Source organism: Lederbergia lenta NBRC 16444 (assembly GCF_001591545.1).
GTDB lineage: Bacteria > Bacillota > Bacilli > Bacillales > Bacillaceae_C > Lederbergia > Lederbergia lenta.
Genome location: NZ_BCVC01000001.1, coordinates 288357 through 346027, shown reverse-complemented (window position 1 = coordinate 346027; position 57671 = coordinate 288357). Strand labels below are relative to the sequence as shown.

The following is a 57671-nucleotide window of genomic DNA, read 5'->3' as shown; positions in this document are numbered from 1 at the left end:
TTTTCGATAAATGTGAATGAAGTTTTTTTACAAGAATTGACCCTGGCTATGTAAGTGTTGCATAACCCTTTAAGAGGACAAAAAGTAAAAAAGCTAACCCTAGTGAGTTAGCTTTTTTTTAGTTATTCTTTTTTAGTTATTCTTTTTTAGTTATTCTTTTTCATCTAACACAGACCGCCAATCAAGAAGCCCCTTATCAAGTCCGCGAATTAAAATTTCCGCCGTCCCCATATTTGTTGCTAAAGGTACACCGTACACATCTGACAAGCGCATCAATGCAGAGACGTCCGGTTCATGCGGCTGTGCTGTCAATGGATCACGAAAAAAGAGTATCATATCCATCTCATTTTGAGCGATATACGCACCTATTTGTTGGTCCCCACCAAGTGGACCCGATTGGAATCGATGAACATCTAGGCCTGTTGCTTCCATGATCCGTAAGCCAGTTGTTCCAGTTGCAAATAATGTATGTTTATTTAAAATAGGTTTATATGCTATTGCAAATTGGATCATATCCTCTTTCTTCTTATCATGAGCGATTAAAGCGATGTTCATATTTTTTCCTCCCTTTAATGTGATTCTATTTTAAGCTGATCTGCATGACTCATCCATTCATATTGGTGTATCCTTACTTCTATTAGTGTTAATGGATCCCGAAATACTTCAGGAGTAGATTTCATTTTTTCTAAGTTTGATTGATTAATTTGCATTTCATCATATAGATCATCCACAGCTTGTTTCAATTCACTAAACGCCTCTCTGTAAAATAGATGCGTATCGCGAGCAATCGCCTTTTCAAATAATTCAAATTGGCGAAAGAACTTTATAGATATAGACTCTGTTGCTTCCTGGTAATTTTCATTTTCAATAAAACTTTTATAAGCATTTGCCAAAACTGCATTATTTTTTGGGATGACTCCAAATAATTTCCCAGCACCTTTTAATAATACTTGGGAAGGGGTTCTTCGTAAAATAATATTTTCTTTTTCCATATCGAAAGTGCTCGTCATCCGCCCAGCATCTCTTTGCCAATCATTAAGTATTTGAAAATCACATACAAGTCGCACCCGATCCTCACCTAACATAGTATTAAAGCTATTCTCCCACTCTGATAGGTGTTCTTGACTTATCGTAAGCTCTGTTTGCGCATAGGCGATCCAATCTTGGAGTGAGCTTATATAAATAGGCATGACATTATTCTGCAAATAGTGATTGATTCTCTTGTTCATTTCCTCATTTAAATCTAAGTGAATTCTCCTGAAATCACTATCTTCTTTTACGATCTCAGATGATTTTTTTAAAATGACTGGTATGTTCTTCGCTAAATCAGTCTGAATCTCTACTTTAATTGCTTGATATGCCTCTCGGATGATTCTTATCTTATCATCCTCCATATCCTGCAGTTGGTGAATAGATCCTTGAAGCTTCGACAAACTATCTTCTTCATGTTCAATTGTTTCAGCTAATTCCTGCTCTATTTTCACTTGTTGTTGTAGTAAGTGATTAAGAGCCTGTCTAATAAAAAATAATGCCTTTGAAGTCCTAGTCTGTTGCCAATTTTCCTTTTTCGTATTATCAAGAAGAAATTCCGCCAATGTATCCCATTCATTCACTTGATCCAACTCATTTGAATATGCAAGAAGCTGTGATTCAGGAAAATAGATGTGGATTCGTTTTTCCGTTTCAGTCACTAAATTACGGACTTCCTGGTCATCACCGCTTGTATATGACAACTTGAGGATGAAATCTATATGCATTTCAGGAAATTGTTCCTTAATCATAAGTAGCTTAGCCCGTTCATTATTTGTAAATGGTGCATTTTCGTTTAAGATAAATAATAGACGGTCGGCAAGCCTCATGGCCCCCGGTACTTCGTTTTGTTCAGCATTTTTCCAATTAAAATGCGGAAAATTCACGAACGCTAATTTATTTTTATCGAAAAAAGGATTGGAAATTGCAACATCAATAATCGTTTTTGGAGAAGTTGTAATTTCATCCAAGTCTAATTGCGAATTAACCGGAATAGTGCCAGTTTCTGTGATCCCTTGAACAGATGTATCAAAGCCATGTCTATATAGAATTGTCTCTGCATTTAGTTGAGACGGATTGAAATTATTCCCAACGATAGAAGCGATTAAACCAGTCTCTATCCTTTCAGAGTCCCCTCCTAAAAGGATACGTTGGGTATCCACATCCGCTATATTGTTAATCAACCATGTCAAAGTTTGATCTATTTCAAGTTGGTGATCATTGGCTTTTTCTTGAATCGCATTAAAAATGTCTAGGATTTCTAACATTATACTTTTATCATAGTAAGTATTTGCTAAAATAAACTCTGCCTTGCCAATATCCTCTTCCTCCATAGTACTAGGAAAGTTATCCGCCCATGCTAGAAGACTTGCGGATGCGTAAAAAGCATTTGATGATTCCGCTATTTTCATCCAAGATTTCAACATGTTAGGAATAACAGGCTCAAGCGTCGTTACATAATAATTCCCCTTCATTAACTCTATATAAGTCTTTTGAAATAGAACCGATAATCGCTGCATTGTGTACTCATGATTAAAATCTTGTTGGAGTATTAATTGGCTTATCTCTTTTATCCAAGATAAATAAGCGCCTTCTTCCTCATAACTTAACCAAAATTGAACAATAATTGTTTCGTATTCGTCCATATCCAACTCTGCCAACACGATCAAGCTTGGCATAAAATAAGCTGGTTTCATTGATTTAGTGTAACCTTTTTCAATGTACATATTTAAAACCTTAAACCATTGAAGTGACCTTGTTCTTGTCGCCTCATTTACAGCCAGTTCCACTGCACTATTCCAATCCTGTTGCTCTTCAAAGAAAGCGCGAGCTAATTTTGTCACATTAGGATAACCCGGATTTAAAATAACCGCATTTTTAATCATTTGATCTGCTTCTTCAATTCTTTGCATTGCTAAATATAAACCAAATAGTTGCAAAGTGATTTCTGTATTTAAATTTATTGAATCTGTTTTAATAGACTGATATAGATTTTCAGCTGTTTCTAATAAATCCAATTCGAAATAAGCATCCGCCATATTTTTCTTTGCCCATGGTTCCAACTCATTTTGAATGTTTTCCCATTTAAATATGGCTGTTTCAAAATCACTATTGTGAAAATATACTTCCCCTTGAGCAAATCGAATGTTTGAAAGCTCCGGTAAATCTTTTTTTGATTCGTTAAAGTACAAATCTCCTAATGCTTTAACCGGATATACCTTCTCATCTGCATCCTTTAATATTTTTTCATAATATATTTTTTGGATCAATGATTCTTCGTTTGCCATGTTGAACCACCATCTTTCTGATTTAATGACCTCTTACATCTTATTGATCAGCCGGATAAATCAGTCCCATTTGTTTTCTTGCTTCAGCAACAATCTGTGAAGTTATCATTGAATTTTCATAAGTATTCACAGACGATTCTAGCTTGCCAGCCTTGATCAAGTTAATGAATTCTTCCATTTCATAATACATCGTAGGATAAGTGATTTCTTCACTAATATTTTCTACCGATCCATCGCGATAACGGATTTCGACATTTTCAGGTGCAGAAATTTTGTCGATGACTAAACTACCTTCCTCCCCTTGTATTTCAGATGGTAGATAGGAATTCGTTATTTTTGAGTGCATGATGACAGCCTCAAATTGATCGTATTCCAGGATGAGACTTCCACCACCATCTACTCCAGATGCTAACATCGTTCCATTTGCTTTTACGCTATTTGGTTTTCCAAATAAAACTACAAGTGGATAAATACAATATACGCCAAGGTCCATCAGTGATCCATTGGAAAATTTCGGATTAAAAGCATTTAAAATAGTTCCTCCCCTATATGCATCATATCGAGATGAGTATTGACAATAGTTTGCAAAGTATCGTCTCACTTGACCAATTTTATGTAAATTTTGTTGCAGTGCAGTAAAGCTTGGAATAAGCGTTGTCTTTAATGCTTCCATTAACAATACCTTATTCTTTTTAGCTGAATCAATCATAGCTTCCAACTCTTTTGGATTAGATGCAATCGGCTTTTCACATAAAACATGTTTACCATTTTCAAGAAATACAATAGCTTGTTCAGCATGGTATGAATTCGGACTAGCAATGTAAACCGCATCTATGCTATCACTTTGGGCCATCTCTTCTATATTTGTAAAAACAGTATCCACATTGTACTTGTCAGCAAACTCCCGCCCCTTTTCTTCCGTTCTCGAGTAAACAGCACTTAATTGAAAGTCAGTTAAATTGGAAGCCGCTTCAATTAGAGAATCTGTAATCCAATTTGTTCCTATTACACCAAGTTTAATCAATGATATCTCCCTCTCCATAAAAATATAATTTCATTTAAAATAAAGGTAATTATTCTTACTATATTGTATTTTGACGAATCTTGCATTTATCACGCTAAAAAGAACGTAATAAAAGATATTTTTTACATTTTTAAATATAACTCTTTATATTAATAAAATGCTGTGGTAATATATTCTGTGTACTCATTTTCAATTAATTCAGAATAACAATAAAGGTAATGATGAAGAAGGTATAAAGAAGAATTTCAAGAGAATCGATGGTTGGTGAAAATCGATATTTTTTCTTTAAATACCCAGCACTTCTAAACTGGCCATTGGCCCGGCGCACGTCGTTATCAACTCGAGGCTATTTAGCTAAAAATAGCGAACGAGGGTGGCACCACGATACTACGTCCCTCATAACAAGGCGCACGCGCCTGTTATGGGGGCGTTTTCATTTTTAAAGAAGTATAATTTTTTCTATGAAAAATACTACACCAATCATACCACAGGAGGTAGGAAGCAATTATGTATAAAGTACTTGTAGCAGAAGCAATTAGTGACACAGGATTAAAAGCATTATATGATCACCCAAAATTCAAAGTGGATAAACTACCAGGATTATCACCGGAAGAACTAAAAAACATTATCGGTGATTATGATGCACTAATCGTTAGAAGTGCGACACAAGTAACGGAAGAAATTCTAGACAACGCGGGACAAATGCGCGTCGTAGCTCGCGCTGGTGTAGGTGTAGATAATATCGATGTTGCCGCAGCTACGAAAAACGGAATTATCGTTATTAACGCGCCTGGAGCAAATACAATTTCAGCTGCAGAGCTTACGATGGCAATGATGCTTTCACTTGCTCGAAGCATTCCACATGCACATGCTTCTACTTCTGTTGGGAAATGGGAACGTGGTTCTTTTAAAGGTGTTGAAATGTATGGTAAAACACTTGGTGTTGTTGGCATGGGTAAAATTGGCACAGAGGTGACTACTAGAGCTAAAAGCTTTGGTATGAAAATACTTGGATATGATCCGTATTTGACAGAAGATAGAGCAGGACAACTTGGTATTACAAAAGCATCTCTAGATGAAATAGCAAATGAAGCTGACTTTATTACTATTCACACGCCACTTATTAAGGAAACTAGAGGCATCATTAATGACAAATTTTTTGCTAAAACAAAACAAGGTGTGCGTATTGTTAATTGTGCTCGCGGTGGTATTATTGATGAAGCGGCTCTCGTTCGTGCCCTACAATCTGGGCAGGTTGCTGGAGCAGCATTGGACGTATTCGAAACTGAACCTTCAACTAACCATGAACTTTTAGGACATCCAAATGTAGTTGTGACACCACATTTAGGTGCATCAACTGTAGAGGCTCAAGAAAAAGTTGCTCATGAAGTAAGTGAAGAAATCATTGATATTTTCGAAACAGATTCCATTCGTCATGCAGTCAATATGCCGAAAATCTCTGGTGAAACACATAAAAAGCTACAACCATTTATTACCCTCGGCGAACAAATGGGTATGCTTGCTATCCAACTACTTAATGAAGCACCAGACAAAGTAGAAATCAATTATTATGGTGAGCTAGCTAAAGAAAACACAGACTTACTCACGCGTACAATGATTAAAGGTATCCTTTCTCATCATCTAGGCGACAGTGTAAATCTAATCAACTCACTACATCTATTAAAAGATCAAGGCGTTTCTTCAAATGTAGCGAAAAATCCAGTAAGTAAAGGATTCGCAAGCTATGTAGAACTTACTTTATATAAAGGCGATACTAAATCTAGTATCGGCGCAACAGTACTTAACGGTTATGGAGCACGTATCGTGAAGATGAATGATTACCGCGTAGACGTTCGTCCAGATAATTTATTATACATTAGACATCACGATATTCCTGGAATGATAGGACGCGTAGGGTCTACACTTGGAGACTTCGATATCAATATCGGGACAATGCAAGTTGGCCGTGCGGATGTTGGCGGAGATGCAATTATGATATTGACACTAGATAAGAAAGTAGAACAAAATGTCATAGAAGCACTTACTGAATTAAACGGTTTGGCTGGAGCACAATTTCTCGAACTGACAAATTAATTATTTTACTTGGAAGGACCGCCAGTAAGTGCGGTCCTTTTTCTGTCTCCATTTTTGGCGAATGGACAGTAAATTACACCTCACAGCTTGTAAGCCAGGGTGGCGGACAGTAAACCTTATGCCACCGCCAGTAAAATAAAAGCGACGGACAGTAAACTTCCCACGACGGCTAGTGAGGAATCCTTTCACATAGAAAAATCCAGGCGAATAATTAGATTTCGACTGGATCCTCTATATTTATTCTTTATTTAAAGACAAAACTAATTCTTTCACATCAAGCACACTATCAAGTATATATTCTACTTTCCGCTTTTCAAACTCCGAACGAGCATCTTTTCCAGATAAACCTGTAAGTACAGCAACAAACGTGCAACCCATCTCTTGTGCTGCCAATAGATCCGCGAGTGAATCGCCCACAATCATTGTTTCTTTGCCATTTGGTACTGGCATTGCCTCTTTTATACATTCCGTCGCGGTCTTCTTTTTACTAGATAGTGCTAGTACGTATGTATATGGATGTGGCTTTGCCAAAGCCGGCGCTTCAGGAAACTCACGCTCTGCAGCAAGTACATCGTCAGCAGTCACGATATTTTTGACATCGAAATGTTCTAGCCAATTTAAATATTTAAATGGTTCAATTGTCTCCAATTCAGGACGCCCAGTCCCAATGCCAATGGTTACTCCGTTTTCTTTTAACGTAGTAAAAAGAGTAGATATCTCCTGTGAATCGGCTAATATTTTTTCATCTGTTAAAAATCCCTTTTTTCCAGTTTGAACAGAAGGTCTTCCTGTAGAAGCTAATACATATCGGTCACCAACATACCATTCTTGAGAAACGTGCTCACATGTTGACCACAACTCTCCTTTTTTTCCAAATACAGTTGCATGAACGCCTAATCGCTCTTGCGCAAGTCGGTCCAAATGTGCAAATAATCCTGCTTTAGATGCTTCCGCTAATTCGAAATCAGTTAGCAAAGCTGCAAAATCTAGAGCAATATTTTTCCCTGTTAAAGCTGTAGCAATTTCTTGCAATACAGATCTGTCCATTTCATTTGTTACCCATTTTTCAATATTTAATTTTTCCGTTTCTTTCACTTGCTCTAAAAGTCGAATCAGCTGATACCCTACCGTCAAATAGATCATATCCCAGTTTGCATTCAATCCACATGATTTCAAATATTCTAATACACGATCCTGTTCAAAAACTTTCGCACGAATATGATCTATTTCCTCATCAGTAAAGTCCGTTTTATGTTTTTCAGGAGCAAGCCCCAAATAATTACTACTATTCAAGATCTCCCACACGGTCAATGCCGATGCATCAAAATAACGTTCTTCGCTTAATAAGACCCCGTCTACATCAAATAACACTGTTTTTATCATGTCTATCCCCTTTTCCATGTTGCTTCTTTCCTTTAGTGTACCACAGCAAAGTATGAATTTCCTGAAATACAGTGAATATTCCGAGACTAATCCTCATCTTTTATATCCATATCCTCCGGCAATGGCTCTGCTTGCCATTCTGCTAATTGCTTTTTATACTTTTCCAATTGCTCCAAGTGATCATTAAATTGTTCTTTATTGATTAAATAATTTTCACCATCGTGAAGAGCTCTTATTTTCCCTTGTTGAATAAGGTTTTCTATAAAAGCTACTGGAAACTGTAGATATTCCGCTGTTTCTTCCATTGTTAAATACATAATTTCACCCCTTCTTTTTCAACTTGTTTATCTTCTATCTATTATACTTCCTATATTCGCTTACTTGTCTATTATCTACTCCCTATTCATCCGTATTTTAAATTCACATACATATGTAAAAGCGAGAAAAACTACGAAAACATAAGATAATACTCTATGATTTACGCTTTCACAATCGTTGACCTCGCTTTCATTGTCGTTGTTCCCGTTTTCATCGAGGTTGAAGAAAAGCCTCTAAATATAGGATAATGATGGTACAGAAAAATAAGGAGGAATTTACATGAAAAAGTTTTTAAAATTAGTAGTTGAAAAAATTGAAGAGTATGGACAATACTTACCACATGATCATGTACCACCGACAGCAAAAAGATAATCTTCTAAATGCCTTTGTATCCTCCCCTTCTTAATACCACATCATTTTTCATTTTACAAAACTATCTTATCCGAATTTATAAGAGATAAAAATAAATATTCACTTGAAGCATTAATCTTTATGAGAGAGTAGGTAGTTTAATCACATTAGCTATCTATTTTCTCTTTTTTCTTTTTAAATAAAAAACACATCAATCTATCGATGTGTTTTCCCATATGTTTATAGTTTTTCTCCATTATTTCCTATTTCCAATCACTTTTTTGTACCAGTAGGAAGAGTGATTAAGTCAATTTGTACCCAAGACAAGTACCCCATTAAATCAGCCCTATCGCCAACTGCTATACGTATTATCAGGGTGGTTAGTGTACTCCCCCGAAAAACGAAGTCAATTTTCCAATATGCATTAAAGGTACTTTCTTCATTTTATGTGTATAACCCCGATAGAAAGTACCTTATCTTCACCGATAAAGTTCTTATACATATTTTTCATATAGCCGAAACAACGGCTATATGATACACTATAGTACGGTTTTCAAACTACGTGGTTCGCAACCATCCCACGCAAAAAAACTAGGGAGAGATTTATATTATGAAATTAAAAACACTTGTAATAAACAGTGTAATAGCTGCGTTATATTGTGCGATTTTTGCACTTATCGCCCCATTCGGATTCACTAACATCCAATTTCGTGTTTCTGAAGTGTTCAATCATCTTATTGTTTTTAATAAGAAGTATATTTTTGGAATCGTGGCTGGCGTGTTTCTAACAAACTTGTTCTCACCCCTAGGCTGGTTTGATTTAGTATTCGGTGTAAGCCAATCGATTATTGCCTTATCCATAACAATTTTTTCGGCGAGATTCATTAAAAGTATGAGAAATAGGATGATATTTAATACACTCATCTTTACCTTTACGATGTTTATTATCGCGTTTGAATTGAATCTTGCACTTGGATTTCCTTTTCTATTCACATGGTTAACTGTTGCAATTGGGGAATTTGTTGTTATGTCAGTCGGTATTCCACTGATGATTGCATTAAACAAACGTATCGATTTTGGAAAGCTAATTTAATTTATAAAACGGCCTAACTATAGCAGCATACTTAGGCCGTTTTTTATATAGATTAATAGGGACCTCTAATAAATGATTCTACGTTTTCTATATAAAATCTAGATATTTTATTCAATTCTATATCTGTAAAACGCTTCTCATTTAAAGCTTTTAAGTTTTCATCGATTTGCTCAATGTTTCTGAATCCTGGAATAATACAAGATATTTCTTTTTGATCAAGTATCCAACGCAAGGCAGCAGTTGCCATTGAATTTCTTCCTTCACTTATCCATTTTAACTGTTCTGACAGCCCCACTCCTTTTGCAAAACCAAGACCGGCAAAGGTTTCCCCTACATTAAATGATTCTCCATTCTCATTGAATTTGCGATGGTCGTCTTCCTCAAATATATGATCTTTCGTAAATTTACCAGTAAGTAAACCGCTAGCAAGTGGTAATCTGACAAGGATTCCAACATCTTTCTTATACGCTTCTGGCAAAAGTATTTCCAATGGTTTTTGACGGAAAATATTAAATATCACTTGCAATGTTTTTACATTTTCGTTTACCAAGCAAAGCAAACCTTCCTCGACTGTTTCAACACTTACACCATAATTCTTAATTTTTCCTTCTGCTTGCAGACGATCAAGCACTTCGAATACTGCTCCATCCTTTAATATATCAGTCGGTGGGCAATGAATTTGATATAAATCAAGTGCTTCACGGTTCAAGCGCTTCAAACTTGCTTCACAGTAAGTTCGAACAGCTTCATACGAATAATTTTCCTTAGATGCTATATCACCACTCCTACAAAACTTTGTAGCAATAAATATCTCATCTTCCTTCCCATTTGTCGCTTTGGCTAACAACTCTTCGCTATGACCATCACCATATACATCTGCAGTATCAAAAAAGTTAACTCCCTGATCTATCGCATAATCCAAAGCTTTCAATGATTCTTGATCATTCGTTTTCCCCCATGCTCCACCAATCGCCCAAGTCCCAAAGCTTACTTCACTTACGTTCATCCCTGTATTACCGAGTTTTCGATACTTCATTGTATAACCTCCATAATTTTCTTTTATTAAATGATAGCACTTACATACTAGTTTATCCACTGACTAAACAAAGTTTTTTGAATTTATTATATCTAAGCAACCAATAGGACCATAAAATAAAAAACGGCCTAAGATGCTACTGTTCATTACAGCAGTATACTAGACCGTTTTTCATTATTTACTAGCAAGCGGTACTTCTTTATTTAACACTTCGAAAAATTTGATAACGGTAAAATAGCTTAATCCTAAGTCACCGAAACCTTCTTTATATGCTGATACAATATCGACAGAGCATTTAAGCGGTTCCACTTGGTAAACAGAAATAACAATTTGATTCTGTCTCACCGTTCCCTTTTTTTCAATTAGCATTTCTCCACGATCGCTATCTACATGGGTAATGCTCCAGCCTTTCATCTTGTTATTCACAACGAATGTTATTTTCTCAAGCATAATGCGCTTACTTATTTTATAATAACGAGTTTTTAAATTTGGATCTTTGGCTCTATCACCTGTCTCAGTACTATTTTTCCAAAGACCAGTCAAGATTCTCATCATAGACATATTCTTTCCCCCCTCTATTCATTTCTCTCTGACATTATGTATATATAACTTCATTATATGACTTTTTACTAGTGTCTGTCCATGATGCTGAATGGAAATTTGTTTATTTCAATCAATTCGGTAAAAAAGATATATTTTTAATGGGTCCTCTATCTTGAATCGACAAAGTTCGCGATTTCTTCCTATGGCAGAATGCTGCACCTACTTCCTGTAGGTGCAGTTTGCACGTCGCTTAACGGGCGCTTCCGCTTATCTTTTATTAAGCTACAAAGAAGCGTGTTTTTTCTAGCCATCCTCTTGCTTTCCAACGTCTTAGCATTAGTATTCCACGTAGCCATTCGTCTGCGATAAAGGCGATCCAGACTCCTATGAGTCCCATTTCAAAATAGATACCGAGTATATAAGATAATGGAACGGAGACACCCCACATAGACATGATCCCAATATACACTGGAAATTTGACATCTCCAGCTGCTCTTAATGCATTTATTAAGACCATATTAAATGCACGTCCAGGTTCAAGTATAATAGATAAAATGATTAGGATACTTCCCGTTTGGATGATATCTTGATTAGTAGTAAATATGCCTAAAAGTCCTTTGGAAAATATAGAAGCGGCAATTGCCATAAAGAAAGCTATAATAATCGCTTTCCTTAAACTATCCAATCCTCTTTTATAAGCTTGCTCCAACTCTTTACCGCCAATCATATGACCAACGATAATTTGTGTTCCTTGTGCAATCGCCATACCAAACAACATTAAAAACATTGTCACGTTCTGTACGTATACTTTTGAAGTGAGCGCCTCGGTTCCAAGCATGGCAATGAAAAAAGTAATGACCATTTGCGATGCGTTATACGATAAATTCTCTCCCGCAGATGGAACCCCGATACGAAGCAAATTTTGAATATGTGCTTTTGGAATCCGCCATAGCATTTGAAATGGAAATTTCCCAGGAACACGTTTAAATAATATAATGATAGCCGCAATCAATCCGATAAACCGACTCACTGTAGTTGAGATAGCCACCCCTTCTACACCTAGTACTGGTATTCCAAACGGGCCAAATATGAATAAATAGTTCCCAATCACGTTGATAATGTTCATACCAATCGTTATATACATGATATCCTTTGTGAAACCATAGGAACGAACGATTGCTCCAATCGTCATAATAATTGCTTGAATAAAAGCAAATCCACCAACAATTTTCAAATAAATACCCGCTTCTTCATATAGTTCACTCGGTAAGTCCATTATTCCCAAAATTGGCTTATAAAAGAAAAAGACGAGTAAGCTAAGGGCTAACCCAAATATTAAATTGAGTGCAATGGAAACAACCGCTACTTCTTTCGCAGTACTATTCTTTTTCGCTCCAATATTTTGAGCAATTAAAACGGCTGTACCTGTGGAAATAAATCCAAACATGACAATCACAAGAGAGAGCAATTGATTCGATACACCAACAGCAGCAACAGATTGATCCGAGTATTGCGACAACATTAATGTATCAGCGTTTCCCATTAACATATGAAGAAGCAATTCAATAAATATCGGCCAAGTTAATGCAAATAGCGTTAATTTCTTTTTTGTTTCCTTACTCATCGTTCATACATCCCCTTTTGTTACGCTTTGCAATATTATTATTAAAAAAACATGAGCCGAAGCACCCAACCCTTGCATAATAGACAGGTAGCATTAGCAGAAAAGAACAAAATAATGCGTGTAAGGATAGCAATTTATTCGCATATTTCTCCACTTCGCCTCTTCTCCACAGAAAAAGAGCCTAACATTATCTAGCATGTATGGCACTCACACTTATACATGCTAAAACGATGTCAAGGCTTTCAAAACTATCTTAATCTTTCTTTTTCATTTTGCTCCGAAGTTCATTTCAATTATATTTTGATCTGGATCTAAACAAAAAATTTGTTTAAAACCACTTTTTGTACCGATGTTTTCTACTAAAGGAACATCATGTTTTGTTAAATATGCTAAAGTTTGTTGGTAATCCGTCACCTCTAATGCAAAGTGACTATCCACTGTTATGATTTCTTCACTTTTCCTCAATGTTTTAGATTCAGGAAAAACAATTAAATGTAATTGCTGATTCCCAACTTGATACCATGCACCCTCAAAGTCAAAATTGGGGCGTCGTAGCTCCGGAAGTCCAAGTATTTCACCGTAAAAATATTTACTCTTTTCTAAATTCGTGATGGCTATGCTAAGATGATGCAGACCAGTTATTTTTATCATTGGTTTCATCACACCTTTTAAATTTTTTACCAAACTTAAATCCACCGCTCTATATTATCACATTCATTTAGTTTTATCTGCATTAATTAGGAGCTTATAAAATAATATTTTCCTGGGAATTGTATGAGAATTGTATGAGTGCCTGGCACTGAAACAATTGAACAATTACATAAACACCTTAATAACAAATAAAATTGCAAAGGGAGGATTCCCTTAGCAATTTTCAGGTAACCATATTTTCATTTTTCCGCTTAATGCTAGTAAGGCAAACATGTATAAACAGTTATCATAGTAGCGTCTTACACCCGTACGTACTGGTGTGTTCCAAAACAATTCAACAAGATGCTTTGCGTTTGGTCCATTTGCTGCCAACGAGGCCATTGCATTAGTAGCAATTAATCCAACTGGATGGAGCGACTTTTCTTCAAATGGTGTTCCATCTACACTATATCTACGATAGTCCTTAGGGTCTTTATGTGCGAAAAACGCTTGTATTTTATTTGCTATCTCTACGCCCCGCTCATCAGCTCCAAACCATTCATAATCAAGACCAATATTGCTTGCTACTCGGTATGAATCGCTAAAGAAATGCCCATATCCCCTTTCATTATTTGGTGTTCCATCATAATATGCATATTCAGGAGCCAATCCTGTTTCAGGATGACAGGCTATGTTTAAGTATTCCCTACTCGCAACCGCTGCTTCTTTCCAAAAGTTTCGATCTTCAGGATAGGACCACAATGCAAAAAGTTCATAAAAATGCGGTAAATGATAGGAAGGATCAGAGTATTCTACTCCTGGAACAAACTTAATTAGCTTATTATTGAGATTCCACATTGGATAGCCCTTTCCATTTTCCCCCTGATGCAAGCAAGTTCTTAATAAATTCTTGGCTTGAGTAGAATAATCAAAGGGTTCAAGACCATCTCCCCAACGATGTGAAGCAAAAAACAACGCCATCACAAAGTATTCTTCTCCATCTGGTGCAGGGCCATTGGAACGTTTTGAACCATCAGGATTGCATGACCATGCAAAATAGCCCTCATGTTCTCCCTCTGTCATATACATATATTTCTTTGACCAATACCAGAGCCGATCAAATTCCCCTTTTTTGTCGAGCTGTACGGCCATCATCATCCCATATGACATTCCCTCTGTACGAACATCTTTATTTCCAGTATCCAGTAAATAACCACCTTTATCCCCGTGAGTATAATAGATTTTTGTCTCTTCATCTCCATAAAAGATATCATTCCAAGCATTTAAAACCTTTTCATCAATCTCTTCATCGGAGTATCCATATTCATGTAATAGATTACGATATACCCCTGAATAAAAAGCGCCTTCATTCATTCTAATTTAAGCCCCTTTCTTTTAAAAGTTTATTACTTTATGAAATGATGATTTTGGTTGATGATTTTCATCAAAAAGGAAAGGCCAATTTTTTCTTCCTTTGACAGGAAAATCATCTAGCCATGTATAATCGTCGGCAGTACCCCAAAATGTGACATTCGTAATTGATTGATGATACTCTCTTAATAAAGCAAAAATTTCTTCGTATCGTTTAGCTTGATGCTCAAGCATTTCTTCCGATGGTGTAGTCAAATTCGACCTGCGATCATTCCACCCAAAGACAGACATATCCAGTTCTGTAATATGAAGATCTAGACCTAAAGAAGCGTAATTTTCTATAGCCATTCTAATATCATCTTTATTCGGGTCTGCTAAATTCCAATGCCCCTGAAGGCCAATTCCATGAATCGGGATATCTCTATCGACTAAAGATTTAACGAGCATGTAAATTTTCTCGCGTTTTTCTGGGTGAGATTCGTTGTAATCATTATAAAAAAGCTTAGCTGTTGAATCAGCTTCATGGGCATATTCAAACGCTTTTTCAATGAAATCTTCACCGATTATCTCAAGCCATTTCGATGCTCGCAACAGCTTGCCACATTCATCTGCGATCGCTTCATTAACTACATCCCAGCTACCAATATCTCCTTTATACCTGTCTACTACCGTAAATATATGATTTTTCATCCTACTTAAAAGTTCGCTTCTTGATGTATTTTCAAATACCCAATCAGGCGTTTGATTATGCCATACGAGCGCATGACCTCTCATTTGCATGCCATTTTCTTTTGCAAAAGTTACAAGTCTATCTGCATTTTCAAAGGTAAATTGATTATCCTTTGGCTGTAAATGCTCAAATTTCATTTCATTTTCTGCCGTAATACTATTAAAATGATTTTTTAGTAGACTATCATGAAGCTTAATTGTATTCGTACTAACTGCTGAGCCAATTGAAAAATACTCTTTATATTTCTGTTGTAGGGATGGAATGTTTATCATTGCATTACTCACTTCTTTCGCTTCATTTTTTATCCTTTTACTCCACCTAGCGTTAAACCTTTTACAAAGTACTTTTGAAGGAATGGGTATACTAATATAATTGGAACACTAGCAATTATCGTCATCGTTGCCCGTATCGATGTTGGTGTTACAGTACTGGTCGCGCCAGACCCCGATGCAGCAAATGCCCCCGCTGCCGTTTGCGATGAAATAGATGCATTCGAGTTTTGCAATATTTTCATCAATTCATATTGCAAAGTACTTAGGGTTGGTTTTGAGGAATTATATAAAAACACATCAAACCAAGAATTCCATTGATACACAGCAACAAATAAAGAAACAGTAGCTAAAACTGGTAGAGATAAAGGTAATACAATCTTAAAAAAGGTTGTAAAATCCCCCGCCCCATCAATGCGCGCGGATTCAAATAAACTCTCGGATATCCCTTCTATAAATGAACGGATAACGATCAAATTAAATACACCAATGACCCCAGGTATGATATATACCCAGAATGTGCCAATCATATTTAAATCTCTAATTAATAAATAGGACGGGATTAATCCTCCGCTGAAATACATCGTTAAAACAAATGCTATTGTCACAAATTTTCTTAAGACAAACTCTTGACGGCTAATTGTATAAGCTACCATCGCTGTACATAATACAGAAGTAAATGTACCAATAAGAGTTCTTAAAACAGAAATCATAAAAGAGTATAGTAATGATGCTTCACTTAATACATGCTCATAGTTATACCAAGTAAACTTCCTTGGTAATAAAGTAATCCCACCTTTAATTGAATCATTTGCATCATTTAAAGATATCGCAATTGTATTCAAAAATGGATACAACATCACGACGCAAAGTAAAATCATAAAGGTGTAATTAAACAAATTAAATATTGCATCATCGTAAGATACATATTTCCCATTAAAACGAAATCTTTTATTCATCATGCCACCTCTTTAAAATAATCTTGCTTGTCCGAATTTCTTTGCCATAGAGTTGGCAGCGAATAAAAATATAAAGCTTACTATAGTTTTAAAAATTCCAGCTGCTGTTGCTAATGAATAATTTCCTAGAGAAATACCATATTTAAGAACAAAAATATCAAGATTTTCAGAGTAATCTAGATTCATCGGATTACCTAGTAAATATTGCGGTTCAAATCCTGATTCCAAAATATGACCTAAATTCATGATTAATAATATAATAATCGTTGGCTTTAAGGCAGGTAGTGTAATATACCTAATTTTTTGGATTCTAGAAGCACCGTCAATATTGGCTGCTTCATATTGTTCCGGATCAATCATTGTAATTGCTGCTAAATAAATAATGGTATTCCATCCTAGATTCTTCCACACCTCTGTGGCACCTAAAATCCCCCAAAAATATTTGCCTATTCCCAGGAATAAAATTGGCTCATTGATAAAGCCAAATTTTAGCAATAAAATATTAATTATTCCATTTTCCATGGAAAGAGTGTAGGAGACGATACTGGCGGTAACTACCCATGACAAAAAATGAGGCATATAACTAATCGTCTGAACAGTTCTTTTAAATATCCTTCCACCTAATTCATTTAAAAGTAACGCTAGTGTGATCGCCGTAACAAAACCTAACACTAAATTGATAGCACTCATTGCAAAAGTATTTCTTAAAACACGTAAGAAGGCAGCATCACTAAATAAAAAAGTAAAATGCTTTAAACCGACCCATTCCTGCTCAAAGAAAGAGCGAATAGGTTTGAAATCCTGGAAGGCCATCGTCCATCCCCATATCGGCAAATACTTAAATATAAACAGCCAAATAAGGAAGGGTATACTCATCAGTAATAAAGCTTTTTGATTTCGTAGTTTTTTCATCTTATACGTAAATGTGGTTCTTGAATCGATTTTACTATTTAGTGGCACATCGAGAGAGACGGAGTGCTCCTCTGTTTGCATATTCATCCTCTCCTACTTAAAAATGAATAAAGGGCCAAAGTCATTTATTTGACCCTTCAACGCTGAATCAAGTTCAATTAATTCAAAGATTCAACTTTCTTCTTTATTTCTTCTGTCATCGTTTTTTCATACTCTTCTACATCTAATTTGCTATATTCCTTTGTGTAATCTTTCCATGCACCCTCAAAATCCTTCAGTGAAGACATAACCATAATCGGGAAATGCTTTCTTTGTAAATCCATTTTTCTTTGAGTGTATATTTGGGCTGATGTTCCTTGTTCCAATTCTATACTCCATGCAGGATACCAAGGTCTTTCGTCAGGCTCTGCAAAAAGATCAGCAAACACTTCAACTCCATATTTATCTAGTAACAACTTGTCACCTTCACTATAGTTTGCCCTGGCAACCTCAGTCTGTCTTCTGGGCTCCCATGCGTTTCCATCTGAAAATAAACCATTTCCACGTGGCCAGTTCCACTCAAAATACGTAAACCCAAATTCTTCTCTGAATTCTTGATTACTAGTAAGCTCTAACTGCTCCTCCGTTTGATAATATCTTCCATCTTCATCTACTTCATATGTCTCTCCTTCAATTCCCCACATAATCAATTTTTGTGTTTCTTCCTTAGCTATTAAATCAAAATATTTCATAATTCTTACTGGATCTTTTGCACTTACAGTTATTCCGACACCACGATTATTAACAAACGCGGGAGGATCAATGTATTGGTCTTTAATATCCTCATCAAATACAATCGGAAGTGCCATATACTCTTTATCATCGTCCCCTGCGCTTCTTAGAGCATTAGTTGCTTGAGCTGCCTGCCAACCATAGTCAAAATAACCTAAAACACGTCCAGAAGTTAACTTAGCTAAATACTCATCATAGTTTGAAACAAATGATTCTTTATCAAATAAACCTTTACTATTCATTTCATTTAATTTTTTCAGCCATCTTTTCGTATGTTCATGATTACCATAAATTTTTGCTTCAAGTGTATCCTTATCTACCATGACCTCTCCATCATTCGGATATCCTGCCAAATGATTTGGTGGATTAGTAATAGCCATAAATCGCCAATCATCTGTTAAAGAAGTAAATCCTATCGTATCCTTACCATCAACTTTTGGATATTTCTCTGTATACTGCTCAATTAAATCGAAGTATTGATCTAGCGTTTTTATTTTTGGATAATCAAACTCTTTCAATACAGCTCGTTGAATCCAAAATGCTCCTTGATCTATATTAGGATTCGGTAAGTAACCTTGTTCTGCTCCAAATGGAATAAAGTATATATTTCCATCCTCGTCTGTCATTTGACTTAAGTAAGGTTCATATAACTTCTTTAAGTTAGGTGCATATTCATCAATTAAATCATTTAGCGGTATAAAAGCTTCTGCTTCTAAAATTTTATCTGGGGCTCCCGGGACCAATACATCTGGATAGTCACCACTGGCAATCATAACGCCTAATTTTGTATTTACATCACCGACAATATGCTCCATTTTAAAGTTGACACCAGTTTCTTCTTCAAACATTTTCCCAAGCTTCGTTTTGTTTGTATCAATATCTTTACCCGCTCCTTCTGCATTAAAAAAAGTAAACGTAACAGGACTTGTATCATTTGTATCTACTTGTTTGCTAGCATTGTCCGATCCTGCTTCTTTTGTTTTACAACCACCAAGAACGATTAAAAACGCAAAAAAGGTGAGTACCATTCCGTACTTAAACTTCATCTTCTTTCCCCCTCCTTAAATTTGTAAGCACTTTCATTCTATCTTTTTTTCTTAGAGGGCATAACTAGGTAAACTATAGGTATTATTTAAATAAATATAGTATTTCATCTATTTATACCTTTGAGACCTTCATTCTGTACGGGGAATACCAGTTTTATTCTCGTTCCAGCTCCGGTCTGACTTTCAATGGAGAAGTCAAAATTATTACCATAATATAATTTCAATCTATAATACACATTTTTTATCCCTACATGCTCTCCGATCTGCTCTTGCGTAGTTAGTGATTCTAATAATGAGGTCAATTTATCCGAATTAAATCCAGGACCATTATCCTTTACTATTACTTCTATCGTAGAATCTATTTTATTTATATCCAAACATATTTCCCCTTCAGACTTCCTTGGTTCAATGCCATGTATACTAGCATTTTCTACAAAAGGAAGGATGGACATATTCGGAATAATATTTTGCTTTATTTGTGGATCAATTTTTATACGATAGGTTAATTTACTACCAAATCTATATTTCTGTATTTCCAGAAAAGCTATAATAATATTCACTTCATCCTCAACCACAACCCAATCCTTTCCCCAAGTAATTGAATTCCTTAACATTTTAGCCATATTGTGAATAATTCTTGCCGTTTCCTCTTCCTTTTTAATGATGCTCCGCATTCTAATCGTTTCTAATGCATTAAATAAAAAATGCGGATCAATTTGACTTTGTAAAGCACTTAATTGCGCTTGTTTCTTTTGAAGTTGCAAGTTCTTTTTTTGAATATTCACCTTATATACATCATTAATTAGTTCTTTTATTTTTATTATCATTCTGTTATATTCTTTTATTAGCGTACCGATTTCATCTTGATCTTCAGGTCCCTTGATCACCTGAAATTGTTGATTCTTCACTTTTTTTATGTGGGTGACGATTTTCATTAATCTTGAGTAGAATGTGTTGGAAATGATAATAATAATTGCTGTGGGAATAATCAAATTAAAAAAGGCAACATAATATAAAAATCTTCTAGATTGATATACTTCCTCTAAGATCTCTTGTTCCGCAATCACACCAACTATCTGCCAATCTTTTAAACCACTATTATGATGAATCGTTTCTTGAAACATTTGGGCATTTTCAGGAATATCTATACCTCTGAAGGATATATCTTGATTTTCCCACTCCAGCTCTTTATTTTTCGCATATTCCACTATACCTTTATTATTTATTAAAAATATATCGCCCTCAAAAGTCACATTTTGAAAAATACTATCAAGTACCAGATTATCAATATCTACTTTCACAACTTTAGCGTATTCATTATAAGTTTTGAAAAAGTTCAACTTTCTTATTACACTTAAGTTACTTTCACCATTGGCTTTTGTCGTTCTTTTAATAATAGGTAATGAATCATTTTTTTCTTTATCTGTTCCTTCCCATTCCTCTTCCCCTAAATATCGGACACCTCCCGAGTAGAGTACCGTTGGATTATTGGTATAAAATTCTATCTTTTGAATAGATGAAAACGACGGTCCATATTTATTAAAACCTCGAAGCGTACGGTCATAACTTTCTATATATTCTAATGGTGTGTCGTATGAGCGTTCAAAAAATTCATTCATCAAATTATCTGTATAAAGTGAAGTCGAAATACCAATGGCATCATCAACACTTTCTAAAAAATCCGTTTTTATTTGTTTTAAAATAAGATCTATATCGTGTGTTTTTTGATCCTTAACACTCTCCGTAGTTATCATATAAAAAATGATATTTGTTAACATAATAGGTAAAAAAACAGCAAAAATATATAATATTAAGAACTTATTTCTCAAACGGATATTATTAAACTTCATATCATCTCCTCGTTTTTTTGATTTTTGATTGTTTGATTTCGATATTCGGTCGGGGTAGTTCCTGTCTTTCTCTCAAAAAGAGTAACAAAATAATCTGTACTACCAAAGCCGACCTGACTACTAATTTCGTATACACGTTTATTTGTTAACCTAAGTTGTTTTTTTGCTTCATTCAACCGTAACTCTAACAAATAATCCTTAAAGTAAATACCATATGTCTTTTTAAATAATTGACCTAAATATACCGAATTTAAATAGAATTCACTTGAAAGTGACTTTAAACTAATTTGCTTACAAAAATGCCGATCGATATATTGTTTGATGATATGAATATCACCCTTTGCATTCTGTTTTCTGAGTTCAACTATATATAGACCACATTCAAGCATAAACCTGATCAATAGTTTTTTAACTTCATTAGGCGACAACTTCACTTGATGCCAATGAATCATACGCTCTAGTAATTCGAGCCTTTTTTCGTCCCCTTTTAAGGTGTTGATTGTGCTAACCACACCATGTATACATCGATTAATTGATGCTGTCACAGCTACTGGAGCAAAATATTTTTCACTAAATGTATGAAATATTTCCTCAATCAAATTAATAATCTGTTTCTGATTATTGTTTTCGATATGCTCCATTAGTAAAACATATATCCGCTCATCTAATTCTGTATATGTCAATTCCTTAAATGAAATTTGGCAATAATCAAACACTTGATATTGTATATTTGTGAATGTAAAATTTTTAGCATACATAGCCTCTGAAAAGGACCTTTTTATTTTTCCCAGCTCTTCTACAACATCGCCAGCATATATTCCCAATTCAATATTTGTATGCGCATAAAGTTTCTCCTTCATTTCCGCAAAAAACAGTGCACGCTCATTTTCAAAACTGATTAAGTCATCTGAATTTACTATCATTCCATACAATCCTCTTTCATGCTTATACATAGGAATCATTTCTGTGGATTGAATTACAGCTTGGATTACAGACGAGATTTGAATATCACTGTATTCAAAGTCTTCAATATAAAAAAATTCAAATAATAAATAAAAAAAATTATTTTTCTCCTTTATTCTTAAGTCTCTCATCGATTGCTTATCTAATTCCAATGAATTTACATTAGATATTAGCCTCTTAAACAAATTATCTGTATTCACTTGTGCACCTAGCATTTCTATTTCGTTTTCTTCGCCTATTTGCTTTCCAAGTTTTATCAATATGCTTTCTACTTCTGCTTTTTCTATTGGCTTTAAGATATAATCAGACACACCATACCTAACAGCTTGTTGAGCATACGAAAAGTCATCATAACCACTTATAATAATAAATTTAGGACTTGAATCGATCTCATTTACTACTTTCTCAATCAACTCTAACCCACTTAAGACAGGCATCCTGATGTCTGTAATTACAACATCTGGTTTTTGATTCTGGATAATAGTTAAAGCATCTTCACCATTATCTGCTTCATATGAGATTTGAAATCCACAAGCCTTCCAATCGATTAAGCTTTTCAAGCCTAACCTAACAAATTCTTCATCATCCACGATCAGAACTGTTTTCAAGCTTATTTCCCTCCCTAATTATTTTCTTGGTGATAAGTGCCTGTATAATATTAAAAAGGCAAGGAGCTGAGTAATGCTTCCTCGCCTTTTACACTTTTTAGTTTAGGATGCTATCCATTATTTTTAAATATAGAAGAAATCAATCATCGAAATATTAGTTAATGCCAAAACTTTCAAGTTCCAAGATCAGAACTATATAATAGTTTTCCCTCACACACCGGAATAAGCCATAAATCCACCATCAACTGGTACACTAATTCCCGTGACAAATCCACTTGCTTCATTATTAACAAGCCATAATAAAGTTCCGAGTAAATCTTCAGGGTTACCTAATCTTCTCATTGGAGTATGAGTTATAATTTTCTCTGTACGTTCTGTATTTGAGCCATCGGTGTTTTTTAGCATGGCTTTATTTTGTTCAGTGAGAAAGAAACCAGGTGCGATTGCATTTACACGAATACCAGATTCCGCCATATGAACAGCAGCCCATTTCGTGAAGTTTTCGATCCCTGCCTTTGCCGCACTATATGCCGGCACTTTCGTCATTGGGCTTGGCGCACTCATGGATGAAATATTAATGATGGTTCCATTATTACCAACCATTTTTTTTGCGAAAATTTGTGTAGGTATTAACGTACCAATAATATTAAGATTAAAAACAAACTCAAATCCCTCGAGTGTTAAATCAAAAAATGTATTGATGTCCTTATTATTTAAATCACTTAATTGCAATATCTCATTTGTTGTCATACCATCTGGATGATTTCCACCTGCAGCATTAATTAGAATGTCACATTTTCCAAACTCGTTATATACAGTTTCTTCCGCTGCTTTTACACTTTCTATATTTACAACATTGCATTCCACAGCTAGTGCTTTTCCGCCTTGGTGAATAATTTCATCTACTACTTTCTTTCCTTTTTCAAAAGTTCGATTTAAAATGGCTACTTTCACACCTTGCCTAGCAAGTTCCTTCGCCATATAACTCCCAAGCACCCCTCCTCCACCGGTAACGACTGCAACTTTTCCCTTTAACTGATCGTTGATTGGAAGCATTTAACTCCCTCCTTCTTCAGGTTTTCTAGATTGTCCCATATTCCTAATATGTACATGATTCCTAGTGCGCGATCATATAAACCATAGCCGGGACGAGCCTCTTCATCCCATATCATCCGACCATGATCAGGGCGAAAATAACCAGTAAACCCAGCAGCGTGAAGCGATTTGACGATTTCTACCATATCAAGCGAACCATCACTATTCAAATGTGATCTTTCTTCAAAATCACCATTTTCGTAAAGTTTGATATTTCTGATATGTACAAATGGCACACGATCGATTTCACAAAAATACTTCATAATTTCAGGTATATTATTTTCAGGATTAGCTCCCAATGAACCTGAACAGATTGTTAGTCCATTAGATGGACTATCAACCAGCTGAATGATCCTTAGCATATTTTCTTTATTTGTTACGATCCGCGGCAACCCAAACACAGACCATGGCGGATCATCTGGATGAATAGCCATTTTTATGCCGCATTCTTCTGCAACTGGAATTACCTTCTCCAAAAAATATTTTAGATTTTCAAATAAATCCTCTTCTGTCACCTCTTTATATAATTCGAATAACTCTTTTATTAACTTTAGTCTTTCCTTTTCCCAACCCGGAAGCGAGAAGCCATTTGCCTCTCCTTCCATCTTTCCAAATAAGATAGAAGGATCAACGGTTTCTACTTTAGCTTTTTCATATGCTAGTACGGAAGAGCCATCGGCCAATACCTTCGCTAAGTCAGACCTAATCCAATCAAAAATAGGCATAAAATTATAACAAATTACCTTTATACCTATTTGCGATAGATTTCTTATAGTAGCGATATAGTTTTCGATATAATGATCGCGAGTAGGTAAGCCTAATTTAATATCTTCATGAATATTGACGCTTTCAATTACTTCAAGTTTCAAGCCATATTGCGCAACTTCTTCTTTAAGGGCTGAGATTCTATCAAGTGGCCACAATTCACCGGCTGGAATGTCCGGAAGTGTCCCTACGATTCCCTCTATTCCTGGAATCTGTTTGATATGCGCCAATGAGACGCTATCATCTTTACTGCCAAACCAGCGGAATGAAACTTTCATGAGTTATTTCTCCTTATCACAAAAATATTAAATAAAGTAATGTGGATAATCCTTCATTAATTGGTCTTTCTCTATTACTACCATTCGGAGATGCTTTACCATGACGAGCTTTGCTTTTTTAGCATCTTTATTAATAATTAATTGATATATTTCTTTATGCTGCGAAATAATATTTTCCCAATTAGAGTCGCGTGAAAGACGCAACATTCTTAAACGGTTAAAGTGGCTGTTCAAAAGCTGAAGCATATCCCATGTGCGAGCTTTTCCACAGCCATGAAATATAATTCGATGAAATTCTTCATCAAGCTCATATAGCTGATGATAATTGTTTTTTTCAACGCAGAGCTCTTGCAATGTAATATTTGTTTCTAAACGAAATAAATTTTCGCCTGAAAACTCTTCACAAGCCAACGCTACTATCTCACTTTCAAGTTTCTCTCTAATGAAGCGTCCCTCTTCTACATGCGCTAAATTAATGCGGGAAACAATCGTACCACTTTGTGGAATTATATCGAGAAGTTCCTCTTGCGCCAATTTCATAAAGGCTTCTCTGACAGGTGTTCTACTAACCTTAAACTCTTCCGCAATTTCATTTTCTGATATTTTCGTTCCCGGCTCCAATTCTAAGTCAAGAATTTTCTGTTTTAATTTATTATAAGAAAAGTCTCTTGTAGAGCCCCGTTGTCCTTCTTTAGTAATCATATGATTATTTATTTTTCTCATCCTTTCACTAGCTCCTAGGTGTTAATTCTCATTGCCTTTTCTTGTGCTTGAATACATAACTCTGCTGCTTTAAAAGCATGTTCCTGTGGCATTGCATTTTCCGTCCCATTCAAACAATCCAATATAAATTCACCGAAAAGTGGAAAACCAACCTTCCCATTACAATCAAAATGTTTTTCACCATCATGATTCACCAGGTATAAGTGATTAGATGATGTTTCTCTAGCAATATCAATATATTTTCTGACCTCAATATACCCTTCTGTCCCCAGTATAAAAACCCTTCCATCTCCCCATGTACCGAGCCCATCAGGTGTAAGCCAATCTACCCGAAAATAAAATGTAGCACCATTGTCCGCTACCAATGTCGCGTCCCCGAAGTCTTCAAATTTTTCATAATCCTGAAAATGATAATTCCCAACTTTACTGTGTAGAACCTCTGCATCCTTTGCCCCGGCAAAATATAAAAACTGTTCGATTTGATGACTTCCTATATCGCATAAAATGCCGCCAAAATATTCGGGATCAAAAAACCAGTCCGGACGACTCTGTGGATTAGCACGATGCGGTCCTGTCCCCATAACTTGGACGACACGGCCAATAGCTCCTTCCTCAATAAGTTGGCCTGCAAAAACAGCACTCTCAACATGCAAACGTTCACTATAATAGATTCCCCATTTAAACCCGGTTTCCTGCGTCTTCTTTCTTGCCTTTTCAAGTTGCTCTAGTGTCGTAAAAGCTGGTTTATCAGCAAAATAGTGTTTACCATGATTGAGTACCTCAAGACCAATATTTCCTCTCTCCGATGGCACTGAAGCACAGGCGACCAATTTAATAGATGGATCTTCTAGTATTTCTTTTTTGGAAGAAACAGCTTGGGCTGTTGGATAAATGGAACAGAATTTATTTACTTTCTCTGGATCTGGATCATACACGGCTACTAATTCCCCGCCTGCCTCTATTAGTCCGTTAGCCATTCCATATATATGCCCATGATCTAGCCCAATTGCAGCAAAAGAAAACTCCCCTTTTTCAACGACTTTATTCATCTTAATTCCTTTGGGCGCATAATTCATTCCATTATTTTTGTTCATTCTTGCTTCCCCCTTTCATTTTAACAATCTTAATGATTCCCGCCAGTAGTAATCTTGTTTTCTGAAAAGTTTTTCACGCTTGTCTTTTTTTCATAAAAATGTGTGGCTTGCTTCATGATGCCTTCATGCGTATAAAAAGGGCTGTCACTCTTAAGTGGTAGTTTTACAGTACAGCCTAGACTAGCCGATTGATAAATAGCGGTAATTAGCTCCAATGTTTGTTTGCCTTGCTTACCAGTAATCAATACTTCTTGGTTGTTTTCGATCGCTGTTAGCACATCATCTATTTGGCCCGTATGTCCTTCAAATTGCACCTCTGGCAAATCCTCATACACTTGTTGAATTTTCGCACCTAAATCATTATCTTCAATTGGGAATCCATTCTCTTTAGATTTCGAAGCCTTCACCTTCCAAGGTGCAGATACCCGCGCATTTTTCCCTTGGAAAATTAACTGTTGCTCCTCTCCATGGTGGATAACAGAGCTTGTCATTTGTGCAAGGCTTCCATCTGGATACTTACCAATCGCAATCGATATATCTTCCACTTCCGCGTTATCATGAGCAGCATTGCTCATCACCGCTGTAATTTCATCCGGCATACCATTCATCCATTGAAAAAGATCGATATGATGAACAGCATGATTTAATGTACAGCCGCCACCTTCCTTTTCCCATGTTCCACGCCACCATAAATCATAATAACTATGGCCTCGCCACCAATAAGAATCTACTTGAGTATGCACAATCGGACCAATTAATTTTGAATCAAGTACTTGTTTTAATTTCATCATTGGAGTGCGGAATCGATTTTGTGCAACTACAGATAAGATCTTTTTATTATTTTCAGCAGCTGCAAGCATCCGGTCGCATTCCTCTAATGAAGATGCCATCGGTTTTTCTACGAGTACATGTTTTCCTGCAGTTAATGCGTCAATGCTCATATCTGCATGTGTATATGGTGGTGTACATATAGAAATAAGATCTATATCTACCCGCTCCAACATTGATTTATAATCATCGTACACATCTGTGTTAAGATTAAATCTTGACGCTATATGTTCCGCTTTTTCAGGATATATATCACATAGAGCTACAATTTTGCATCGATCCGGAAATGATAAATATGCCTCCATATGCGAGGGAGCAATTGCTCCAGTGCCAATAATTCCTATTTTCAACAATGAAATCACTCCTTGTACAAATCAGACTGCAATCTTATTGCTTTCGTACGTTCACCTTACTTCCCAAAACGAAACCAACTAAAATCAAAGTTACTCCCTGGCAAGAATATGAAGGTTACTTTTTGTAGTCCTGTTATTTTTTCAAGTTCAAAGGCTCGCTCCTCATAGTTATTGGACTGTATGAATTCTATGATTTGATTACTTTCTCTATCCCCATCTGAAAAACGAATATGAATCGTATTTTTTTCTATTGGCGACCTGCCATAAACGAATAGCTTCGTGGCACCTTCACTTGTAAAATTCATATGCTCAAATTCTAGAGAAACATTATTACCTATACCTTCCACACTCTTTTCTTTTATTTCAAAAGTATCTCCATATATTTGGTCGCATTCTATTACACTATTTTGCTCAAAGGCTCTATTCTTTTTTTCAAAAGAAAATCCTTTAATATGTACCTTCTGATTAAGTACAAAACAAATTGATGTAATACCGCGCAGGCGTTTAGACAAGCGATAGGTTTCCTCTTGATACACATTCCACTTTGATTCTTTTTGATATATAACATCTGCTAATAATTCACTGCCCTCATCACCAGGCATTCCTTCCCAAATTTGCAAGGCATACTCTTCACTTGATAAAGCAAAAATTGGAAGAGTAATCACGTCTGAACCATAGGGGCCAAAGTCTATTTCACGAAAACCTACTTGAGTTTCTCCATCTCTACTGGTGGCTATGCCTCTTTCATTTCCGTTACCAACTTCCCCTTTGCTATAATCATAGAGTCCACCAGAAATAAATCCATAAGGATCCTTATAGGCGGTGCCAAGGTCCACTGCCGTAAATTCTAATTCGGATATCAGTTTCACTTTGTCCGTACCATTCTTACTTGTACAACGAAGTCTAAATTTCCCATCCCCCAATGCTGTTACCTTCGCTTTATGACCCTCTGGTTCTACTTTAGAAATATTTGATTCAATTCCAGTATCGTTTACTACACTCCACTCTATTTCCTGGTAGGAGGTATCTGCGGGATACAATTTTGCTTGAACATTAATTTCTTTTTTCGAATGATCAAATACTTGTCCAGAATTGCTAATAATTTCAATCTTTCGAAGTGGTATTTCTTCTGTGTTTCCCATTACAGATGGTAAATCTTGATTCTCGCTATTTGCAGTAATTCCTCCTATAAGCTCATCCTTTATTAAAAAAGACTCTAATTCCATCACCTTATTTTCCATACCCGGAGAAGTTACTTCGAATTGGATTGTGCCAGGTTCTAACGTTGATCCTATAATTGCCATTAACTTACCACTGAATAATCTTCTACTTATCCCTTTATATTGGTCATAATCCGTACTATCTCCATTATCTAAGCCAAGCAAACGACCTGCCCCAGATACATGGACATTCATACGATTATTCGCATTCTCTATTATATGTCCATGTTCATCTTTCACGTTAATTTCTACAAACAGTAAATCTGTACCATTAGCAATAAGTTCATTTTTATCAGCAGACAAATATATATTTTTCGCATCACCAAAGGACTTTCTTATATCGGTGGCAATGATTTTACCTGATTCATCATAAGCTATTGCTTTTAGTTCCCCTTGTTCATAAGGAACCTTCCACCATCCGACAAGCTCTGTTCCATGTTGGTGGTCAATATCATGTGTACCTATTGTGCGACCATTTAATTGCAATTCAATCTTAGGCGCATTAGAGCATACTCGTACATCAATGATTTGCCCTTCATTAAAGTCCCAATATGGCAAGAGATGAATCATTGGCTTTATTTTATAATCTGTCCATGCCGCCTGATAGATGTAATAAGCATCCTTCTTAAATGTAGCCGTATCAATCTGCCCAAAATAAGAATTCTTCGTATGATAAGGCGTTGGTTCACCTATATAATCAAACCCAGTCCACAGAAACTGGCCGAGGGAAAAAGGTGTATCTCTTTCTGCTAGAATACAAGCTTCTGCTGACTTTGCTCCCCAACTCGTTGTACTATTTCCAAGAGCAGAACATTGTTCATCATCATCTGCTAGAATAGGCTTTTCAAATGGGAAGTGATAAATGCCTCTACTTTGGACGACAGAGGATGTCTCGCTACCATAAATAATCCAATCGGGGTTTAATTCGTGATGTTTTTGATAATATTTTTCCGCGTAATTATATCCAGCAATCTTCACCATATCAGCACATTTTTGTGCGTTTTCCCATGGCATATAATTCGACCCAATCGTAACAAATGCATTTCCTTTTGGATCATACTTATGTACATAATCCATAAGCATTTTTGTTACTTCTTGGCCCCTTTCATCTGCATGGGTATCATAAATTTCATTTCCAATACTCCACATCAAAACACTCGGATGATTCCGATCTCTCATGACCCAACTTTTCACATCGCGATATGCCCATTCCTTAAAAAATCTTGCATAATCAAAAGGTGTTTTTGATCTTTCCCACATATCAAAAGCTTCAGACACGATGAGAAATCCCATCTCATCTGCTAATTCCATCAACTCTACAGCAGGCATGTTATGAGCAGTTCGAATGGCATTTACGCCCATATCTTTTAATATTTCTAACCTTCTTTTTAGAGCCACTCTATTAAATGCTGCCCCTAAAGCCCCTAAGTCATGATGTTCACAAACCCCGTTTAATTTCATTTTTTGCCCATTAAGCTTAAAACCTTCATTAGGGTCAAGGATAATACTTCGAAACCCAATATTCTGAGATATGGACTCCAATACATCCTTCATTAGACTTTTCTCGCTTCTCTGTAATACTGTTTTAAGTTGGTACAGATTAGGCTCATCTGTGCTCCATAACAAAGGTTTTTTAATAAATAGCGTTTGATGACTTGTTGTAGTTGAATCACTACTTGCAATAATTCTCTCTGAAGTTCTAGCAACTTCCTCTCCCTTGTATATGATTGTATGAGAGAGTTGTACTTCTTCACTGATGTGGATACCTGTGTCAATTTCGATCTGCCAGCCATCATCTTGCTGTTTCATTGTTATATAAACATCATCTGTTTTGATATAATTCCTATCCCTTGTCTTAAGCCATACATTACGATATATTCCTGCACCGGAGTACCATCTGCTATTTGGGCTTTGATAGACTACTTTTACGAGAATTTCATTTTCTCCTTCCACCACCGCGTCTGTAATCTCGTGTTCAAAAGAGGAATAACCATATTTCCAGTCTCCTACAAATTGCTGATTCACGTATACAGAAGAATCCATATAAACCCCGTCAAAACACAATAGCAACTGCTTTTTTTCTTTCTTACATGTGAATTTCTTACGATACCAACCTATACTATTTTCATAAAGATTTAATGTATTATAAATAAGCCAATCATGAGGTATATCAACCGGATTAAATATCAAACTATTACTATCGGTAACATCTAGCTTACTTTTCGCAAATTCCCAACCGTCATTAAAAAGTATTTTCTTATTCATGTTTGTTATATCCCTTTCTCATCACCTGGCGAATAATTATATTATTTGAAAGACTGGTTTTTCATCAATAAAATGTACAGGAACATTCGGATATATCGATTGAATTTGATTAGCCAAATATAGCATGCCAGGTTTCTCACTTTCAGCATGCCCAAGGACAATCAAGGCCTTTTTCCGTCCTTGCTGTACTGCATCTCTTACATATTCTGGTGTTTCCCATTCGGGTCCCTCACCTGTAATAATCAAATCAAGCTGATCTTGATTAAATAAGGGGATCGTATTCTCTCCTCCTCCCCTATATCCAACTAATATTCCAATACGCTCACAGATCATTGATAGGTCACCAACAACTCGAACATATGGAATATTTAGCTTCCTCTTTATGTATTCTGCAATTTCCTCTAGCGACATAACCGGAATGGAAAGGATAGATGCATCATAATAACTTTTTTCTACATTTGATTCCCAACTCAAACTGTGAAGTAAACCGGTCATAATACCATCAGGTTTGTACGCATGTAGATAATCATGAAAACGGAAGATTGCTATATTAGATTTTTCAATAAGTCTTTTCTTCTCAAGCGTTACAGGATCATTTAGCAATCTATCCTTTTTATCATGATGCTTATAATATATTCCTTCGTGAGTAATGAGTAGATTTACTCCTAGATCTACTGATTGTTGAATCACATCATTCGTTGCGATAAATGTTGTAGCAATTCCCTTTACTAATGCGTCTTTATCCCCTACTTTAAGCGCATCTACTGTCACTTTTTGTTTTTGTACCGGTTCCATTAATCTATCTAATACATGCTGAATGGTTATTGTCATTAATCTATCACCTACCTAAACACATAAATTAAAAGAGATAAAATCGCTTCCATTTATGGCCCTTATTTCACTTCGTGTAGTTTAGTTTGATATCTTCAATGATGTCTTTACTATTTAATGTTAAAAGATAGCAAAGGGCACCTGCTATAAACAAAATAAGAAAATTTGAAGTGATAAACATGAAGAATAGGGCTATTATTATAATGCCGATATTACCGAAACTGATCTTCAGCTTTTTAAAACTATAATAGATTGAAAGTTTATATACGTCTCTTATCCTAAATTTAAATTTGGCAGTAATCGGGAATACATAAAGCGAGAGACATATAAGTACAATAAGAGCAACCAAAAATACAATACTTAATACTTGATTGATCACAGTACTTTCCGCGTAAAAATATTGTAAATCGACAATTAGAATAAATAGAAGGGCAAGCATTGGTATCCACACTTTTAATGTATCTTTAAAATTAACTTTATAACCATAGAAAAAGTCTCTGGTAGGAGAAATTTCTTTATCACGAACCAATTTATCCATCACATAACAAAGCGCCATGATAGCAGGTCCAGTGGGGATCAATGCCAAGAAAATAATAATAAGATTAGAAAAAACAGGTTCTAAAGCCATAAAGAAAAATAAAAAAATAGTATTGCAAAGCACAAAGTAAATATTAGTTAGCGTTAACCAATAGATATGATTGGAGATCATAAAAAATATCCCTTGACCAAATTCTTTACGATTATTCATGCTTGTTCATCCTTCTTGTAGTTGTTTATGGGTAAATTTTCGAGTGGAGTAATTTCATATAGGGACAGGATTAACTCCATTAATTATTCTTCAGATGGGAAAAGCTACAAACTACCTGCAATAATTTTTTTGTTATCTTATTGCAGGCAGTTAGTTATTCATCAAGTAACTATTTTTGTTTCTTATACACTTCATTTGCTAAATCAACATAATCCTGCATTCTCATGCTTTCCAACTCTGTTATAAATTCATCCCATTTAGATAGATCGCGATCCCCTAGAATGAATTCATAAGTCGCCGTACCGACAAAATCTTTTAATGGTGTACTTATTAGATTTGCTTGTTCAAGTTCCATTTCTTCATACTTAATTGGCGGGTCAGGTAATACAAGTTCTTTCGTATCACGCATTGCATTTTGAAATTCAATTTCCTCCTCACTGAACATGGAATGAAGAAGTTCTGTAGTACCACCGTAAGCAAAGTTTCCACCAGAGAATCCAAAGTCAACATTCAACGCTTTTGTACCATTGGGGTTAAGGCCAACATAGTTTACATCATCAGTAAGTACTCGTTTCCCATCGTCATTCTTAGTATAAGTAGTGTCTTCTACACCCCATTTAGCAAACTCTTGTCCTTCATCGCTATACCATAACCAATCAACAAATTGAAGTAATGCTTCAAAGTTAGGATCATCTTTTGCCTTCGCAGAAATCATAACCCCATTCTCTAATTTAGATCCGCCCATAAGTTGTCCGGCTGGTCCGCCCGGAACAACAATTTTCTGAATAGAGAAGTTTCCTTCACCTAATGTTTCATTCATATCTTTACGATAATCAACAACTGTTTGCGAGTTGGTACCGATTACAAATGAATCACCGTTAATAAATTTCTTTGTCGCTTGATCATCATCTTGCGTTACACTCTCTGGGTCAAGTAACCCTTTTTCAACAAGCCCATGTAAATAAGTTAACATAGATTTATATTCATCTGTTGCTGGCGCAAATACAAATTCATCCTGCTCTTCCTCATACTTTAAGGCAGAGCCTAATCCCCAACCAGCTACGGTTCCAAAGCCTGCAGCAGCAACATTAAGAGTACTATTGAATTCCCATCTATCAGAAAAGGGAATAGATTCTGGATAAGCTTCTTTCATGGCTACTAATACTTTCTCCAGTTCCTCCCATGTTGTTGGCATTTCCATTCCTAATTCTTCTACTATATCTGTTCTGATTGCTAGCGTATAATCAGGCCATACATTCTCATGCATACCAGGCAGGAGGTAGTATTTACCATCGTCTTTTCGTAACCCCTCTAGAAAAGGCTCTATCTCCCATTTTTCTACTTTGTCTTTAAAGTTCGGCATTAAATCAACATAATCACTAATAGGAAGAATTGTACCAGAAGCTACAAATGGGGTTTCTTCACCTGGATATGTTTTAGGAATGATCAATGGTGCATCTCCACTACTAATGAGCAAACTTCTTTTTTGAGCATAATCACTCATTGGTACGACGGTCATTTCTAAATTAATATTTGTTCTTTCCTTCAACTCCTCAATTAAAAGCCAATTTTTATCGTAAGGATAGTTGGGGTGATCACTAAATAGCATGGAGAAGGTTAACTCCTCTTTCGCTTTAAATTGATCTCCTACCACATATTCATCCATTGCATTTTCACTTTCAGGTACTTCAGCTTTCTTACTTCCTTCTGTTTTCTCTGAATTATTACAGGCAACTAATAGTAGGCTAATGATCGATAAGAAAGAAACCATGTAAAATAGTTTTTTGAAGCGATTATTCATTTGTACTTCCCCCTTTTTAAATTTAAATATAAGCCAACATTGATTAGTTATATAGGTAAATCACCTCCCTAAAAACGCATAAAAAATATTGGATACGATTAACCTTTAACAGATCCCAACATGACACCAGAAACGAAATATTTTTGAACGAAAGGATAGACGCATAAAATAGGAAGCACAGTTAAAACCATTGTTACAGCTTTTATATTTGCAGAAATTTGAGTAAGGTTATCTGCACTTGACGCACCAGCAGTACGACTGCTTTCAGCACCTTTGATTAAATTCCTCAAATATATTTGGACAGGAAACAGCTCTTTATCCTCAAGATAAAGAAATGCTGGAAACCATGCATTCCAATTTCCTACAGAGTAAAATAGAATCATCGTTGCTAATATAGGTAAGGATAGAGGAAGTACTATTTTGAACAAGGTTCCATATGTACTAGAACCATCCATAATGGCAGCTTCCTCAAGTTCATCGGGAATATTTTGGAAAAACGATTTCATTATTAACATATTAAAAACACTGATTGCTCCCGGAACTACAATCGCCCACATTGTATTACCAAAACCAAGTGATTGAACTAAGACATAGTTAGGAATTAGTCCTCCACCAAAGAACATAGTAAATACTGCAAACATGGTGAAAAACTCTCTACCTATGAGACGTTTCTTGGATAAAGCATAGGCAAACATCGTTGTCATGATGATTTGGATTGCCGTCCCTACAACTGTGTAAACTACCGTATTCTTATAGTTAATCCAGAACATTTTATCTTTAATAATTATTTTGTATGTTTCTAGGTTAAAACCCTTCGGCCAAATGTTTACTTTCCCAGCATTTATATATGATTCTGAGCTAAATGATTGGGCAACAATGTTCAAAAACGGGTAAAATGTCAAAGCTATTATGAGCAATAATAAAATGACGTTGAATACCTTAAATACCTTATACTGTGCGGATTCCTTCAAAATACTTTCCCCTCCCTACCATAAACTATTGTCCGTTAGTCTTCTTGAAATATAATTAGCTGAAAATACTAAAATGAGTCCAATTATACCTTCAAAAAGACCTATGGCAGTTGCATAGCTAAAGTTACTAGATTCTAATCCCACCCTATAAACATAGGTAGCAATAACATCAGATGTCTTGTAAGTTAACGGATTGTAAAGCAGTAATATTTTTTCAAATCCAACCGCTAATAGGCTACCAATGTTTAAAATTAATAAAGTGACTATCGTAGGTAAAATTCCTGGAATTGTAATATGAATCGTTTGTTTCCATCGATTAGCCCCATCAATTTTAGCTGCCTCATACAATTCCTCACTTATACCTGTAAGCGCAGCAAGATATAGAATTGCACCCCAACCAAGACCTTGCCATATTTCAGATCCAATATAGATCGTTCTAAACCATTCAGGCTTCTGAATAAAACTAATTCTTTCTCCTGTAAAAAATTCTACAATATTATTAATTGATCCATTCACAGCGACTAGTTCCAAGATCATCCCTGAAACAATTACTATTGAAAAGAAGTGTGGTAAATAAGAAGCTGTTTGGACAAATCTTTTAAACTTTATTGATCTTAGCTCGTTTAATAAAAGAGCAAATATAATTGGTGCTGGAAAAGTAATAAGTAATGTCAAACTACTAAGAATAAGCGTATTTTTAAAAACCTTTATAAATGTCGGGTCAGCTATGAACATTTTTATATAGTGTAAACCTACCCAGGTTTCTCCGAATATGCTTCCTCCAGGTACGAATTTTCTAAAGGCAATAATATTCCCAGCCATTGGACCGTATTTAAATATGATAAGATAAAGGATTGGAAGTATTAATAACGAGTAAAGTTGCCAATCTTTTTTGATTGCTCGAAGGCCTATAGCTAGTCTGTTTTTCCGCGCTTTCGGTTGCGTTTTCACTTCAATTATTGGTTCCACATACGCTCCCCCTTCTATATGTTTTTATATGCTTTTCTATATAAGTGCTAGCTTTCGCAGCCTTTAGTTAACAGCCAGCGCCCTGAGTCTTTTAAACTTCAAAATATCTCATTTTCGTTTGTCCACTAAAGGGCGCTTTTCTTAGTACTTAATAAATTAATCTATCCTGTTCGTCTTTAATACCTGATTTTCGATAGAAATAAGTATTGATCATGTCACGCCATTGCTTGGAATGTTCGAATTGGTCACTTAAACGTTGAGAAATTGCTTTGAACCGTTGTTCATCTATCTCTCCCTCCATTGATAACCATTCGTCAAGCAAAGCTTTTACATCTTCAACCCCTTCAAAATGAGTATCATAAATAGTTTGAATGACCGTTTTTCCTGATTGGAGCTGATGAGTATATGGGACATGATGGAAAAATAGTATCAGTTCATCTGGACACTTGGTAAGTGAATTATAAATATCTGCATTAGGCTTGTAATATTGCTCTGTATAACCTGTACCTGTCTCCATCGTGCGATCTACTCCAACTCCATCACGATCGGCATAATGGTAAGTGCCCCAAACGGAGTATTCATAACCGTCCACATTAGGCCCATAATGATGATGTGGATTTACCATCCAACCAACACCAAGCGGTGCAGTATACTTTTCATAAGTTTCCCAAGACTGAAGCATAATTTTCAGCAATGAATCTACCAATCTATCTGATTTACCAAATGTTTGATGAATCCATTCCAGTGTCAGTTCTTGCATATCCAATGTTGGATTCCAACATAAACGACCATATCCATACAAATTGGCTTGTGCCAAATCATGCCCTGTCCAATTTAAATCTGCACCGATATTAGAAACCGCCGCCAATCCACTATATTGATAGTCATATACATCACCAGCAATAATATTGTGAATTTCTGTACCTTCTCCATTTGCATAAGTATCAAAATCTAACACTTCTTTCCATTGAGGTACGAGATAACATAGATGCTTTTGTTGGCCTGTATATTCCTGTGTTACCTGTAATTCAAGCAAATGGTTTGTTTTTTTCAAGGCACCAATCAATGGTGATACTGGCTCTCTCACTTGAAAGTCCATTGGACCATTTTTCACCTGCAGTATCACATTGTCAGCGAATTGGCCATCAAGTGGGTGAAAATGGTCATATGCAGCTCTTGCACGATCGGTTTTTCGATCACGCCAATCTTGCAGGCAATTATAGACAAAACAGCGCCAGATGACGATCCCACCATGTGGTTTTAGCGCCTCAGCAAGCATATTTGCTCCATCTGTATGATCTCTCCCATATGTGAAAGGACCTGGTCGATGCTCTGAATCAGCCTTTACAACGAAACCACCAAAGTCAGGAATTTGCGTATAAATATTTTTCGCAGCTTCCGCCCACCATGCTTGAACATCTTGATCAAGTGGGTCCGCAGTAGTAAGCCCACCAATTTCAATTGGACTAGAATAATTGATACTTAAAAATAAAGTAATCCCATACTTTCTGAAAATAGCAGCTGTTTTCTTCACTTCAGGAAGCAGATCTGTAATCAATGTAGTTTCTACTTTATGTACGTTTACATTATTAATCGAAATCGCATTAATCCCTACAGACGATAGCAATCTTGCATAATCTTCTACTCGTTCTTCATCACCGATAAATTGATTGTCCTGATAAAAGATAGAAGAGCCAGCATAACCTCTTTCAATACTTCCATCCATGTTATCCCATTGATTAATCATCCTAAGCTGATTCCGTGGTTTTTCAGTAATCAACAGGCCTTCAATCGATTCATCAGACTGTATGATTCTGAGTAAATGGAATACACCATATAAGATCCCTTTATCAGAGTTACTACTGATAATGATTTGCTTACCCATTTGTTCTATTTGATATCTATCCAACTCTTTGTTAAAACTTTGATATGCTTTTGAAGTATGCGAATTTAATGTTAGTAACACTCCTTCTGATTGCTCATCAATCGAGGACTTTTTTATCTCAGGGCTAATACCGAGCATCCCCTTAACTGCACGGGATAATTCTTTGGTTGCAGCATCGATTACTTCTGATTCTTGATGATAGGTAATTACTCTCAAATAAGATGAATAATAATCTTTTTGCTTATCATTTTTTAAAGTATATTGTAACCACGCTTTGTAACCTTGTTCTTCTACTATCTTGTTTCTTAAACTTTGCATAGCAATACCCTCCAATTTCACTTATCTTTTCTCTTATAATTATTCTTCTTGCGTCGATTTAGGAAGAAAAAACCGAATGTGGTTAACGCTTACATTTCTAAACACATTGATAAATCTGAATATTTTAATTAGAATACTACCATACTAGCTTGTTTTGTCTCTTTTTGTCAATCACAAATTTTATTTAGGTAAAATAAACACACTTTAATTTAGAGAGGTGGAGGGCGAATCATTCGTCACCTTCACCTCTTACGTTCTCTATTACTGTTCTTCTTTATAAACAAAATAATCAAAATCAGCATGTACGTTTTGTCCAGATGTATCTTGACATTGCAGCCCTACAAACGCCCCAGTGAAAAAACCTCCACCTTGTATATAATCATCTGATAGTTTGTAAGATGGAAACTTGATTGGGATAGCTGTCCAATTTTTACCATCAAAGGAATAGGAATATTGGTATATTGTCGTTTTCACTTCCACTCGTAAATAAATATATTCGTTATCTACTGGAATTGTAATTTCTTCACCAAGCAGTGGCTGATCAAATGTAAAATTATCACACGTCACTAATTCTAGTATTCTCCCTTTATCTTCATGCCATGATATTTGCAAGGAAGTCCAATTTTGCGTGTTGTAATAGTTTACTAGCCCTGCTGACTGCTGGAATGACACCGGTTTGAAAGCAACCTTCGTCTCCGCTGTAAAATTAAAATGCTGCCAGCGTCTTGCTATAAAGGCTTGTGTAAATTTAGACGTTAATGACTCTTTACCGTATAAACGCAAATGACCAGGCTTATCATTTAGCGAAACAATCTTTTCACCTAATGGGATTCTTAAAGATTGAAAGTGAAGATTCAATGTTTTCGAATCAAAATCATCTTTCTCTGGATAATCCGCATCCCATCGGACCTCTTCCATATTCGGTCCCTCAATTTCTAACGCAGGAAAATTTCCACCTACTACATAAGGCCATCCATCACTCCACTCAAGCCTTTGAATAGCTGTTTCTCTGCCTAATGGACAGTATCCACGATGATCTAGTAAAGGCTGACCTTCTTTAGGTAACGGTCTTCCTGTTAAATGAACTAAGAACCACTCATCTGTATGCGTATGAACAATCGAAGCATGTCCTGCTTTTTGCAATGGATTACGCGGGGTTGCCCAACCTGTAATAAGTGGATTTTCTGGATGGACTTCATATGGTCCCCAAATATTTTTAGATCTAGCTATTGTAGCAGCATGATCATACTTCGTACCGCCTTCCGCTGTTAACAAATAATAATATCCATCTATTTTATAAATATGCGGCGCCTCAGTTAGCATGATGTCTGTACCCTTAAAAATAATCTCCGATTTACCGACTAGTTTTTGTTCTTTGGGATCGTATTCCTGAAGAACGATGCCGTAAAAATTATGCTTATTCTTTCGGTGATCCCAGAACATATTAGCCAAATATTTCTTGCCATTTTCATCGTGATAAAGGGAAGGATCAAAGCCAGAACTATTCAAATATATTGGTTCTGACCATTCTCCATCTATTTTTTCACTCGTTACTAAGTAATTATGACAGTCTTTCCATTGACCTTCCGTCACTTTTACATCTGTATAAATAAGCCAAAATTTCCCATCACTATATGATAGTTGCGGAGCCCAAACGCCACCAGAATCAGGATTTCCCATCATATTTAATTGGCTTAACCTATTTAATGGTCTACTCACTAGTCGCCAATTTTTCAAATCCTTTGATTGAAAAATACCTACACCCGGAAACCACTCAAACGTTGATACTGCAATGTAGTAATCTTCTCCTACACGACATATACTCGGGTCTGGATGAAACCCCGTTAAAATTGGATTAATAATTTTTGCCATTTTCCAAAACCTCCACTCGTTATTTTGTAACCATTTTCATAGATTGTACCATACTAGTAGACAATAAATTCAACCTTTTACAGAACCTGCCGCAATTCCTTCGACAATTCGATTACTTAATACAAGAAACGCTAGCAATATAGGAATAATACTAATCATTAATGTAGCCCCAATCGCTCCCCAATCTGTTGTATATTGACCAATAAAATTTTGAATACCGACTGTAAGTGTTTTAAATTGATCAGAACTTATAAACGTGTTTACAAAAACGAATTCATTCCAGTTATAAATCATATTAATAATACCGGCTGTCGCCATAACTGGTGATGTCATCGGCAATGTTATTTGAAAAAACAGCCTATGAATGGACGCGCCATCCATAATCGCCGCTTCTTCTACTTCCCTTGGCAGTGTTTGATAAAAACCAAGTAATATCATAATCGTAATTGGTAAGTTAAATGCGGTATACGAAAGTATAATCGCAATTGGGTTATCTATTAAATTTAACTTTGAAAAGGTACTAAATAATGGGATCAATGTAGAATGCACAGGAATCATTAGCCCAACCATAAATAAACCTAATGTTAACTTGCTCCATTTCCACTTCATCCGTGTGATCGTAAATGTAACCATACTAGCAAGCAAAACAGTTAAAATGACTGCTACCAATGTGTATACGACGCTATTAAAAAAGTATTGGCTAATATTACCTTCCACCCAGACCTTCGCATAGTTTTCCCACTTCGGATTTGTTGGGATCGCAAATGGCGACATATTAAATACTTCCTGATTATTTTTTAATGAAAATAAGAAAAGCCAGATGATCGGAAATATTTGAAAGACTGCTACAATCGCCAAAAGTATGTACATAATTCCGTATACAATCTGATTGGTGCTCTTTCGCTTCAGTTGTTTAGTGGAGGTTGTGGCACTCGTTTGGATGTTCATATTATCTCCTCCTTAAAATTCAATTTCTTCCTTAGGTGTTGTTACCTTGCGAATGATCCATGTAACGACTAGGCAAATAATTAGTAGGAAAAATCCAATTGCGCTTCCATACCCAAAATCAAATCCTCTAAATGCTTTATGGTACATATAGGAAGCCATTACCTCACTGGACCCATTAGGCCCACCATCTGTCATTACATAAATTAAATCAAAATATTTTAACGATCCAACGACAGCAAGTACGATTGTCACCATGATCACATTCATGATTAATGGTATTTTAATTTTCATTGCGATTTGTAGCGGCGTAGCACCATCAATTCTTGCAGCTTCCATCAGTGATTCCGGTATATTCTTTAATGCTGCGTAATAAATCAATATATAAAAACCTGCATACTGCCATAAAATCGGGATAAAAATAGCTAAAAGAACGATGCTAGAATCTGCCAACCATGCCGGAGGATCCTCTACCCCCAATGACATGAGTAACGTATTTAATATCCCATTTGTTGGGTGATAAATTTTCATCCAAAGTTGGGCAATTGCAACGGATGCAAGTAACATTGGGATTAAATATACTTTCCTAAAAAAGTCAGCACCTTTAATTTTCCCTGATAACACAACAGAAATGAGTAAATAGATTACGAGACTTAGTGTTGAAAAAAGTGCCAATAAAAAGGAATGATAGGCGCTTTTCCAAAACATCGAGTCGCTGATCAATTTTTTATAATTATCAAGCCCGATAAACTCCATAGCGCCGACTCCATCCCATTTCATCAGCCCATAGTATCCTGTTAGAATGATCGGAACATATATCAGGCCAAGTATTAAGAACAAGGCTGGAATTGTATATAATGCAATCACTTTCTTATTCGACATGACTCTATCCATTCAAGTCACTCCTTCCTTTTTAACAATAGAAAAGGACATACCGAGATAAAGATATGTCCTTTTCACATGTTTCTTATTCTTCTGCTGCTAGCGCCTCTTCATGTTGTTTGGCAAAATCTTTTGGTGTCACTTCATTTGCAAACAAAGACTGAATTAAATTCAAGTGTGTTTCTGCAACAGAGGCACTCATTTGAACATCTGCAAACAATGTTAAATTGCTTGCTTTATTCAATTCATCAAGGACATCAATATAGAGATCTGGTAGATCTACCTTTTCTGTGTCAACTTTCGTAGCTGGTATAACCCCAGCATTTGTTACAGCTTGTTCTCCCCATTTTTCAACAAAGAATGTAACAAATTCCTTCGCTTCATCTTTTACCTTCGATTTTTCCGAAACAAATAGCCCTACACCTGGACCACCAACCCAGCTGTCAATATCACCATTCCCACCTTTTACAGTCGGGAATTTAAAGAATCCAGCATTATCCCTGAATTCTTGAGGGATATCTTCATTTGTTGTTAAGTTTGGAAGCTCCCACGTACCCATCAAATACATTGCTGCATTATTATTCATGAATTCCGATTTTCCTTCATCATTTGACAAGCCATTAAATCCTTTATTAAATGCATTCGCTTTTACTAGATTTTGAATCTCTTCCGCTGCTTTAACTAAGCTCTCATCTTCAAAGGAACCTTCGCGATTGATCGCTTGTGTAAGGAGATCTGACCCGCCAATACGGTCAGCTAAATACATATACCATAAGGAGCCAGTCCAACGGTCTTTATTGCCAAGTGCAATTGGAGCAACGCCTTCTTTACTTAAAGTTTCAACAATTTGTTCAAATTGCTCATACGTCTCAGGCACTTCTAAATTATATTTTTCAAATATACTTTTATTGTAATAGATTGGTGCGATATTTAATTCTAATGGTAAGCCATACGTCTTTCCATCGATTGCATAAGCTTCCGTTGTTCCTGATACGAACGCATCTTTTAATCCATTCTCCAACACATCATCAAGTGGAGCTAATAGCTCACCCTTTACAAATGGTTTTAAATACCCAGCTGCCCAAGTAAATCCGACATCTGGTAAGTCATTGGATGAGGACAGTACTTTTATTTTATTTTTATATTGTTCATTCTCTAGAATCTCAACCTCAATTTTTACACCTTCGTTTTCAGCTTCAAACTGCTTAATGATATCCTCAACAATCATATTTTGTTGTTTAGAACTTCCAGCTGGCCATAAATGCATAAACTTGATTGTTTTAGCTGTAGCTTTACCTTCTCCAGCTCCAGCATCTTTATTTGAAGATGTACAAGCTGATAAAACCACTGCCAAAACCAGTACGAAAACCAACACAAAAGAGTGCGCTTTCTTAATCATTATTATTTCCCCCTTGATGACTCATTTGATTAAAGTTTATCACTGTTAGCGCTTGCAAATAAGGACACTACAATTGGGGAAAATTCCACTTTTATTAGATTTATTCCAATTTTCTATATTTACTTGGTGTAATTGCCTCATGTTCTTTAAATAGCTTAATAAAATATTTGGGAGTTTGATAACCAATCTCATGGGATATTTCTTCTACGGTTAGATCCGAATGTATGAGAAGATTCTTTGCTGCCTGTAGTCTTTTTCGTGTTATATACTCACTGAAGGTCATATTAGTCTGTTCTTTAAACAACACACTAAAATAACTTGAATTCAAATGTACGTGGCTAGCCGTTTCACTTAGATTAATCTGTTTTTTTATATTTGCATCAATATATAGCAAAGCATTTTTAATTGGATCTCTCATATTACTTTTTCCTGACTCTACTTTTATTAACTGCTCATTCGCTACTTTCTCTAAAATTCCAGTTTTATTTTGCTTTTCCTCTGCTATTAATGCTTCCTGCACTGCCTCTATTAATTTTTGCTTAGTAAAAGGTTTGAGTAAGTAGTTTGTTACCCCTAGTCTAATAGCTTCTTGTGCATACTCAAATTCCGAATAGCTAGAAATAATAATGACAATAGGATTGTAATTTTTCTTTTTTAATACTTTTAGTAAATCAATTCCTGATATTTCCGGCATCCGAATATCAGTGATTAAGAGATGGATTTTATTTGTTTCAAAAAGAGCTAAAGCTTCCTTTCCGCTCCCTGCACTTAAAACATAATTTTTTTCCTTCCCCCATCCTTCCAATGTCCTTTTTAATCCTTGGCGTGCTTGCTTTTCATCATCGACGATAAGTATTGTTTTTGTATTCATCGCAATCCCCCTCCATTTATCGGGATTTCCAAAGAAACCGTCGTACCTGCACCGACACTGCTCTCTATTCTAAGTCCCTTATTATTCATATCTTTATAATATAGTTGAATTCTTCTATTCACATTAGCTATCCCTATACCAGTTCCTTTCAATGATTGCACATGGCCACTTTTCATAGATTTATTCAATTTTTCCAGCGTTATTTCATCCATGCCAGGACCATTATCTTGAACTCTAATAAGTAGGTAGTCTTGTTTAGATTGCTTAATCGTTATACTAATTTTCCTACCTCCTACTTTATTACCAATCCCATGGACCACTGCATTTTCAATGAGTGGCTGAATCATTAGCTTCGGAATGCTAATATTTTTATATTCATCTAGCATGGTTATTTCCCATGAGAGTTCTTCTCCCAACCTCATCTGCATAATTAACATATATCTTTCGATATGTTCTATCTCCTCTTTCATAGTTACCCATTCATCCTTATTTGATTGAGTAATTGTATAGCGAAATAAATTGGACATTGCGATTACTTGACTGGCCATGCGGTCTTCTCCTTTCTCATCCAGTGACCAATAAAGCGCATTCAATGTATTAAACAAAAAGTGTGGATTTATTTGTGCTTGTAATGCCCTTAATTCGGTATGGCTACGAAGCAATTCCTTCTCATAAACAACTTGAATTAAGTGATTCGTATCTTCAACCAATTTATTATAAGTCCTATTGAGTTCGTCTATTTCTATAATTGGAGAAGACTTTGTGCTTGGGATAAGTTCTCCTTGGTCTGCATTTCTCATTGTTTTTACTAACCTAAATATCGGTTTAGTGATCATTGTCGATAATGGCAGTGAAAATATAAAAAATATGATGAAGCCAATAATTCCAGAAACTAGAATAACTATTTTCAAAACAGCGAGACCTTGGGTTAGTTTTTTTACTGGCGTCAAAATAACCAATGTCCAACTAGTTACATTAGAAGTTTGTTTTACCATCATATAATCAACATTATTAATCGATACAGTCGATCTATCAATAGGTGAAATTTCTTTCATATTATTTAGAATAGTAGATGATACCGTCCTCATATTATTGTCGAAAATAATTGTATACTCATCCTCAGGAAGTTTTCCATCAGCCTTGCTATGATAATTAAAGTAGTCTTTATCCACATAGATTAATAAATAGCCACCATTAGAATACCAACGGTCCATTAAACTTATCCTACGGATAGCAAGTAATTGTTCAGGATGCTTGACGTTTTCACCAATCCAGACCATTGCCCCTTTTGCTTTATCTGCTTCCTTAATCCATTTATTTTCGACTTTTTGAGATAAATATGATTCTCCAATCGGATATAACATCTGTAAATCGGGTAAGTATAACTCAAGTGCGTGGATTCCATTTGAGTAAGAGCGATAAGAACTAACTGTTTGTACTAAAGACTGCCTGTCTTGAAAAGATGCTAGCTTACCCTTTGCACCTTCCTCTAACATTTTTTGCACTTTTGCATTTGTAGCCACTTGTATTGTTAGTAGGTTCATTTGTTCATATAAATTATCAATTCTTCCACTTGCTTGAATGGCTGTCTGTTGAATTTGTTTATCAGCATTCTCCTTTAAAGTCCTCCCTACCAAGTTAAAGATGACCAATCCAACCAAAATTAATACAATAGCCATCGCAAGTAAAAAGAAGACTAAGATTTGATTGCGTAATGTTATATATTTTTTAAAGCGTTCAAACATAGGCAACATCCCTTTCCTCTAGGAAATATGTAAGGTGCTAATCGTACTGCTGCTGTATATCGAAAAAGTAAATTTCGAGTTTCATTTTCTATTGCCATGATGGTTGGTTAATTGCTAAGATACTAATTATTATTTTTATCATATCTTATATTTTTTAGCATCTATTAATTATTCTACTATTAAGATAATAATAGCGGTAACTTAGTTTTGTTTTCTTACATTTTGTATGAATAGAATAAAGTATTTTCATACTTACTAGGTGTTGATCATTTTTAGTTTTGATGGCATTTTATATCTGATTTCCACCTATATCATGCATCGGATTACAGACATTAAGTTTGATAAAGTAGTTCCTCAAAAAGAAGCACTCAGCTGTAAAAGACCAACTTCTAAAAGAAGTTGGTCTTTTACAGCTGAGTGTAGCTAGGGGCTTTGAGTTCTTTCGAGTACCAGGGAGTTGTATGGGTGCCAGGCACCGGTACAATTCAGAATTGTTTTGAATTTGTTTGAGTGCCTGGCACTAGGTCAATTTGATACTGCTGATTTTTTTCCATCTCTATTTCTATTAAACCATCAACAGAATCTATTCTTTTCTCCTCTTTTCCTTCTTCACGAAAGATGATTGGTTCACTTGTTTTCAAGACAAATGGATTGTCTGCTTTACAAGTTACTTCTAATTTACTCACTTGCATCTTATTCCAAGATAGATTTAACTCAAATCCTCCATGCACACGGACGCCAGTTAATCTTCCTTCTAACCAAGTTGATGGAAGCGCCGGCAAGAGTTCCACATATCCTTTATGGGATTGGATAATCATCTCAGCGACCCCCGCTGTATAGCCAAAGTTCCCATCAATTTGGAAAGGTGGGTGTGCTCCCAATAGATTCGGATACAATCCTCCACCGATAAAAACTTCTCTATTTGCGGAGACAATGTTAAACAATTGATCCAGCAACTGATTGACACGCTCACCATCTTTCAACCTTGCCCACAGACAAATTTTCCAGCCCAAGCTCCAACCAGTTCCTTCATCACCACGTCTGTTCAATGTTTGTTTGGCAGCTTCTAATAACGGTCCGTCTATAATTTGATGTCCAGGATATAGACCATATAAATGGGATACATGTCGATGATGTGGTTCTACATCCTCATAATCAATCAACCATTCTTGTAACTGTCCATATTTACCGATTTGCAATGGATGCAAACGATCTTTTGCTACTTTTACTTGCTGTATCCACTCATTATCCATATTAAGAACCTCAGCTGCCTCGATACAATTGGAAAACAAATCCCAAATGACTTGCAGATCCATCGTCGCACCCTTCGTAACAGATCCTTCTTGCCCATTTTCCGCATAAAAATGGTGTTCAGGTGATGTAGATGGTGATGTGATTAAATAACCATTCTCATCTTCAATTAACCAATCCAAGCAAAACGCCGCTGCACCTTCCATAATTGGTAATGCCTCTTTCTCAAGGTATTCCTTATCCTGTGAATAGATGTAATGCTCCCATAAATGCCTGCATAACCATGGTCCTGCCATCGGCCAAAATGCCCAGTTCGGGTCTCCATGGCGATCATCACCAACTGGATCAGCATGTCTCCAAACATCCGTATTATGATGAGCGGTCCAACCATTTAACCCATATCGTTCATGTACCACTTTTTCTCCATTTACCGAAAGTTCCTTAATCGCCTCTAAAAGTGGTCGATGACATTCAGCTAAATTCGTCACCTCTGCAGGCCAATAATTCATCTCAGCATTAATGTTTAATGTATAGTTCGATGACCATGGTGCACGCGTTAAATCATTCCATATCCCTTGTAAATTGGCAGGCTGTGTCCCCTCACGAGAAGAGGCTATCATTAAATAACGCCCATATTGGAATAATAGCTCTACCATCCCTAAATCGTTCGCACCGTTTTTCTTTATTCTTACATCAGTATCCTGTTGCTCTCTCGATTTTCCATCTTCTAAAGAAAATTCCACACGCTTAAATAGATGTTGATAATCTTGTATATGCATCGCTTTCAATTGTTCGTACGGAATACTCATTGCCTTTGATAAATACATTTCATTTTGTTTAGTTAACTTGCCAAAATCGGTACCAGGTAATTGGTCAAAACCATTGAAAGATGTGGCAACAGAAAAATAAAGTGTTGCTTTCGTCGCCTGTCGAATAGAAATAATTCCATTCTGAGATTCGATATCACCATCTTCAACAATCACACCTAATCTACCTTCAAAATGAATCGCCTGCGTTTCACCAAACTCACCATATATAATCGGCTGTTCGTTATCATGAAAATATGACGGTGCGCAACTTTCGGGACAAACGCCTTGTAAAATAATTTCATCTTCTTCGTACGAAGTTCTGTATTTTAACAAGCTATCTAAAGTGATATTTACATTTAACTTCTTTTCAATCGAACTTGTAAGATGTATTGCTAATACTTGATGTGGATGAGATATAAATGCCTCTCTCGTAAATTCAATTTTTCCCACTGTATATTTCACTTTGGATATCGCCTGGTTAATATCTAATGTTCGCTCATACCTCTGAGCCACATCGCCATGTAGATAGTGAATCATTAGATTTCCAAGTGGCATATATGCTTGAGTATAAGGGCCAAACATATTTTTCGTTTCACTTATCGCATCTTCGTACTTCTTTTCATCTATCAATTTCCTTACTTTTTGTAAAGATTCCTGATCATCGTATTTCTTATTCTTTTTCGGTGGTCCTGACCATAATGTATCTTCATTTAACTGAAACCTATCTGTTTCAATACCGCCAAAATGCATCGCACCGATTCTCCCATTACCAAGTGGGAGGGCCTCTGTCCAAACATTTGCTGCTTTACTATAAGATAAAAGATTCATCTATTAGTCTCCTATTCTAAAATCTTAATAATCCATTGCCTTGCAAATCAATTTGGCCGATATTAGTACTCTATAATAAATTTTTGGGTCTCCTTATGTATGCGCTTTATTCTATCATAAGTCGAGATTCTAGAGTCATATGTTGTTCTAATCTTTCAGGTAACTCAACATACTCTTTACTCAAAAGGTTGAAAACGAATACACATCAGCACAAAACTTTAGTGTATTCGTTTATTATAAGTTTATTTCCCTAAATCATATGCTTTTTGATAGATCTCTAAATAACGATCGACTTGTAAAGTTTTAAAGCCATCAATATAGTTATCCCAATCTTTATCAATATTCTCTGAACCTGTAGCGAATTGAACCATATGCTCTTCGATATACTTATTAATATTAATCTTTAGCAAAGCTACTTCTTCCGCTTCTTCAGGATCAACCCAAGCCGCTTCAAAATTAAATTGTTCCTCTGGTTGAAATCCATCATATTTCTTCGTGGCATTGAATAATCTGCGTTCAAACCCTTCCGGAGACCATTCATCGATATCAGCTGCAGTGTAATCCCTGATTGTCCTCGTCAAACCAAGTGGACCTCTTTCTCCCCAACCATATTTCATTGCATCTTTTTCTTCGTCAGTTAAATTAGGATCTTGAGGTATTTGAACTAACTTTGCTTGTTGTCCATTTAAATCGATGTCCTCTGGATCGCCCTTTTTCCAATGCACACCTTCTTTTCCTCTTGTCGTGGCAATTGTTCCTTCTTCACTATATAAGTAATCCGCTAATTTGATTAGGGCTTCCGCCTTTTCACCTTTAGCTTTGTCAGTAATCGCAAAAGCAAAGTTATTTACATTTCCGTAATTTGACGATGTATATTGAGCACCATTAGGTCCCTTTAATGGAGGTACAACATGATAACTTTTAGAATGTTCGGATTGCAAATCTACAAAAATGGCCGAGTGTTGCCCTGCGGCAGCTCCAAGAATTGCATCCCCTTCAGGTGTTCCCAATTGCTTAAAAGCCTCCGAGTTTTGTGTAAATGCTCCATTATCAATTAATCCTTCTTCATATAATGAATGAACATATTTTAAGCCCTCTTTCCATTCAGGCTGCATTGCGCCTAGTGATAGCTTACCTTCATTGACATTAATATAATCAATCCCATTATTCGGAATAAAAGCCCCCATTAAAAATTGAATAGGATTTCCCCCAACCTTTGGAGTTTCTCCGCTTAATGGAATTTCATCTTTTTTCCCATTACCATTTGGATCATCGTTTTTAAACGCCTTCATCACTTCTTTAAATTCTTCCGCTGTTTTAGGCATTTCTAAATTCAAGTTATTTAACCATTCTGTGTTAATCCACATTTTCCCAGATACAGAGCAATGATAGCATTCATTAACTAATGGTAATCCATAGATATTTCCATCTGGAGCCGTCATACCTTTTTCTAAATAAGGCAGATCTTCCATCGCTTTCTGAATATTAGGGGCCTGATCTTTAATTAAATCATTTAATGGTAGAAAGACTCCTTCTTTACCATATTTTTGGGCATCCACTTTTGAAATATTATCAAGCCAAGTTACCAACATATACGCATCTGGGTAATCACCACTGGCCAATGATAATTGACGTTTTTCTTTCGCTGCGTCTTGATTAACATATTCCCAGTTAATTTTCATATTAAATTTCTCTTCAACCATCTTCGTAAATTCATTTTCACTAAAATCCTCGTCATCCGAAAATTTAGGTGTAAAAATTGTTACCTCAACTGGCCCATTTGGATCAGAATTCTCACTTGATGTACTCTTTTTACTTGGCACACATCCTGATAAAAACAATACAACTACTAATAATAGTGTAAGGCTTGTAAGTGTTAACTTTTTCATACATTCATCCCCTTTATTTTTAAAAATACTAGCTTTACTCAATTAATGCGTATCATACTATCAGCCTTTTACTGATCCAATTAACATTCCTTTTACGAAATGCTTTTGTACGAATGGATACAAAATTAATACGGGTAAACTGGAAACTACAATTAATGAATACTTCATTAATTCTTTTAAACCTTGCATTTTTAACATTTCTTGAATATTTGCTGAAGGGTCAGAGTTCAATATTAAAATGCTCCTTAAGATTATTTGCAGCGGAAAAAGTTCCTCCGATTTCAAATAAATCAATGCATCAAAATACATATTCCATTTCATCACCGCATACATCAAGATAAGAACGGCTATGATTGGCTTTGCCAAAGGTAAAACAACTCTAAAAATAAACCCTAAATCACTACATCCATCCATTTCACTTGCTTCCACTAATTCTTCAGGGATCGTAGTTTCAAAAAATGTTCGAGCAATAATTACTTGGAAAACCGCAAGTGCAGAAGGCAACAACAACGACCAGATTGTATCAATAAAGTTCAAATTTTTAACCACTAGATACAAAGGAATTAATCCACCGTCAAAAATCATCGTAAATACAAGTAGTAGCATGATAAATTTACGACCGTAAAATGTTCTTCTTGAAAGTGGATAAGCTAGCATAATCGTTATGCTAACACTTATAAATGTTCCAGCAATGGTATAAAATAGCGAATTCGAAAACCCTTGAATAATTTGTGGATTTTTAAATATTGTTGTATACCCTAGAATTGTTGGATCAACTGGAAGTAGCCACACACGTCCTGAAGTCACAGCTGATGGGTCACTAAAGGAGGCACTTAGAATGTATATAAGCGGGTATAAAACAGCTATTAAAACAATAACTAAAAATACATAAATAACTCCAATAAACATGCGGTCAATCATCGATTCTCTTATCCTAGTATTTGAGAATGTTTTCATTTGCTTCCCTCCCCCTTACCATAAGCTTGATGATGAGAATCGTTTAGAAATAGAGTTAGCCGAAATAATTAAGATAAAATTAACAATCGAATTGAATAAACCAACAGCGGCGGCAAAACTAAAGTTCGCTCCAAGCAATCCTACTTTATATACATAGGTAGCAATAACTTCAGATGAATTAATATTTAATGGGTTCTGTAACAGGTAGATTTTTTCAAATCCTAATGACATAATATTTCCGACATTAAGTATTAACAAAACAATAATGATAGGCAGGATTCCCGGTATATCAACATTCATAATTTTTTGAAATCTATTTGCACCATCCACCTTTGCTGCCTCATACAATTCGGTATCTACCCCTGCTAGTGCTGCTAAATATATAATCGTTGCATACCCAGTGTTTTGCCATACATCTGACCAAACATAGATCGACTTAAAATAAGCAGGATTTCCCAAAAAGTTGTTAGCTTCCATTCCGAATAAACTAAGAATATTGTTAATAAGCCCAGCATTGGGAGATAAGAATAGGATAATGATTGAAACCATAATAACTGTAGAAATAAAATACGGCGCATATGTTATTGTTTGTACAAATTTTTTAAAACGCGCATTTGCGACTTCGTTTAAAGCTAATGCCAATATGATTGGACAAATAAATCCAGCGATTAAACCGTAAATACTTAAGCCAAGAGTATTTTTTATTAAAAGTGAGAAGTTCGGGCTATCAAAAAAGTATTTGAAATACTTCATACCGACCCAATCACTTCCTGCTATTCCCTTTACTACGCTGTAATCCTTAAAAGCAATTATAATCCCCGCCATCGGAACATACTTAAATGTGATTAAAAAGACTAGCGGGATCGCAACAAGAATGTATAGTTGCCAATGTTTTTTCATCCTTTTAAAAGGAGACTTTTTTCTAATGATAACTTCTCTAACATTTACTCCTTGGGTGTTGGGCTGACTAATTTCTTCTATATCCACATAACTCCCCCTTTAAATTAAGCGCTTACATTATTGTTGTTGCGCAAAATAAAATATAATGTTCTTCTATAACCACTGTATTAAGAGTTTGAAAAGAAAGAAAGACACAATAAATAATTAGCGTACAACGAAATAAACCCTTTCACATCAAGGGTTTCTCCGTTATTAACACTATATACCGTACAGTAAAATAGCATGGTACACTTTATTGTAAGCGTGATTTTTTTGCTTATTCACTCTCTTTATTCATCATTTTTCGGTACTCTGAAGGTGATACGCCTGTATTTCTTTTAAATGCACGTCTGAAAGAATGTGCACTGTTATATCCAGAGTGCAACGCAATATCTACTATTGCATCGTCTGTTTGAATTAGCTTTGACTTCGCAAAATTTAATCGAACATCCTCTATAAAATCTGAGATATTTACCCCTGTATGTTCTTTAAATATTACTGGAAGCATTTTCTCTGGAAAATCCACCATTTCAGATATTTTATACAGTGATAAATTTGGATCACTAGCAGTGTTTTTAACTACTTCTTTTATTTTATAAATAATTCGTTGGCTTCCTACTATCTTTTTTTCATGAATAAGCTGAGTAATTTCCATCATCATTCCACTAATCAATCTCATATCTTTTTCAAATTCAATCTTCTTCGATTTTATCTTTTCGATATGTTCAAGAATTTCGTCTACTGTTATTTTTTTGAGTTGTGTATTTTTCGATAAAAGCCGCATAATTGTACCGTTCAAAGATGCTAAGATTTGACAACCAATTTGCTGTGTTAACATTCTTTCTTTTACATTTTCCACATAAACTTTATCTAGTAGCTCTCTTACTTCATCTGTATTACCATTCATCACAGCGTTCATTAAACGCAGTTCAAACTCAATGGGGTAATAGAAATCCATTTTCTCATCATAAGATTGGTCTGTGTATGTATAAACGGATGCTGTATCATCCATCGATTGGATCAATGGTAAGCTTAACTTTGCCTCTTCGTAAGATTGATGAATATCGATAAACTGTTCAAACTTCTTGCCTGTACCTATATTCACTTTTAAACTATATTTATCTTCCAAACGATTCAATAACAAATGAAGACTTTCTTCCAACTTTCTTTCCTCTTGAAAAGAAGGCTTTTTATAATAGGACATTAAGAATACAACTTGATCTATACCGAGATTGCAGTAAAGTACTGCTCCTTGAAAAATATCATTCAACTCGTTTTGAATAACCAATTGCGCAACATTCATCTCATTCAGCATATCTTTATCTACTGTATGAAAGATATGAATAATCTGCGCGATACCGACATAACCGAATGCCCCTTTAAGTGGTATATTCGCCTGCTCAATTAATGCCATCGCATCCCTTGAAGAAGATATTTCTCCTGTGACTAACTTTCTTATGATCGAATCTTGGAGAATAGGGAGCTGGTCTTGAATTTGTCCTTTCAGGTGATCATTATTAGCAATAATATCTTCCACATTACTATGAATAAAGTCATATGGATCCTTCACTGTTCTTGTTTCTGGTATAGACATAATACCCAATAGCCGATTTAAAGGAATACTATGTTTATATGAAAAGTATATAGCGATACATAATCCAACAATAATCGTAATTAAGGCAATGGTAAAATTAACTGTTTGAATATACATTACATCTTCCGCAAGTTTATCTTTTGAAATTATCGCGACGTACATCCATTTATTATTATCAGATTTTGATTCAATCATAATATATTTCTTCTTATTATCTTTTATTGAATATTTTTTTGTAGACTGATTGAATGAAACCATACTAGCGTCCATGTTGTCGCTAACAATAATATTGCCATCTACATCATGAATAAAGCTTGCTCCATCATATTGTGAGGATATTCTGTTAAGTAACCCACCAATTTCTTCTTCATTCATCATAACTACAATATTTGCCTGTGATTTCTTCTTAGTATCTAATGGAATAGATTGTATATAAGTAATAATGGATTTAGTACTTTTCATAATCTGCACTTTAGTTGATGGTAAATATTGCCGAGCATGATACCCTTTATTAATATTTTCCATCCAATCTTCGTATCTTATATCCTGATACACATGATTATTGTAAAAATCTTTTGGTCGAACATAAGAGGACTTCGGAGATACAATCGTATCAATTTCATTAAAGTATATGTAAAAGTCTTGAAATAACGTATTTGTATATCCATACGGCTTCATACTATTTTTTATCTTATATATATCATAAACATAATTGGATGTGGTTTTTCCTTTTCGGTATATCAACTGATTAATATCTTGATTTATAGAGAGCTGGTAGACGAAGTTTTCCAACTCTTCATTTTTTCGATCGATTGTGTCTTTCGTTTGATTCAAAAGGTTTTTGCTATTCTCTGTCGCATTTTCCTTTATTTTATGGATACTGATTTGATAAATAATAAAACTTGATATTAGTGGAATGACGAGGATTAAGACATATGATAATAAGATCGTTCTATAGATACGTACTTTTTCAAAATAATGAAACATTTCTAACTAGCTCCTCTCCACCTAGCATAGTTGTAAATCTAAAGACCTACGGCTATGTTTATTTTATCATATGAATAATGCAATGCTATCTCCCTTTTTTGACCAAAGAAAAGATCCATGTGGAAAACACATGAACCTGATCTATTGTTTTCAATTTATTTCTTTTCGGAACGATAACACGTAAACTCTTTAATCATTGGTGTCTCAACTGATTCTGTTATAGTTAATTTTAACCTTCTTGTCTTTATTCCGTTTGTCTGTTTAATATACTTATGACCGATCGCACTACCTTCACCGATTGAAACCCATTCCTCATCCACTAGAGCCTCTAATTCAAATTTCCTTACTCGCTCACCGAAAGAAATATCTTCCATTAAAATAATGTGATCGATGCTCGTCTCATTTTCTAATGTTAATTCTAATTTTTGCCCTTGTCCGAAAGTACTGCCCAGTGAATTTGAAAATCTACTTTTTAATTCTGAACTAAACTCCAATAATCTTTTCGCGTCGATATCCGGGATTAACCCTCGGTCATCCGGTGAAACATTTAATAATAAATTCGTACCATGCCCGACCGAGTTATAGTAAATATGCATTAATTCATCTAATGTACGTAAGCTGTCTTCATCATTTGGATGCCAAAACCAATGCAATTTACGAATAGGAACATCGCATTCTGCTGGAAGCCAATCAGGTGTACCTGGTAGCCAATCAACTTTATCATCTGAGAACATACTGATTTTTGCAGCGCTTTCCGTATTCCAACATGGATAAGGAGCAAGACCTTCTTCATTACCTACCCATCTAATTGTTGGCTGCCCCATATTAAATATCATGGCGTTTGGTTGATGTTTTTTTATGATCCCGATCATTCTATCCCAATCATATACTCTTCCTTCAGAGCCAGCTCCATCAAACCAAACTTCCATCATTGGCCCATACTGTGTCATTAGCTCATTTAGTTGTTCACAGTAAAAATCATCATATGCTTCCTTATCTTGATAACATGGTTCATGACGATCCCAGGGCGAGACATAGATGCCGAAATGCATATCTTCCTCTTTACAAGCATCAGCAACTTCTCGTACTACATCCCCTTTTCCATCTTTCCATGGACTAGATTTCACTGAGTAATCGGTTGTTTTGGTTGGCCACAAGCAAAATCCGTCATGATGTTTCGCAGTTAATATAACGTATTTGAAGCCCGCATCCTTGGCAAGCTTCACCCATTGTCTTGCGTCAAATTCCTTTGGATTGAATAATTCTGGGGAATCCGTCCCTTCTCCCCACTCTTGATCACAAAAAGTATTCATGCCAAAATGGAAAAACATTCCTAACTCTAAATTCTGCCATGCTATTTGCTCTTCTGTTGGTAGTGCAAGTTTTACTTTTTCCAATGCTTTCACACCTTTTAATTATAATTATGACTAATGTATGATATGTTCGAGCACAGCTTTAGGCTGGCATCCGGTGATTAACTGCGCTCCATTACTATATCCTTCTTCTCTACCATCCAATTCTTGAATAAGAATACTTCTCCAATATGCTACCTTTTCAGCATAAGCTGCTTCTTGGCCTAAATTTCGGATTTCATTCGGATCCTTTAAAAGATTAAAGTATTGCTCTTCACCCGTTTGCGAATACCAAATATATTTTTCTTTTCCATT

43 protein-coding genes and 1 riboswitch (1 of these 44 only partly in view) are annotated in these 57671 nt (G+C 35.6%); of the genes, 2 read left to right on the top strand and 41 right to left on the bottom strand.

The features are described from left to right. Positions 1-150: 150 nt before the first annotated feature. From mgsA to BLE01S_RS01450, 3 genes are read right to left on the bottom strand one after another with little or no spacing between them, the layout of a single operon-like run. Positions 151-555, bottom strand: coding sequence for a methylglyoxal synthase (mgsA, locus tag BLE01S_RS01460; RefSeq protein WP_066136483.1), 405 nt, complete (start codon positions 553-555; stop codon positions 151-153). A 14-nt stretch (positions 556-569) separates the two neighbouring features. Then, the gene (locus BLE01S_RS01455) at positions 570-3317 is read right to left on the bottom strand and encodes a tetratricopeptide repeat protein (RefSeq protein ID WP_066136477.1); all 2748 of its coding nucleotides are present in this window, start codon (positions 3315-3317) and stop codon (positions 570-572) included. Between the two features lie 40 nt (positions 3318-3357). After that, the gene (locus tag BLE01S_RS01450) at positions 3358-4341 is read right to left on the bottom strand and encodes a Gfo/Idh/MocA family protein (protein WP_066136474.1); all 984 of its coding nucleotides are present in this window, start codon (positions 4339-4341) and stop codon (positions 3358-3360) included. Between the two features lie 507 nt (positions 4342-4848). On the opposite strand from BLE01S_RS01450, the gene serA reads away from it, so the two are divergent. Then, complete coding sequence (gene serA, locus BLE01S_RS01445; protein ID WP_066136473.1) at positions 4849-6435, top strand: phosphoglycerate dehydrogenase; 1587 nt, start codon at positions 4849-4851, stop codon at positions 6433-6435. Positions 6436-6672: 237 nt separating this feature from the next. Here serA and BLE01S_RS01440 read toward each other — a convergent pair whose 3' ends face one another. Both BLE01S_RS01440 and BLE01S_RS01435 read right to left on the bottom strand, forming a co-directional pair. Beyond that, positions 6673-7818: an HAD family hydrolase gene (locus BLE01S_RS01440; RefSeq protein WP_066136470.1), complete on the bottom strand. Its 1146-nt coding sequence runs from the start codon at positions 7816-7818 to the stop codon at positions 6673-6675. 86 nt (positions 7819-7904) lie between these two features. Further along, entirely contained in the window at positions 7905-8135 is a 231-nt protein-coding gene (locus tag BLE01S_RS01435) for an excisionase family DNA-binding protein (protein WP_066136467.1), read from the bottom strand. 908 nt (positions 8136-9043) lie between these two features. Further along, positions 9044-9088, top strand: a riboswitch (PreQ1 riboswitch). Positions 9089-9097: 9 nt separating this feature from the next. Here BLE01S_RS01435 and BLE01S_RS01430 point away from each other — a divergent pair. Further along, positions 9098-9580, top strand: a complete 483-nt coding sequence (locus tag BLE01S_RS01430; protein WP_066136463.1) for a QueT transporter family protein — start codon at positions 9098-9100, stop codon at positions 9578-9580. Positions 9581-9632: 52 nt separating this feature from the next. Here the strand turns inward: BLE01S_RS01430 and BLE01S_RS01425 are convergent, their stop codons facing one another. The 36 genes from BLE01S_RS01425 to BLE01S_RS01250 form a co-directional block, all read right to left on the bottom strand. Further along, a complete protein-coding gene (locus BLE01S_RS01425) occupies positions 9633-10616 on the bottom strand; it encodes an aldo/keto reductase (RefSeq protein ID WP_066136460.1) in 984 nt (327 codons plus the stop codon). A gap of 174 nt (positions 10617-10790) precedes the next feature. Next, positions 10791-11177, bottom strand: a complete 387-nt coding sequence (locus BLE01S_RS01420) for a hypothetical protein (protein WP_066136457.1) — start codon at positions 11175-11177, stop codon at positions 10791-10793. Between the two features lie 259 nt (positions 11178-11436). Next, positions 11437-12783 (bottom strand): MATE family efflux transporter, encoded by a 1347-nt coding sequence (locus BLE01S_RS01415; RefSeq protein WP_066136455.1) that lies wholly within the window; start codon positions 12781-12783, stop codon positions 11437-11439. Positions 12784-13050: 267 nt separating this feature from the next. Next, the gene (locus BLE01S_RS01410) at positions 13051-13467 is read right to left on the bottom strand and encodes a VOC family protein (RefSeq protein ID WP_326255769.1); all 417 of its coding nucleotides are present in this window, start codon (positions 13465-13467) and stop codon (positions 13051-13053) included. A 180-nt stretch (positions 13468-13647) separates the two neighbouring features. Further along, a complete protein-coding gene (locus BLE01S_RS01405; RefSeq protein ID WP_066136453.1) occupies positions 13648-14787 on the bottom strand; it encodes a family 8 glycosyl hydrolase in 1140 nt (379 codons plus the stop codon). A gap of 21 nt (positions 14788-14808) precedes the next feature. Further along, a complete protein-coding gene (locus BLE01S_RS01400) occupies positions 14809-15798 on the bottom strand; it encodes an endo-1,4-beta-xylanase (RefSeq protein WP_066136450.1) in 990 nt (329 codons plus the stop codon). 17 nt (positions 15799-15815) lie between these two features. Continuing rightward, positions 15816-16742 carry a carbohydrate ABC transporter permease gene (locus tag BLE01S_RS01395; protein WP_066136449.1) on the bottom strand — a complete coding sequence of 309 codons (927 nt, stop codon included), beginning with the start codon at positions 16740-16742 and terminating at the stop codon, positions 15816-15818. A 12-nt stretch (positions 16743-16754) separates the two neighbouring features. Continuing rightward, on the bottom strand, positions 16755-17654 hold the full coding sequence (locus tag BLE01S_RS01390) for an ABC transporter permease (protein WP_231955935.1): 900 nt from the start codon (positions 17652-17654) through the stop codon (positions 16755-16757). Between the two features lie 158 nt (positions 17655-17812). Beyond that, positions 17813-19471 (bottom strand): ABC transporter substrate-binding protein, encoded by a 1659-nt coding sequence (locus BLE01S_RS01385; RefSeq protein WP_066136442.1) that lies wholly within the window; start codon positions 19469-19471, stop codon positions 17813-17815. 104 nt (positions 19472-19575) lie between these two features. Further along, positions 19576-21321 (bottom strand): sensor histidine kinase, encoded by a 1746-nt coding sequence (locus BLE01S_RS01380; protein WP_066136441.1) that lies wholly within the window; start codon positions 21319-21321, stop codon positions 19576-19578. Next, on the bottom strand, positions 21318-22892 hold the full coding sequence (locus tag BLE01S_RS01375) for a response regulator transcription factor (protein ID WP_066136438.1): 1575 nt from the start codon (positions 22890-22892) through the stop codon (positions 21318-21320). Before BLE01S_RS01375 ends, BLE01S_RS01380 begins: the two co-directional genes overlap by 4 nt. Positions 22893-23102: 210 nt before the next feature. Continuing rightward, positions 23103-23948 (bottom strand): SDR family oxidoreductase, encoded by an 846-nt coding sequence (locus tag BLE01S_RS01370; RefSeq protein ID WP_066136436.1) that lies wholly within the window; start codon positions 23946-23948, stop codon positions 23103-23105. After that, entirely contained in the window at positions 23924-25030 is a 1107-nt protein-coding gene (gene uxuA, locus BLE01S_RS01365) for a mannonate dehydratase (RefSeq protein WP_066136435.1), read from the bottom strand. Before uxuA ends, BLE01S_RS01370 begins: the two co-directional genes overlap by 25 nt. 27 nt (positions 25031-25057) lie before the next feature. Continuing rightward, on the bottom strand, positions 25058-25753 hold the full coding sequence (locus tag BLE01S_RS01360) for a GntR family transcriptional regulator (RefSeq protein WP_411825154.1): 696 nt from the start codon (positions 25751-25753) through the stop codon (positions 25058-25060). Between the two features lie 14 nt (positions 25754-25767). Beyond that, on the bottom strand, positions 25768-26847 hold the full coding sequence (locus tag BLE01S_RS01355; RefSeq protein ID WP_066136432.1) for a Gfo/Idh/MocA family protein: 1080 nt from the start codon (positions 26845-26847) through the stop codon (positions 25768-25770). Between the two features lie 29 nt (positions 26848-26876). Next, positions 26877-28028 carry a Gfo/Idh/MocA family protein gene (locus BLE01S_RS01350; RefSeq protein ID WP_066136429.1) on the bottom strand — a complete coding sequence of 384 codons (1152 nt, stop codon included), beginning with the start codon at positions 28026-28028 and terminating at the stop codon, positions 26877-26879. Between the two features lie 56 nt (positions 28029-28084). Beyond that, on the bottom strand, positions 28085-31513 hold the full coding sequence (locus BLE01S_RS01345; RefSeq protein WP_066136426.1) for a glycoside hydrolase family 2 TIM barrel-domain containing protein: 3429 nt from the start codon (positions 31511-31513) through the stop codon (positions 28085-28087). A gap of 36 nt (positions 31514-31549) precedes the next feature. Next, positions 31550-32344: a Nif3-like dinuclear metal center hexameric protein gene (locus BLE01S_RS01340; RefSeq protein WP_066136424.1), complete on the bottom strand. Its 795-nt coding sequence runs from the start codon at positions 32342-32344 to the stop codon at positions 31550-31552. Between the two features lie 67 nt (positions 32345-32411). Continuing rightward, positions 32412-33092, bottom strand: a complete 681-nt coding sequence (locus BLE01S_RS01335; RefSeq protein ID WP_066136421.1) for a YesL family protein — start codon at positions 33090-33092, stop codon at positions 32412-32414. Between the two features lie 169 nt (positions 33093-33261). Beyond that, positions 33262-34893: an ABC transporter substrate-binding protein gene (locus BLE01S_RS01330; RefSeq protein WP_066136420.1), complete on the bottom strand. Its 1632-nt coding sequence runs from the start codon at positions 34891-34893 to the stop codon at positions 33262-33264. A gap of 98 nt (positions 34894-34991) precedes the next feature. After that, entirely contained in the window at positions 34992-35864 is an 873-nt protein-coding gene (locus tag BLE01S_RS01325) for a carbohydrate ABC transporter permease (RefSeq protein ID WP_066136415.1), read from the bottom strand. Positions 35865-35879: 15 nt separating this feature from the next. Then, complete coding sequence (locus BLE01S_RS01320) at positions 35880-36815, bottom strand: ABC transporter permease (protein ID WP_411825161.1); 936 nt, start codon at positions 36813-36815, stop codon at positions 35880-35882. A 166-nt stretch (positions 36816-36981) separates the two neighbouring features. Further along, on the bottom strand, positions 36982-39036 hold the full coding sequence (locus tag BLE01S_RS01315) for an alpha-glucuronidase family glycosyl hydrolase (protein WP_066136412.1): 2055 nt from the start codon (positions 39034-39036) through the stop codon (positions 36982-36984). Positions 39037-39297: 261 nt separating this feature from the next. Beyond that, the gene (locus tag BLE01S_RS01310; protein WP_066136409.1) at positions 39298-40908 is read right to left on the bottom strand and encodes a glycoside hydrolase family 43 protein; all 1611 of its coding nucleotides are present in this window, start codon (positions 40906-40908) and stop codon (positions 39298-39300) included. A gap of 69 nt (positions 40909-40977) precedes the next feature. Continuing rightward, positions 40978-41856: a carbohydrate ABC transporter permease gene (locus BLE01S_RS01305; protein WP_066136406.1), complete on the bottom strand. Its 879-nt coding sequence runs from the start codon at positions 41854-41856 to the stop codon at positions 40978-40980. A gap of 12 nt (positions 41857-41868) precedes the next feature. After that, complete coding sequence (locus BLE01S_RS01300; RefSeq protein ID WP_066136403.1) at positions 41869-42747, bottom strand: carbohydrate ABC transporter permease; 879 nt, start codon at positions 42745-42747, stop codon at positions 41869-41871. Between the two features lie 73 nt (positions 42748-42820). Next, the gene (locus tag BLE01S_RS01295; protein WP_066136399.1) at positions 42821-44134 is read right to left on the bottom strand and encodes an extracellular solute-binding protein; all 1314 of its coding nucleotides are present in this window, start codon (positions 44132-44134) and stop codon (positions 42821-42823) included. 100 nt (positions 44135-44234) lie between these two features. Continuing rightward, positions 44235-45005 carry a response regulator transcription factor gene (locus BLE01S_RS01290; protein WP_066136394.1) on the bottom strand — a complete coding sequence of 257 codons (771 nt, stop codon included), beginning with the start codon at positions 45003-45005 and terminating at the stop codon, positions 44235-44237. Continuing rightward, positions 45002-46750: a cache domain-containing sensor histidine kinase gene (locus BLE01S_RS01285; protein ID WP_169800009.1), complete on the bottom strand. Its 1749-nt coding sequence runs from the start codon at positions 46748-46750 to the stop codon at positions 45002-45004. The genes BLE01S_RS01290 and BLE01S_RS01285 overlap by 4 nt, the downstream gene beginning before the upstream one ends. A 485-nt stretch (positions 46751-47235) precedes the next feature. Then, positions 47236-49638 (bottom strand): glycoside hydrolase family 95 protein, encoded by a 2403-nt coding sequence (locus BLE01S_RS01280; RefSeq protein WP_066136387.1) that lies wholly within the window; start codon positions 49636-49638, stop codon positions 47236-47238. 242 nt (positions 49639-49880) lie between these two features. Further along, complete coding sequence (locus BLE01S_RS01275; RefSeq protein WP_066136384.1) at positions 49881-51527, bottom strand: extracellular solute-binding protein; 1647 nt, start codon at positions 51525-51527, stop codon at positions 49881-49883. Positions 51528-51587: 60 nt separating this feature from the next. Then, a complete protein-coding gene (locus BLE01S_RS01270) occupies positions 51588-52484 on the bottom strand; it encodes a carbohydrate ABC transporter permease (protein WP_066136380.1) in 897 nt (298 codons plus the stop codon). A 15-nt stretch (positions 52485-52499) separates the two neighbouring features. Then, positions 52500-53384, bottom strand: coding sequence for an ABC transporter permease (locus BLE01S_RS01265; RefSeq protein WP_082788655.1), 885 nt, complete (start codon positions 53382-53384; stop codon positions 52500-52502). 316 nt (positions 53385-53700) lie between these two features. Further along, positions 53701-56004: a helix-turn-helix domain-containing protein gene (locus BLE01S_RS01260; protein ID WP_066136375.1), complete on the bottom strand. Its 2304-nt coding sequence runs from the start codon at positions 56002-56004 to the stop codon at positions 53701-53703. Between the two features lie 155 nt (positions 56005-56159). Continuing rightward, entirely contained in the window at positions 56160-57401 is a 1242-nt protein-coding gene (locus BLE01S_RS01255) for an alpha-L-fucosidase (protein WP_082788542.1), read from the bottom strand. Between the two features lie 30 nt (positions 57402-57431). Continuing rightward, positions 57432-57671, bottom strand: partial view of an arylsulfatase gene (locus BLE01S_RS01250; protein ID WP_174521700.1) — the end only. The gene runs 1215 nt beyond the window's last position; only the last 240 of its 1455 coding nucleotides appear in the window; its start codon lies beyond the right edge, outside the window; it ends in the stop codon at positions 57432-57434.

Bases quoted from the DNA above. Each gene is read 5' to 3' on its own strand.
- mgsA (WP_066136483.1), bottom strand. From the start codon at position 555: ATGAACATCGCTTTAATCGCTCATGATAAGAAGAAAGAGGATATGATC.
- BLE01S_RS01455 (WP_066136477.1), bottom strand. From the start codon at position 3,317: ATGGCAAACGAAGAATCATTGATCCAAAAAATATATTATGAAAAAATA.
- serA (WP_066136473.1), top strand. From the start codon at position 4,849: ATGTATAAAGTACTTGTAGCAGAAGCAATTAGTGACACAGGATTAAAA.
- BLE01S_RS01440 (WP_066136470.1), bottom strand. From the start codon at position 7,818: ATGATAAAAACAGTGTTATTTGATGTAGACGGGGTCTTATTAAGCGAA.
- BLE01S_RS01435 (WP_066136467.1), bottom strand. From the start codon at position 8,135: ATGTATTTAACAATGGAAGAAACAGCGGAATATCTACAGTTTCCAGTA.
- BLE01S_RS01430 (WP_066136463.1), top strand. From the start codon at position 9,098: ATGAAATTAAAAACACTTGTAATAAACAGTGTAATAGCTGCGTTATAT.
- BLE01S_RS01425 (WP_066136460.1), bottom strand. From the start codon at position 10,616: ATGAAGTATCGAAAACTCGGTAATACAGGGATGAACGTAAGTGAAGTA.
- BLE01S_RS01420 (WP_066136457.1), bottom strand. From the start codon at position 11,177: ATGTCTATGATGAGAATCTTGACTGGTCTTTGGAAAAATAGTACTGAG.
- BLE01S_RS01415 (WP_066136455.1), bottom strand. From the start codon at position 12,783: ATGAGTAAGGAAACAAAAAAGAAATTAACGCTATTTGCATTAACTTGG.
- BLE01S_RS01405 (WP_066136453.1), bottom strand. From the start codon at position 14,787: ATGAATGAAGGCGCTTTTTATTCAGGGGTATATCGTAATCTATTACAT.
- BLE01S_RS01395 (WP_066136449.1), bottom strand. From the start codon at position 16,742: ATGAATAAAAGATTTCGTTTTAATGGGAAATATGTATCTTACGATGAT.
- BLE01S_RS01390 (WP_231955935.1), bottom strand. From the start codon at position 17,654: ATGAAAAAACTACGAAATCAAAAAGCTTTATTACTGATGAGTATACCC.
- BLE01S_RS01385 (WP_066136442.1), bottom strand. From the start codon at position 19,471: ATGAAGTTTAAGTACGGAATGGTACTCACCTTTTTTGCGTTTTTAATC.
- BLE01S_RS01380 (WP_066136441.1), bottom strand. From the start codon at position 21,321: ATGAAGTTTAATAATATCCGTTTGAGAAATAAGTTCTTAATATTATAT.
- BLE01S_RS01370 (WP_066136436.1), bottom strand. From the start codon at position 23,948: ATGCTTCCAATCAACGATCAGTTAAAGGGAAAAGTTGCAGTCGTTACC.
- uxuA (WP_066136435.1), bottom strand. From the start codon at position 25,030: ATGAAAGTTTCATTCCGCTGGTTTGGCAGTAAAGATGATAGCGTCTCA.
- BLE01S_RS01360 (WP_411825154.1), bottom strand. From the start codon at position 25,753: ATGAGAAAAATAAATAATCATATGATTACTAAAGAAGGACAACGGGGC.
- BLE01S_RS01355 (WP_066136432.1), bottom strand. From the start codon at position 26,847: ATGAACAAAAATAATGGAATGAATTATGCGCCCAAAGGAATTAAGATG.
- BLE01S_RS01345 (WP_066136426.1), bottom strand. From the start codon at position 31,513: ATGAATAAGAAAATACTTTTTAATGACGGTTGGGAATTTGCGAAAAGT.
- BLE01S_RS01340 (WP_066136424.1), bottom strand. From the start codon at position 32,344: ATGACAATAACCATTCAGCATGTATTAGATAGATTAATGGAACCGGTA.
- BLE01S_RS01335 (WP_066136421.1), bottom strand. From the start codon at position 33,092: ATGAATAATCGTAAAGAATTTGGTCAAGGGATATTTTTTATGATCTCC.
- BLE01S_RS01330 (WP_066136420.1), bottom strand. From the start codon at position 34,893: ATGAATAATCGCTTCAAAAAACTATTTTACATGGTTTCTTTCTTATCG.
- BLE01S_RS01315 (WP_066136412.1), bottom strand. From the start codon at position 39,036: ATGCAAAGTTTAAGAAACAAGATAGTAGAAGAACAAGGTTACAAAGCG.
- BLE01S_RS01310 (WP_066136409.1), bottom strand. From the start codon at position 40,908: ATGGCAAAAATTATTAATCCAATTTTAACGGGGTTTCATCCAGACCCG.
- BLE01S_RS01305 (WP_066136406.1), bottom strand. From the start codon at position 41,856: ATGAACATCCAAACGAGTGCCACAACCTCCACTAAACAACTGAAGCGA.
- BLE01S_RS01300 (WP_066136403.1), bottom strand. From the start codon at position 42,747: ATGGATAGAGTCATGTCGAATAAGAAAGTGATTGCATTATATACAATT.
- BLE01S_RS01295 (WP_066136399.1), bottom strand. From the start codon at position 44,134: ATGATTAAGAAAGCGCACTCTTTTGTGTTGGTTTTCGTACTGGTTTTG.
- BLE01S_RS01290 (WP_066136394.1), bottom strand. From the start codon at position 45,005: ATGAATACAAAAACAATACTTATCGTCGATGATGAAAAGCAAGCACGC.
- BLE01S_RS01285 (WP_169800009.1), bottom strand. From the start codon at position 46,750: ATGTTTGAACGCTTTAAAAAATATATAACATTACGCAATCAAATCTTA.
- BLE01S_RS01280 (WP_066136387.1), bottom strand. From the start codon at position 49,638: ATGAATCTTTTATCTTATAGTAAAGCAGCAAATGTTTGGACAGAGGCC.
- BLE01S_RS01275 (WP_066136384.1), bottom strand. From the start codon at position 51,527: ATGAAAAAGTTAACACTTACAAGCCTTACACTATTATTAGTAGTTGTA.
- BLE01S_RS01270 (WP_066136380.1), bottom strand. From the start codon at position 52,484: ATGAAAACATTCTCAAATACTAGGATAAGAGAATCGATGATTGACCGC.
- BLE01S_RS01265 (WP_082788655.1), bottom strand. From the start codon at position 53,384: ATGAAAAAACATTGGCAACTATACATTCTTGTTGCGATCCCGCTAGTC.
- BLE01S_RS01260 (WP_066136375.1), bottom strand. From the start codon at position 56,004: ATGTTTCATTATTTTGAAAAAGTACGTATCTATAGAACGATCTTATTA.